This is a genomic window from Exiguobacterium sp. ZOR0005 (assembly GCF_000798975.1).
GTDB classification, from domain to species: domain Bacteria; phylum Bacillota; class Bacilli; order Exiguobacteriales; family Exiguobacteriaceae; genus Exiguobacterium; species Exiguobacterium aurantiacum.
Genome location: NZ_JTLB01000005.1, coordinates 115,344 through 156,423, shown reverse-complemented (window position 1 = coordinate 156,423; position 41,080 = coordinate 115,344). Strand labels below are relative to the sequence as shown.

Genomic DNA, 41,080 nt, shown 5'->3' with positions numbered 1-41,080 from the left:
ATCGCGTCCTCGACCGTCTTGACCGGCACGACTTCGATGTCGGACTCAAGCCGGTCGAGTGACGTTTTCGCCTCTTCGTAGTTCGGACCGTCCGGCACGAAAAACACGGTCGCCCCAGCTCGGTCGGCGGCGACAATTTTTTGCCATGCCCCACCGATCGGACCGATGTTGCCTTCCTCATCGACCGTCCCCGTCCCAGCGATCTTTTCACCGTTCGCCAAATCACCAGGCGTCAACTGATCAAAGAGCTCTAACGTAAACATAAGACCGGCCGACGGACCGCCGACGTTCGTCAATTCAAACGTGACGGACGGTTCCGTGACGACGTCTTGCACCGGCAACGGCTCGTAAATGCCGAGACCGACCCTTGACTGGGAACGGTCGAGCGGTTGCACGAGCGTCTGGACGACCCGCTCACGCCCATCTCGTTCAAGCGTGAGCGTCACTTCGTCGCCGGCCTCATAGGCGGCCACTCGATCGAGGAAGTCGAGCCTTGATACGAAAGAACGCCCATCAATTGCCGTGATGACATCCCCAGGTTTTAAGACGTTCGCCGCGAGCGACCCTTGGATCGGGGCCGACACATACATCCCATCGAACGAGACGGACACTTCCGCCTCGGCAAGGTCGTAGGCGTATTGAACCGCCGCTTGTTGGGACGATGACATGAGCAACTGTTGTCTCCGTTCATAGTCCGCCTCGCCTTCCCCGTCATATAAGTAGCGACTCGATGGACTCGCTTCGGTGAACGGTGTGAACCAGCTCCCGACGAGCCAGAGTGGTGTCGCCCGGCGTTGCGAGATTGTGACCATCATGAGCTCTCCAGGCTCTTTGTCGCCATCTTCGACTGTCATGAACTGTTCAATCGATGTCGCCTCACCCGGATAGGTGATATAGTACGGCAACGGCGCGAACAAGAAGATGAGGACGGCGACGAGCAGGCCGAAACCGATTTTCAGCGACTTCATGGTTGGCGGCTCGTTTCGTACTTCCTCCGCAGTGCCGCTTCGACTTGGAGCGGGACGAGCTCGTTGACCGGAGCACCGTATTTGGCGACTTCTTTCACGATCGAGGAGCTGAGGAACGAATATTGGCTGTTCGTCATCATAAACAACGTCTCGACGTCCTCGTTCAGCTTCTTGTTGATGGAAGCGATTTGAAGCTCATATTCAAAGTCCGAGACGGCACGCAAACCACGAACGATCGTCGCCGCCTCCCGTTTCGCCGCATATTCGACGAGTAGACCCCCGAACGCGTCGGCCGTGACGTTCGGCAAATGCGTCGTCACGTCCCGGATGAGGGTGAGCCGTTCCTCGACGTCAAACAACGGCGCCTTGCTCGAGTTCTCAAGGACGGCGACGATCACTTCGTCAAATATAGCGGCCGCACGTTCGATGATATCTAAGTGGCCGTTCGTAATCGGGTCAAAGCTCCCCGGACAAATCGCGATACGTTTTGACATAGTTTTTCACCCCTCAGTCGACGCGTACTCATAGAAACTGATCGTGATCACGTCAGAGTAGCGCTGCACTTTTATTTTTTCAAGTCGGCCGACGCGTTCAGGCAGCTCGGCCTCACTTCCATGCTCACAGACGACGACACCATTCTCGGTCAACAGCCGATTCGTTTCGATCGTACGCAAGAACGTCTCATGCTCTTCGGCGTGATAGGGAGGATCCATGAAGATCAGTTTGAAGACGCGCCCTGACCCGACAAGTTGTTCGAGCACACTTTTCGCATCTTGCCGATAGACCGTTGCCTGTTGCTCGTACCGTGTGACGCGCAAGTTCTCTTGAATCGTCTGGATGGCCTTCGTTTGTTTATCGACGAATATGGCATGGTCACACCCGCGCGAGAGCGCTTCAATCCCGAGTCCGCCGCTCCCGGCATATAAATCGAGCGCCTCCCCGCCTGCAAAATAAGGTCCGATAATATTAAATAATGATTCTTTCACTTTATCCGTCGTCGGCCGTGTCGCCGACCCGGGTACGGCTTTCAACCGCGTCCCTTTACGTTCTCCTGAAATGACTCGCATCCTTCTTCTCCTCCACCAGAAAAGATGAAGGCGTCACCACCTTCATCTTTTCTGTTTATTTCTGTTTCGGCGCATACGTCTCGGCGATGAACGGGCGTTCGCTCCGTACAACAGACTCGACGAACGGCAACGAACTGATCGTCTCGACGATCGTCTCGTGGCCTTCTAAGTCCGTATATAAAAAGGCGTACTTCTCTCGTTTCGAGACGTAATATAAATTCGCGTAACGTCGCAACGCTTTCACTTGTTTGAGCGATTGAACGTAAACGACTAGTCCGATTCGGCCCTTTAACTCGAATGATTCAGACAGCACATCCACAGCTTCCGCCTCCTCCGCCGCAGCTTCCCCCGCCCGAGCAGCCACCTTCATCAAAGAACGGGTTACCGGTAGGGACTTTGATTTTCGGAGATACCGAGTGCGCGAGCAACCCGCTCACTTCTCCGAGCAGTTTGTCCAAGCTCCGTTCCGCTTTTTTAAAGGCGGCCACTTCAGGCTGGACGTCGAGCCGGCGTTTGACGAGATGCATCTCTTTTTTGATGCGGTCATGGTCCGGGTGATGTTTACCGAACCGTTGCACGTACTCGTAATCTTCTTTCATTCGTAAAAACTCACGTTCGACTTCCTGCGCTTCCGCCGAGACGGCACGCTCTCGTTTCGTCGTGATATATGTTTGGAACGACTCGCTCGACTCGATCAAATCAGCCAACGCTTCGGCCTCATCGAGAAGTGCGATCGTTTGTTCAGTAATAATCATGGCTTTCACCCTTTCTGACATGATTTTACCACAATTGATTCCCTCTGTGAGCAATCGGCCTTATAATTGAACGTGACTGCAACACGTTTACAAAGAAAGGAAGTGAATCACCGTGTCCGCACGGTGCCTGATGAAGAAAATCTCGTTCAACATGATTCGCTCGGCCGGCATTAAGACCGATTATGCGAAACCAGAATATTACTATGACCAATTGGATAAAGTGAGAGGGGCCGACCTCGTCTTGTTCCCTGAATATTGGATGGTCAACTCCATCATATACGGATTGAACAAATCGATCTTTCCTTCCCCGGCCACGTATCACCTCGGCCACGATAAAATCGAGATGACACGCGCCTTCAAAGCGACGTTCCCGCACCGGATCCCGAAGACGCTCATCTACGGGAAAAATCCATACACGATCGAACGGGTGCTCGAAGAGTTCACGTATCCGTTCGTCGCGAAGACAGCGAAGTCGTCGATGGGACAAGGGGTGTGGCTCATTAAAAACGAGCAAGAGTGGCTCGAATATGTAGAACGACACGACACGTTTTACGTGCAAGAGTATATCCCGAACGACCGCGACCTTCGCATCATCGTCATTGGCGAAGAAGTCGTCGGTTCGTATTGGCGTGTCAGCGAGGCGTTTTTAAACAACGTCGCCCAAGGCGCCAATTTCTCGTACGACGATATCCCGGAGGACGTCGTCGAGGAAGTGCGCACCATCGCGAAGACGCTTCACATCAACCACGCCGCGTTTGACGTCATCGTCGCTGACGATGCGTTTTACATCCTAGAGTTCAACGTCTTCTTCGGCTCAGAAGGACTGATGCCACTCGGTGTCCGGCTCCCGCAAAAGATCGAAGCATACTTAGAAACGCTCGCTTGACCGTTCATCTTTTTTTCACAATTTGAACACACGTTATTCCAACAATGTTTTTGAATATGATATGATGACATATGAGGTTTATTGAAAAAGGGGGATTATGATGAAATTTGAGCAGTTCCACATCGAGGGAAAAGAAATCCGTTTTGGTTTGCTCGAGACGATCATGGATCATCATCATTTCATCCGTGAAGGCGCTTGGGACTATGAGCGCGCGACGTATGATATGAAATACGAGAAGCAATCGACGGGCGAGACGTTCTATCTTCGCTTACCGGTCTATGCCATTGAAGGCCAAATCGAGGACCGTCATGCTGTCGTGAAAATGTTGACACCGATTCTCGGGAAACATTATTATCCGCACGGCGTCGAGTACGACGAAGAGTTCCCGGAAGAAATCGTTCGCGACTGTGAACGCCGCCTAGCCGCACTCGCTGAGACACTTGAAGTAAAACCCCTTTCGTAAACGAAGGGGGTTTTCTTTTGACCATATGTTCACTTAACTAGACGACGCATGATGTACATCCAGTTACACCGTCAAAGTTTCCGACTGTATGATGGCACAGCCTTTACTTTCATAGTATTCGATCATGCTGCTCATCTTCTTCAAGTCATAGCTCGTGATGCAGTCAGACAGGACGTTGACTGTATAGTCTGATTTCCGCAGATTGTAGCAAGTCGACTTCACACAAGCCGTCGCATCGGCCCCGGTAATATAGAACGTGTCGATGCCGTGGTTTTGGATAAACTCTGTGAACGCCTCACTCGTTAAAGCGTTGCCCTTATATTTGGTGAACACGTGATCAGATACCCGTTTCAAATCTGGAACGAGTTCCGCCCCACGAGTCCCCGTTTTGAACGTTCTCGTTCCCGGCGACAAATTCTCATGTCGGATATAGATGACATGGATTTCATTGTCGACCGCCCACTCGATTGATTTGTTGATATTGTCGATGACCGTTTTGTAATTCTTCGTGATGTCATTTTGAATATCAATGACGACCAATGCTTTATTTTGCATACTCTGTCCTCCTCGATGAGCTATAAGTCGCGTACCGTGACTACTCCTTATATCATACCAAAATTCGATATTGGAAAATATGAACAAAAGCCCTTTATCTGCCCGGGTACACAAAAAGGGAGACCCTTTGGCGGGCCTCCCTTCTGTCATGTCGCGATGACGTTCAACGTCACGTCGACTTGTCCGAGCAACAAATCGAATTGATCTCGGATGTAACGGTACAACCGTTCCGCATCATCGAGCGAGAGCGGTGCGATCACTTGGTAATCGTAGCGATCTTTCGACAAAGAAACCACTTTCACTTCAGCCAAGCCAAACTCGATTGCACTACATGCAATCAAGTCCTCAATCGCCCGCTCTGCGATCGTCACATCTCCATACGAATAATCGTTCCCGATGACAGCCATCGTATCGTTCATCGTCTTCACTCCTTTTCAGCAACGAGCACGTTCACGTCCTCCATGATAGATTCGATATCAACCGGTTGATCTCCTGTCGTCGCCATTTGGGCGACGGCCCGCACATCGTGGTGACGATCGACGATATACATCGTCGTCGCATGTGTGACGAGCCCGCTGTTCGCTTTCGAGTAATAGAATTGTAGCTGGCGGGTGATACGGTCAATATCCGCTTTCTCTCCCGTCAACACTTTCCACCCCGTCGGTTCGGCTTGGAACGCGGCGCCGTAGTTCTCAAGCACAGGTACCGTATCCACTTCCGGGTCGACCGTGATGGCGACGAGTTCAACGTCCGTGCCGTATAGCCCTTCCGCTTTCAGCTCTTGTTCGAGCTTCATGAAGTCCCGAAGCGTGAGTGGACAAATGTCTGGACAGTTCGTGTAAAAGAACGTGACCACTTTTACTTTCCCATTGTCAGAGTTGTACGTCTCGCCGTCTAGTGCGTTCGTGAGTGTGAACGGTGTCGGTTCTTGAATGACCGGCAAGTCGTCTTGTTTGAAGAATAAGAAATAAGATGCCACTCCCAGAGCGACCAAGACGGCTACCGTCAAACCGACCGTCATATAACTGTTCCGTTTCATCCTCATCCCCCTCTCTTGGGTCACCCTCCGATAATGGCACGGAAGACGTTCGTCGTCTCACCCGGCTCAAAAGCAACATAGAGGAGAACGTACACCGTGACCCCTGTGATCGCCGTGAAGAACCAGACGACCGATGCTTTCGGGCCAATCTTACGATGCTTCTCGATTTTGTTCTTGTAACCGAGGTACAGCGTGATCAGACCGAGAACACCGCCAGTTGTCGCGAGTAAGATGTGGAAGATCATGAACGCCAAATAGTATGGTTTGATGCTGTCCGGACCGCCGAACGCCGTGTTCCCGACAAAGATGGTGCGTGACACGTAAAGAATGAAGAACGTCGTGGCGGCCACCGCTGCGGCTGTCATGACTTTCTTATGTTTCTCAATGTCACGGCGATCCCGTGCGATGATGACCCAGCCGATGGCGACTAAAATCGCACTGAGCACAATGAATGAAACACTAATCAATGCAAGATAATTCATCGTTGTTTCCCCTTTGACTTAACTCATTTTTTCTCTTGTTGTTCTTGTGGTGAGAATGACATGCCTTCTTCGAGCGCGAGCGACTTCGTCCGACGAACCCAGCCGAAAAACGTCCAGCCGAAGAAGAAGCCATAGACGAGTTCTTGACCGAGCTTCATCAATACCCCGCCGAAGCGTTGGTCTTCAAGCGCGCTATTCGTCGCCCCCATGAGCGCGTTCAAATCGAGCCCTGACACGTCACCGTTCGGCATACAGTAGCCGAGCACCGTCGCGAACGTCTCGACGTCCGTGTACGCATCGTACAAGATGTTATGACTGAAGATGATAAGCGCACACGCGGGTGTGAGCAATACGCCGTTCGCGATGATGTACACCATTCGCTTCAAGTCGGACAACCCTTCCTCTTCTTCCGATATGAACGGTGCGATGACCGGATACCACATCGTCAAACTGAAGACGACGAGTGCGCCGTGGAAGACGCGATGCACGCCATAGTTCGTCAACACGTAATCAAAGATGAATGGCATATGGTATAACGTGAACAACGCGTTGAACAAGATGAGCGCGATGAGCGGCTTCGTCATGAAGCGAAACGTCGGCCCGATTACTTTATAACTAAATAGTTTTTCAAATACCCAATACGGCAACCCGTACACGACGAGTGCCGGCGCGAGTACATAGACGAGCACCATTTGAAACATATGCACCGAGAAGATAATGTGCGCGAATACGTCGACCGGGCTTCCGAATCCGATGTAGTATAAAACAATGGCAAATAGCATGCTGAACTTCTGCAGCAACGTGGTCGACTCGTATCCCCGCTTCGCCATTTTCTCTGTGACGACCGCGTACAGGACGTATAGCCCTACCATGAGCAATCCGAACAATGGACTCCATAACGTGATCCAATCGAACTGCCTGAGTAGCTCTGATATATTCCAGAGCATCCCTTCACCCCTTTTCTCTCTCTCCCATAACAATGAAACCGTTCACTTCAAGATTACTATTCCTTTATTTTTGAAGTAAAGCAAAAAGGACCGAATCATCTGTGTTTCCACAGATGTTCAATCCTTTGTCACATTTACCAAATGAGCAAACGAAGTGCCGCGACCGTGATGATGGCGACAAAGATACCGAGCCACATCATCCCGACGATCCACGTGTTGCCACGGTTGTTCATATGCATGAAGATGTACAACTGCAAGAACACTTGGATAATGGCGAGGATGATCAAGAAACCACCCGCCGCCCAAACCGGCATGAGTTCAGCGTAAACAGCGCCGAACGCTACGAATGTGAGCAAAATCATCATTGCGAAACTGATCAATTGAAGTTGATACTCACGTCTCGACTCTGCTTTCACTTCGAGCTCTAACTGCTTGTGCGATTCGTTCATTGGACGTTTTTCCATGTTAGCTCACCATCCCTAAGAGATAGACGATCGAGAAGATGAAAACCCAGACGACATCGATGAAGTGCCAATATAGACTCGACACATAAAACTTCGGTGCGTTGTACACATCGATCGGACGGTTCCAGTTACGGATGAGGAGTGTCCCGATCCAAAACAGACCGAACGTTACGTGCGCGCCGTGGAATCCGACGAGCGTATAGAACGCTGAACCGAACGCACTCGACGTGAACGTGTGGCCGATATGGTAGTAGTGAATGAACTCATAAATCTCAGCCGCAAGGAATCCTGCCCCGAGGACGAGTGTGACGACCAACCAAAACTTCATACGGCCCGGGTTGTTCGCTTTCATGTTCATCATCGCGAGCACGCTCGTAAGCGAACTCGTGAGGAGGAGCATCGTCATGAAGAAGACGAGCCCCATTTCAAAAATGTTATACGAACGGAGTTCCTCTGGCGCACCAGAGTTTAACAGGCCGACATACGTTCCGAATAGCGAGGCGAAGAGGACAGTCTCTCCACCGAGGAAGAACCAGAAGGCCACATATTTATTTTTCCCTTCCAGTGTGGCTTTCTCTGGATTGGCCGGAATACCGGTTACCGGGTGTTTTTCAACTGCATGTGCCATTTATTGTTCTCCTTTCTCACGAATCGCTTTCAAATCCGCTTCGACTTGTGATTTTGGAATGTAGTAGCCGTGATCGTCGATCCATGAACGGATGAACATCGACACGAACGTCATGAGTAGACCAAATCCGATGAGTGACCAACCGAGAACCGTGTTGTCCATTTGGAAGATCACACCGAGACCAGCGATGAACAATCCAAGTGACATGAAGAACGGGATGAGCGAGTTGTTCGGCATGTGGATATCTGTGACCGGTTCAGAGACAGAGACCCGTTTGTTGCCCGCCATCTTCTCGAGCCAGAACGTGTCGAGGCCTTTGACGAGCGGTGTTTGGGCGAAGTTATACTCTGGAGTCGGCACAGGTAGTGTCCACTCTAGCGTACGTCCGTCACCCCAATGGTCTGGTTTGACCATTTCTTTCGACATGAACGCCTTGACGACCGCGATGAGCAAGATGATCGTCGACACACCCATGAAGAAGGCTCCAATCGTCGATAGCAAGTTCAACGTCTCAAATCCTTGGTTCGGAAGGTACGTGAAGACGCGGCGTGGCATCCCGAACAATCCGAGGAAGTGTTGCGGGAAGAACGTCAAGTGGAAGCCGATAAAGAACAACCAGAACTGCCAGTATCCGAGCTTCTCAGAAAGCGCTTTGTTGAACATGAGCGGGAACCAGTAATACAGTCCAGCGAATAGGCCGTAGACGACCCCACCTACGATAACGTAGTGGAAGTGGGCGACGACGAAGTAACTGTCGTGGTACTGGTAGTCAGCCGGTGCGACCGAGAGCATGACCCCAGTCATCCCTCCGACGAGGAATGAAGGAATGAACGCGACCGAGTAGAGCATCGCCACGTTGAACTTGATTTGACCGCCCCATAGCGTGAACAGCCAGTTGAAAATTTTGACCCCGGTCGGGACAGCGATTGCCATCGTCGCGACCGCAAAGATCGAGTTGGCAACCGGTCCGAGACCGACCGTGAACATGTGGTGGACCCAAACCATGAATCCGAGGAAACCGATAAGCATCGTCGCGAATACCATCGTCGTGTAACCGAACAGGCGTTTACGCGCGAACGTCGGAATGATTTCCGAGAAAATACCGAATGCCGGTAAGATCAAGATGTATACTTCCGGGTGACCGAAAATCCAGAATAAGTGTTCCCAGATGATGACGTTACCGCCCATCGCCGGGTTGAAGTAAACGGCACCGAACAGTCGCTCGAACATCAACATGAACAAACCGACCGTAAGTGGCGGGAACGCGAAGACGATCAATGCCGAAGCGACGAACGTCGTCCACGTGAAGAGCGGCATCCGCATGAGCTTCATGCCTGGTGCGCGCATGTTCAAAATTGTGACGAGGAAGTTGATCCCGGCCATAAGTGAACCAAAACCTGAAATTTGAAGACCGAGCGCGTAGAAGTCGACACCTGTCGCTTCCGGCTGGGTCGATAGCGGCGCGTAAGCCGTCCACCCTGCGTTCGGTGCAGCTCCGAAGAACCAGCTCAAGTTGAGCATGACTCCCCCGAAGAAGAACAACCAGAAACCGAGTGAGTTAATGAACGGGAACGCGACATCGCGCGCCCCGATTTGAAGCGGAACGACGGCGTTCATGAAACCGAATAGCATCGGCATCGCCGCTAGGAAGATCATCGTCGTCCCGTGCATGGTGATCAACTGGTTGAACACTTCACCGCTGACGAAGTCGTTCATCGGGCGAACGAGTTGCCAACGAATGAGTAACGCTTCAATTCCACCGAGAAGGAGGAAGAAAATCCCTGAGAACAAATACAAAATACCGATCTTTTTGTGGTCAACCGTCGTAATCCAATCCATGATGCCATTGTATTTACGCGGTTGCTGCAATGCAGTGGTCTGTGCCACGTGAAATCCCCCTTTTCCCGTTAGTCAAGCTTCTGATCGTACAAGAAGTCAACGAGTGCGTCTAACTCTTCATCACTGATTTGGCCTTCACTGAAGCCAGGCATGAGTGCGCCTTGTTTCAAACTTTGCGGGTCACGAATCCATTGTTTCAAGTCTTCCTCGTTGTTCTCGAGGTAGCCGATCAACCATTCGCGATCACCATAGTTCGTCAAGCTCGGCGCGACTTTCCCGCCCCCGTGACAGCTCAAGCAGCTCTCGACGTAAACGGCTTCGCCGACTGTGAGGTTTTCGTTGTTCGCTGTGAGGCGTTCCGCGTCTTCATCTTGCTTCGCTTTCATGTCCTCAAGCCACTGATCGTAATCAGCTTGGTCGAGGGCGATGACTTTGAAGTCCATGAGGGCGTGTGACGGACCGCAGAGCTCGGCACATTTTCCGTAGAACGTACCAGGTTCGTTCGCATGGAGCCACATCTCATTGTCGAGTCCTGGGTTCGTATCCGTCTTACCAGACAAGGCCGGTACCCAGAACGAGTGAATGACATCTTTAGACGTCAAGTTGATGCCGACACGTTTGCCTGTCGGGATAACGAGTTCTTGACCTGTGACGACACCGGCGTTCGGATATTCGAACTCCCACCAGTACAGATTCGCCGTGACGTTGATTTCTTCTTCTTTTTTCGCTTCTTTCGCTTTCGCGAGCTCGACGGTCGTCGTGATCGTCGGTACAGCGAGAATGATAAGTAAAATGATCGGGACGACTGTCCAAATCAATTCGAGCGTGCTACTTCCTTCGACTTGCTTCGGAATCGAATCATCTTTCCGACGGAACTTTAGAAGGACGTACACATAAATGACCGTAACGATGACGAGTACGAAGAGCATGATTGCCAAACTGATGAGAATGATCCGGAGCTGAATTTCAGCGCCTTCCCCCATCGGCTTCAATGCAGACAATCCCTCAACGCCGCAACCTGATAATAAGATCGCGAACATCATCATCGGGACGATGCCAAACAGAAGCTTCTTAAATGATTTCACAACAATCCCCACTTTCTCCCAAAATGATGTGCAAAGGTTTCTATATAGTGAGTGTGACTATCAAAGTGCCGTCATGACGAAGGCAGTGCCGTCAGCATGAGTGCGACAATCCACACGACTAAATAAATTAATGAAAAGAAGAACATTTTGTTCGCCCACTTGATCTCATCTTCGGCTTTAAATCCTTTTAAACCGAGATACAACCAGTAGCCCCCGAGACCGGCCGCGATGATCACGTAGACCGTACCGTAGTGCATAAAGAGGAGCGATGCCGGAATGAGCGTCGCGATCCACCAAATGATTTGGCGCTTCGTAATGGCGAAACCGTTGACGACGGGCAGCATCGGAATGCCGGCCGCTCGATATTCTTCGACACGTCGCATCGCGAGCGCGAGGAAGTGTGGCGGTTGCCACAAGAACATGACGAGGAACATGAGCCACGCATCAATGTGAAGCGCGGGATCGATGGCTGCCCAACCGATGAGCGGCGGGACCGCTCCGGAGATGCTGCCGACGACCGTGTTCAACGTGTGTGTCCGTTTCAGCCACATCGTATAGATGACGACATAAAAAAATGCCCCGATTAAACCGAATACCGCTGCCACATACGACACGATCAACAACATGAATGTCCCGACCGCGAGTTGCGTCAATCCGAGGAGCAAGATGCGCTCTCCTGAAATCTTACCGGTGACACTCGGTCGATCGTCTGTACGTCCCATCAAGTAATCGATATCACGGTCCACGAAGTTGTTTAGGTAACAACTCCCGGAAATGACGAGTGCGCTGCCTAACATAGTTAATAAGAGCTGTGGCCAGACTTCAAATAAATAAAGTACCGGCGTATCACTCTGATATGTTGCTGCCACGAAGAAACCGGCGAACACCAATAAAAGATTGGCGCGGACGATTCCCATTTTTGCGAGAGCAACATAGTCACGGAATGAGGCGGATTCTGTATATTCTACTTCTGCCATCATTCCTGGGTTGACTTTTGTCATACTGACCCCCCCACATAATCACGAAATCCTCGTATTCTTTTCACAGAAAAAACACAATATAAGCAAAGTACACCTAACTCATAACAAAGATACCATATTTTTAAAAAGAATACGTCGTTTATGCTTGTAAAATAGCGAGTTTTTTGTGACGAACGTGTGATAAATATCACAGTAAATTCGCTTTACTAATACTAGAATAACGATTTTGATAGCGATTGCAAGCTTTTCCGTTTCGTTTTTCGGAACGAAAGCCGTATAATAAGTATGGCGAAAAAAATAAGAACTGACAAGGCGCAATTGTTGTGATTTTTCTCAAAAGCAGGTGGTAACGAATGCATAAAAAACTCGCACTCTTCTCAGGGTTTGTCACCCTCGGAATGATGCTCGTCCTCATCATGGGTGGAACCGTGACGAAGACTGACTCGGGAGACGGTTGCGGCACCGATTGGCCGCTCTGTCACGGGAAACTGATCCCGACAAACCCGAGCGTCGAGACGATGATCGAATATAGCCACCGGGTCGTGTCCGGCATCGAGGGCTTACTCATCATCGCCTTGACGATCTGGACGTTCGCGGTCGTCAAAAACCGGTTCGACGTCAAAGTGTTCGCGTTTCTCGCGTTCATCTTCATGTTGATCCAATCGATCATCGGCGCCGGTGCCGTCATCTGGCAACAGTCGGACGCGATTCTCGCGCTCCATTTCGGGATCTCGCTCGTCTCGTTCGCGTCTCTCCTCATCTTGACGATTCTGTTATTCGAAGGGGAACGGGTCCATAAAGCCGTATCCGAAAAATTAAAGGTTCATTTGTACGGTCTGACGATTTATACGATGGTCGTCGTCTACACGGGCGCTTACGTCCGTCACCTCGGCGCCACGTACGCTTGCGTCGGCTGGCCGATTTGTGCGCAAGAAGTATGGACGTTCGAATCATGGGTGCAGATGGGCCACCGCATCATGGCGGCTCTTCTCGTCTTCTACACGTTGTACGTTCTTTACTTAGCGCGTCGTGAGACGAACCGTCTCGTCGAACGCGGCATGTGGGCATCTTTATTCTTCATCTTGCTCCAAGTCGGCACCGGGGCGTGGATCGTCCTTGGGGGACACGCCACGTACGTCCCGTTGTTGCACGCGTTCTTGATCACTTGCTACTTCGGCATCATCTCCTATTTGGCGTATCATGCGTATCGGAGTACACGGCGCGCCGGACTCGCTCAGCGAGATATCGGTTAATCGGGCTAAAAGAAAAGGACGACCTTCTGTCTCTAGAAGGTCGTCCTTTTCTATTCACTGGGCCTCTTTGAAGCGCTCGAGCGCCCGCGCTCGTGCCGCCTTATGGTCGACAATCGGATCTGTATAGCCACCCCGCTCGCTCGCGTCCGGAAAATGAATCGCCTTCGCGTCGAGATGGTCCAGCTCAGGCACAAACTTTCGGATGAACGTCCCGTCTTTGTCGAACTTTTCCGATTGAATCGTCGGATTGAAAATACGGAAGTACGGTACGGCATCCGTCCCGACCGAGGCGGCCCATTGCCAACCGCCAACGTTCGAGGCGGCCTCATAGTCGATCAACTTCCGTTCAAAGTAACGCTCCCCTTTACGCCAATCGATGAGGAGGTGCTTCGACAAGAACGAGGCGACAATCATGCGGAGCCGGTTGTGCATCCACCCCGTCTCGTTCAATTGGCGCATCGCGGCATCGACGATCGGATAGCCGGTCTCGCCTCGGCACCAACGGTCGAACTGTTCCTCGTTGTCCTCCCAGTCGAGGTGCTTATACTTGTCGTTGAACGGCCGGTCTTTCAAGCCCGGGAATTGGACCATGATCATATAGTAGAACTCGCGCCACAACAGTTCATCGTAGTACGTGTCACGTCCTTTTGACTTCGGTGCGGCCAATACGGCGTCGGCGACGGTCCGAATCGACAATACCCCGGTCCGCAAATACGGCGACAATCGGCTCGTCCCGGCGATGGACGGGATATCGCGGTCTTCGTCATACTGGTTGATCCGTTCGTCCACGAAGTCGGTCAGCCGTCGTTTCGCGGCCGTCTCCCCGAGCGCTTTCCATTCCCGTTCGCAGCGGTCGAACTGCTTCTTCAGTTCAGACGGGGCTTCGTTTTTTGTCGTGACGAGTCGTTTCAAACGGTCACGATTCACTTCATACGGTTTGGGCGGCATCTCTTCGTAGGCTGCCTTTTTGAACGGTGTATACACTTTGTACGGGTCGCCATCTTTTTTTGTGAAAGCGTTCGGCGCGAACAAATGGCGATCGAGCAACCGGACGACGAGCACGTCGTCCCCGAGTGACCCGATGACGTTGTCGTCCCGTTGTTTGAACGGTTCGACATACTCCGCGTTAAAATAAAGTGCACCCACCTCTCCGAGCTGATCGACGAACTCCTCCGCCGTCTCGGCTACAATCACTCGAAGACCGAGGCCGTGCTCTTCTAAGTCGTCCATGAAACGCTTCATCGTCGAGAAGTAATAGTCATGCCGCGTATCGAACGGATCGCAGTATTTCGGGTTAAGCCAAAATACGAACACCACCTCGTCCCCTTCCTCCGTGTCTTTCAAAACCCGATGTAACATATGATTATCACTCAGTCGAAAGTCTGACCGGAACCAACATACTCGTCTCATATTTCTCTCCCCTATCTAAAAAAGAAGCATAGCTCTGCTATGCTTCTTCCCATTATACAAACTCGATTAACAAGTCGTCACTTTGGAGTGTGTCGCCTTCTTTAATATGGATCGCTTTGATTTCTCCGTCTTGCGCCGCTTGAACCGTCGTCTCCATCTTCATCGCCTCGGTGACGAGTAGTTGTTCACCGCGGTGAACCCGGCTGCCTGGCTCGACGAGTACTTTCAACACCGACCCCGGCATTGACGCACCGACTTGTTTCGGGTTCGACCGGTCCACTTTCGGACGGCTCGTCGTCGCCGACTTCACGTTGACGTCTTTGATTTCGATTTCACGCGGCACCCCGTTCATCTCATACGAGACGAGACGGATGCCGTCCTCGTTCGCCGCGCTCACTTGAACGAGTTTGATGATGAGCGTCTTTCCAGTCTCGATTTCGACTTGGATCGTCTCGCCGACATTCAATCCATAGAAGAACGTCAACGTATCGAGCACCGATACATCACCGTACGTGTTCGTGTGCTTAATGTAATCGTCGTACACTTTCGGATAGAGCGCATGGGCGAGCAACTCAAAGTCCGTGACCGGACGCTCGAACTTCTCGAACAACTCGGTCCGTGCCGCTTCAAAGTCGTACGGCTTGATCAGTTTACCTGGACGGACGTCGAGCGGTGCCTCACCTTTCAAGATGGCTTGTTGCACATCAGCCGGGAAACCGCCCGGAGGCGTCCCGAGTTCACCGCGCATCATCTCGACGACCGAATCCGGGAAGTCGAGCTGGTGGCCGCGCGTGACGACATCTTGCTCCGTCAAATCGTGTTGGACCATGAAGAGTGCCATGTCCCCGACGACTTTCGACGACGGCGTCACTTTGACGATATCGCCGAACAACATGTTGACGCGGGCGTACATCGCCTTCACTTCGCCCCAACGGTCGCCAAGACCGACCGCTTTCGCTTGTTGTTGCAAGTTCGAATACTGGCCACCCGGCATCTCATGCTCATACACCGATGGGTGCGGCGCGCGCATGTCGCTCTCGAACGGCTCGTAGTTGTGACGCACGTCTTGCCAGTAGTCGCTGATGACCTCATAATGCTTCACATCGACTTTCGGCTGGCGTTCGTGGTGGTCGAGCGCATAAATCAAACTGCCGCCCGAAGGTTGTGACGTCATGCCAGACATCGAGCTCGCCGCGACGTCGACGATATCGACGCCCGCATCCGTCGCCCGGGCGTACGTGAAGATCCCGTTCCCCGAAGCGTCGTGCGTATGCAAGTGGATCGGTAAGTCAACGGCGTCTTTTAACGCCGAGACGAGTGCGTACGCGGATTCCGGCTTGAGCAGACCGGCCATATCTTTGATCGCTAGAATATGGGCCCCGCTCGCCTCGAGTTGTTTCGCCAAGTCGACATAGTACGGCAAATGATACTTCGGACGGCTGCCGTCATATAGGTCGCCCGTATAACAGATGGCGGCCTCGGCGACTTTCCCGGTCGGCAGTGTCGCATCGATGGCGAGTTGAATCGATTCGATGTTGTTCAAGCTGTCGAAAATACGGAACACGTCGACACCGGCGTATGCCGCTTCATGGACAAACTTCTCGATGACGTTGTCCGCGTAGTTTTTATAGCCGACGGCGTTCGCGCCGCGTAAGAGCATTTGAATCAACACGTTCGGCATCTTCTCACGGAGACGCATGAGTCGGACCCACGGGTCTTCTGACAAGAAGCGATACGCGACGTCAAACGTCGCCCCGCCCCACGCTTCGACCGAGAACAGCTCCGGCATGAGCTTGCTCGTCGGTTCGGCGATGTTCAAAATGTCTTGCGTCCGCATCCGTGTCGCGAGCAGCGACTGGTGGGCGTCACGCATTGTCGTATCGGTCAAGAGAAGCTCCGGCTGACGTTTGATCCAATCGGCAAGACCGTCCGGACCGAGCTCCGTCAAAATTTGTTTCGTTCCCGGTTTCGCCTCGGCGGGGAGGTCGTGCGGGATGCGGACCGAGCGGCTGATCGGCTTGTCTTTCAAACCGACGCCTGGGAAGCCGTTCACGGTGACGTCCCCGATATAGTTCAGAAGTTTCGTCCCGCGGTCTTTCCGTTTCGGGAAGACGAACAGTTCCGGTGTCTCATCGATGAACGACGTGTTGTAATCGCCGCTAATGAAATTCTGATGTTTCATGACGTTGATCAAAAACGGGATGTTCGTCTTGATGCCACGGATCCGGAACTCGTTCAAGTTACGGACCATCTTCGCTGCCGCCTGTTCAAACGTCATCCCGTGCGTCGACAATTTGACGAGGAGCGAATCGTAGTATGGTGAAATCTCGGATCCGACGTAAGCGTTCCCGCCGTCAAGTCGGACACCGAAGCCGCCTGGTGAACGGTACGCCATGATCTTCCCTGTGTCCGGCATGAAGTTGTTGGCCGGGTCTTCCGACGTGACACGGGACTGAATCGCGTAACCGAGCAATTTGATGTCTTCTTGTTTCGGCATGTGGATGACGTCGCCGTGAAGCGACTCCCCTTGCGCGATCATAAGTTGCGTTTGAACGATATCGAACCCGGTCACCATCTCGGTGATCGTATGCTCGACTTGGACACGCGGGTTGACCTCGATGAAATAGAACGACTCGTCTTCCGTGACGAGGAATTCGACCGTACCGGCGTTAATGTAGCCGACGTGACGCATCAGTTGGACCGCCGCCTCACAGATCGCTTGCCGCGACTGTTCCGACAACGTCACACACGGTGCGACTTCGACGACTTTTTGGTGACGACGTTGGACCGAGCAGTCACGCTCGAACAAATGAATGATGTTGCCGTGGTCGTCCCCGAGAATTTGCACTTCGATATGCTTCGGACGTTCGACCAGTTTTTCTATGTACACTTCGTCTGATCCGAACGCTTGCTTCGCTTCTGACTTGGCCCGCTCGATCAAATCTTTCATTTCAGCTTCTGAACGGATGACGCGCATCCCGCGTCCGCCGCCCCCCATTGAGGCTTTGACCATGAGCGGGAAACCGTGCTCGTTCGCGAAGGCAAGCGCGTCCTCGTAAGACGTGAGCGGACCGTTAGATCCCGGGATGACCGGAAGACCGGCCGCGATCGCGCTTTGGCGCGCCCGGACTTTGTCCCCGAACGCATGCAAATGCGATTCGTTCGGACCGACGAAGATGATCCCTTCTTCGCGGCAGCGACGGGCGAGGTCAATGTTTTCCGATAAGAATCCGTATCCTGGATGGATCGCGTCAGCCCCCGACTGTTTCGCAATCCGGATGACGTCTTCGATGTCGAGATACGCATCGATCGGCTTTTTATCGAGCCCGATCAAATACGCCTCATCGGCTTTAAAACGGTGCAATGACCCGCTATCTTCCTGTGAATAGACAGCGACCGTGCGCATCCCTAATTCTGAGGCCGCCCGGAATACTCGGATGGCAATCTCGCCTCGGTTGGCTACAAGCAACTTAGTAATTGGTTTCAAACTAAATCCCCCCATTTTAGTAGTGGTCTACAAGAATTACCTTACGACATGCAAAGATGAACTTTGAACATTTTCTTCTGACTTCTCCCGGACTTCAGCGCGTCTCGTCGCTTCCCGGTGCCGATTTCGCATCGAGATGCTACTGAGCACGCCGAGTATACCCATCGTCATGACGAGCGATGTCCCGCCGTAACTGACGAGTGGGAGCGTCACCCCTGTCCCAGGGAACCAACCCGACATCGCCCCGATGTTGATGGCGGTTTGCACCATCAATTGGGCCGCGATACCGAACGAGACGAACATCGCGAAGTGATTGTCCGTATGGTTGGCGATGTTGATGGCGCGAAACGCGATGAAGAAGAGCAAAGCGAGCACGACGAGAACGCCGATAAAGCCTAATTCTTCAGCGATGATGGACATGATGTAATCCGTCTCCGGTTCAGGTAAGTATCCGTATTTCTGATAACTATTCCCGAGTCCGACACCGGTCAATCCGCCATGGACGATGGAGATGATGGACATGAGCAGCTGATGCCCGTATCCTTCCGGGTCCATGAACGGGTTAAACACGACATTGATTCGACTGACTTGATTCTCTGTGAAGAAGAATGTGTACATCACGTACACGAACCCGATTCCGGCAAGGATCGCCGGGACGATGATACGTAGCGGCGCACCGACTGCGAGCCAAATCATGAACATGATCGCTCCGAGGACGAATAACCCACCGTGGTCCGGCTGGCCGTTGATGGCGATGGCGTATGGGAGAAAGAAATAGATCGATGGGATCAAGAAGAATGCCCCGACTTGGGCCCGCCACCCTTTCTTCACGATGGCCGCCCGTCCGATCCGTCCAGGCAATCCTTTCAATTCATCGTTCCACAGTTGGTGATAATAGTTCGCCAAGAGCAAGATGAGCGCGAACTTGGCGATCTCGACCGGTTGCATCGTGAATCCGCCGACGACGAGCCAGGCTCTTGCGCCGTTAAGCGGCGGCATCGCCCACGTCACGAACAAGAGCACGACCGTCACAAAATAGAGCCCGTACAAGATGTGGGTTTTGCGGAAATTTTCGTAGCGGAACATTGTCGCGATCAAATAGGCGAAAATCCCAATCCCGACATAGATGAGCTGTCGGTAGAACAGGCTGCTGTTCGCATAGTCCCCACGATTCCATACGCTCGCACTGTAAATCATGACCGAGCTGAGCCCGACGAGCATGAGTACGGCGATAAACAACGTAAAATCAAAATACTGAAATCTCGTTTTCATCTTTTCACTTCCTTATGTACAGCAATCCGCAACCTGTTATAAAAAAATACTCAAACAGCGCCGCTTGCACAGTTTGAGTATAAGGTTCATAATTCTGAAGCTTCCGCTAGTGCAGATAGCTTGTGTTCCAATGAATCGAGCAGTCCCTTACCTTCAATGTCTGAAATGAGTCCGAGACGGACCGCGAAATCGATTTGGCGTGATAGACCGAACATATGTGTATCAAGCACCTCTTCATAAAGCGGGCACTTCGGCATTTTTAGGTTTTCTAACTGCACTTCGATTAGACAACGGATTTTTTCAGCATCGGCCTCAAGTAATTGAAGCGCTTGCTCCCGCTGGACTGCAGCCAAATTTGTCGCCACTACGACCCCTCCTCCGTACAATGACAGACTGTTTGTCATAACTCAACTGTACATTATATTTCATCATAATTCAATGAACAGTCTAGATTCGAAGCGAGTTTCTCGCATGTTCCCTTTTTCATTGTAAAACTTGTATAATGTACAGTGTATCGTGAGTAAAGGGGGAATACCAATGATTTTTCCGCTAGATGGAGCCGTTCGTCACGCACTGACGATCGACCCGACCGTCTGGATTTTCGACGACCGGAAACGAAACGTCGACGAGCTCGATCGGGAAACCGAGAACGACAATGACGCCTACTATGCCAAGATGGGGAAAGCATGGGACGACGGTTTGACGCAAGGAACACGTGTCGATCATAACAAACCGATGTCACGGGCTGATAAAGATGCGGCACTTCGCGATTCGTTCGCGATGCCGTTCGCCCCGTTCCTGAAAAACGCAGAACCGCTCGCCTCGGCGACGCACGTCAGCTTTTACGGGGAGACGACGTTGACAATTCCACTCGTTGACGCGCCACTCGTGTACTTGCAGTTCTCAAAAGATGGAAAAGTGCTCGCCGACGGTCCGGTCTATGTACTGTATGACAATCAATGCATCCGTGCCGTCGACCATATCGTCGTCCGGAATGAGATTTGAGAAGGCCTCGGCCTTCTCTTTTTTTCGACTTTTTACTTCATAAAGTGTAAGATATACCCTATGTAGATTACTAGAAAGGAAGTGACGCTTACCGTGCCACTGTGGAAAAAGAATTTAATGATCGTTTGGCTCGGGAGCTTTTTGACGGCAGCCTCGATGAGCCTCGTGTTGCCGTTCTTGCCGCTCTTTATCGAACAGCTCGGCGTGACCGACCCCGACCACGTCGTCACGTGGTCGGCGATCGCATTCGGGGCCACGTTCCTCGTCGCCGCTCTCGTCTCCCCGCTTTGGGGTCGCCTCGCTGATCAAAAAGGCCGCAAGCTCATGCTCATTCGGGCCAGCCTCGGAATGGCCGTCGTCATGACGCTCATCAGCTTCGTCCAAGACGTTTACCAACTCGTCGGGCTCCGGCTCGTCATGGGCGCCGTCTCCGGCTTCATCTCAGCCGGGATCACGCTCGTCGTCTCACAAACACCAAAAGAGAAAAGTGGCTGGGCGCTCGGCACCTTGTCGACCGGTAGCATTACCGGTGGCCTCCTCGGTCCATTGATTGGAGGATTACTCGCTGACTGGATTGGGCTTCGATCCGTTTTTCTCTTTACCGGGAGCGCACTCTTTGTGACGTTCTTGATCACACTCTTGTTCATCAAAGAGGATTTCGTTCCGGTGGCGCGCGAACGACTCGATTCAACGAAGTCGATCATTCGTTCGGTCCGCCATCCCCAGCTCATCCTCAGCTTGTTTTTGACGACATTTTTAATCACGTTCTCGACACAGTCGATCGGACCGCTGTTGACGCTTTACGTTCGTGAACTGAATCCGTACACGACATCGCTCGCTTTCCTTGCGGGTCTCGTCGCCTCGGCCCCAGGCGTCGCCGCGCTCGTCTCAGCCCCGCGGCTCGGTCAACTGTCCGACCGCTTCGGGGCGGAACGAATCTTGTTTTGGGCGCTCATCATCTATAGCACGTTGCTGATCCCGCAAGCGTTCGTGACGTCGACGACTCAGCTCGTCTTGCTCCGGTTCGGCCTCGGTTTTGCGACCGCCGCCCTCATGCCATCGGTGCAGTCGCTCCTGCGTCAACATACACCTAGCTACGCGACGGGCCGGATCTTCTCGTATAACCAGTCGGCCCAGTTCATGGGCAACCTGCTCGGTCCGCTGTTCGGTTCCCAAATCGTCGTCCATTTCGGATTTTCGGCACTGTTCGTCGTGACCGGGCTTATCATGCTCACGAACGCCTTTTTAGAAAAATCGAACGTTCAAGTGTTGCATCCGAAACCTAAATAAACGCCGAGCAGCCGCTCGGCGTTTTTCTTTATAATAAGTCGGCGGCCAACCGGGCGAGCGAGGAACGCTCTCCTTTGATGAGTTGGACGTGACCGAACACGTTCTGTCCTTTGAATCGTTCGACCGCGTACGTCAACCCGTTCGAATACTCATCCAAGTACGGATGGTCGATTTGATACGGGTCCCCGACGAGCACGATTTTCGAGTTCTCCCCGACCCGGGTCAAAATCGTCTTGATTTCATGTTTCGTTAAGTTTTGCGCTTCATCGATGATGATGAACTGATCCGGCATGCTGCGCCCGCGAATGTATGTGAGCGCCTCGAGCTGAATCGACTTGATGCCGGCCAAAATGTTGCCGAGTTCATCTTTTGAGTTGGCGTTGAACAGAAACTCTAAATTGTCATAAATCGGTTGCATCCAAGGCCGCAATTTTTCTTCCATCTCACCCGGCAAGTAGCCGATGTCATTGCCCATCGGGACGACCGGCCGGGCGACGACGAGCTTGTTGAAGCGATGCTCGTCTTCGACGAGCGACAGACCGGCCGCGAGCGCGAGCAACGTCTTTCCGGTCCCCGCCTTGCCGAGAAGCGTCACGAACGGGATATCGTCACGGAGCAACAAATCGAGCGCCATCCGCTGCTGAACGTTTCGAGGATGGATGCCCCAGACGTGCTCGGCGTCGAGCGACAACGGCCGGACGATCGGTTGCAACGCGTCAACGACAGCGAGCGCGCTCGCTTTCGAGACGTTGCTTTTCAAGACGACGAACGAGTTCGGGTAGAGCGGATTTTTAGACAACGTCGACACCGGGAGTTGCCGGAGTTGATAAAATTCATCGATGATCGACTGGTCGACCTCGAACTCCCGGTAGCCGGCATAAAGGTTTGTCGTATCGACGATGTGGTCCGTCAAATAGTCCTCGGCCTCGATCCCGATGGCGTCTGCTTTGACACGGACGAGTATATCTTTCGAGACGACGACGACTTTACGGTTATGGTCGTGCTCATATTGTTTCATTAATCCAAGCGCGACGGTCAAGATACGGTTGTCGTTCGTCATAACGTCGAACGGGAAGTCGACCGTATGCTCATGGCCGATCTCGACGAACAACCGGCCGCCGTTCTCAAGCGGCACCCCGTCATGGAGTTTACCGCTCGTCCGGAGTTGGTCAAGGACACGCGCCGTCTCTCGGGCGTTACGTCCGACCTCGTCCATGTTGCGTTTCTTCCCGTCGAGCTCTTCTAAGACGATCGCCGGGATGACGACATCGTGCTCATCAAATTGGAATAATGATAACGGGTCGTGTAGCAGTACGTTCGTATCGAGCACATATGTTTTTTTCATAGACTTTGCCGCCCCTCGCAAATTGTTGGTGATCAAGAGTTCAAGCTTGCCTTGACTTCACGGTCCAACTTTTCTGCTGCTTCTGCATCGTACGTCTTGACGATTTCGGGTTGTCCGAACGTCGCACCGTAGAATGAGATGTTTCGGACTTCTTCGACACGGCCTTCAAAAAAGCGAAGGTGTAGCGCCGGCACGACACCGGGTTCAAATTCGGCGACCGGAGATAACGACGCATTGTACGCCGAGCCGTCTTCGATAAAGACGAGACTCGCTGTTTTTTCTTGTCGCAATAGCGTGATCAAATGTGAATTCTTCGTCAGGGCGAACCGAATCGTCTGTCGCGTCGGGGCCTGCACCCAACTGATGGCATGTGTCGTCGGCCATCGCTTCGCTTCGTCGAACGCGACTAAAATCGATAACGGCATATCGTTCAAGGCATTCTGTTGCGCGTCAGACAACTCAAACATCGCTTTACTTGCCATACACTCCCCTCCTCCACGGGTATATGAATTGCTTTCGCCCTTACCTCATTCATTCCCTGCTTTTCTATCGTGAAATCATGCTATAATCAAGAAAGAGGAAGGTGAGACCATGCGCGTAAAGTGCTCTCTTTGTGACAAAGTCGAAACGATTGACTCGTGGTCGTTCGAAGCGAAACGACTTCGCAACAAACCGGCCAAAACGTATATGTGCCAAACGTGCCAAGAACGTATTTCCGAACGAACGGCAGAGCGGAATGCGACCGGTCACTTCAACTTATATCCGTCGTTCCGCCAAAAGCGGAGATGGTAACCAAAAATGGACGCCCCGCACTTGCGGGACGTCCATTTTTTAATGTGATTCGATGCCTTGGCGGCGGTTCCACCAGAGGCGTCCGCGATAGATCGCCAAGACGACGGCCATGACGGCGAGCACTTCTGGAATCGGCCATGTGAAGAAGACGAGCGCCATCGTGCCGGCCCCAAGTGCGAGCAACGTATAGACGACGAGTGACTTCCACCACGTCAACTGTTTCGCAAAACCTAGTTTGAACACAAGGATCGTCAAAACAATGACCGTGATGATCAACGCGTTGAACCCGACTGACAGATCATTCGGGTCAGTGCCGACCCCTAACAGCGAGGCGATCCACGGTACGTCAATTTGTGTGATGTCCATCGTTTGAGAAGCTTTCAAGCTGATAATCCCCCTTCAATTCATACACATTCATTCTACACTATCCAAAACAAAAGGGAACGCCTAGGCGCTCCCTTTGTCACTTATTCTTTACCAAGTTTACGACGCTTGTCTGCTTTCTCACGTTCGTTCTTGTTCAAGACTTTTTTACGGAGACGAATCGACTCCGGTGTGATTTCACAGTACTCGTCATCGTTCAAGAACGTGAGTGATTCTTCAAGTGAGAAGACGCGTGGGCGCTTCAACACTTGAGTCGAGTCTTTAGAAGACGCGCGCATGTTCGTCAATTGTTTCCCTTTGACGGCGTTGATTGCGAGATCGACGTCACGGTTGCATTCACCGATGATCATTCCCTCGTAAACGTCCGTACCTGGCTCGATGAAGATCGTCCCACGGTCTTCAAGGGCACCGATCGAGTAAGCCGTTGACTTACCAGGCTCGATACAAACCATGACTCCACTGCGGCGGCCACCGATATCAGCAGAGATGAACGGACGGTACTCTTCGAACGTGTGGTTCAAGATTCCGTATCCGCGTGTCGCTGACAAGAATTCGTTACGGTATCCGATGAGACCACGTGAAGGAACGATGAATTCCATACGCGTCTGACCGTTGTCGTTCGTGTTCATGTTCGCAAGTTCACCTTTACGGAGACCGATCGATTCCATGACTGAACCAGTGTACTCTTCCGGCACGTCGATGATGACGCGTTCGAACGGCTCGATTTTCGTACCATCTTCGTCTTCACGGATGATAACTTGTGGTTTCGAAACTTGAAGCTCGTAGCCTTCACGACGCATGTTTTCGATCAAGATCCCGAGGTGAAGCTCACCGCGTCCTGAAACGACCCATTGGTCAGGTGAATCTGTATTTTCGACACGGAGTGAAACGTCCGTCTCCAGTTGTTTCATCAAACGCTCTTCGATTTTACGTGCTGTCACGAAATCGCCTTCGCGTCCTGCGAACGGTGAGTTGTTTGTCATGAAACGCATTTGAAGCGTCGGCTCGTCGATGCGAAGGAGCGGAAGTGGCTCTTCTTTACCGACCGGCGTGACCGTTTCACCAACGTTGATGTCTTCCATCCCGGCGATGGCGATCAAGTCACCCGCTTTAGCTTCTTCGATTTCAACACGCTTAAGGCCGAAGTAACCGAACAATTTCGTGACACGAAGTTGTTTGATTGATCCGTCCGTTTTGCAAAGTGACACTGACTCGCCGACTTTGATTTTTCCACGGAACACGCGGCCAACACCGATTCGACCGAGGTAGTTGTCGTAGTCGAGCATCGTCACTTGGAACTGAAGCGGCTCATCCGAGTTATCGATTGGCGCTGGTGTGTTCTCAAGGATTGTATCGAGCACGTACGTGATCGTTTCTTCTTGCTTCTCTGGATCAGGATCGAACGAACTTGAACCGCTGACTGCTGACGTGTAGACGACAGGGAATTCAAGTTGATCTTCATCTGCTCCAAGGTCGATCAACAAGTCGACGACTTCGTCGACAACGTCGAGTGGGCGGACCATCGGCTTGTCGATTTTGTTAACGACAACGATTGGACGGAGACCTTGGTCGAGTGCTTTCTTCAATACGAAACGTGTTTGCGGCATGCAACCTTCACGTGCATCGACGACGAGGATTACGCCGTCAACCATACGCATGATTCGCTCTACTTCTCCACCGAAATCGGCGTGACCTGGCGTATCAACGATGTTGATGCGCGTGTCTTTATAATCGATTGCCGTGTTTTTCGCGAGAATCGTGATTCCGCGCTCACGTTCGATATCGTTCGAGTCCATGGCGCGTTCTGCGACCATTTCATTCGTCCGGAATGTACCAGACTGTTTCAACAATTCATCGACTAGCGTTGTTTTACCGTGGTCAACGTGGGCGATGATCGCGACGTTCCGAAGGTTTGTTCTTACGTTCATGTAGTTAGTCCTCTCTTATTTAAAAAAGTTTCATCTTTTATTCAACTTAAAGAGTATAGCACACGTTCTACTACCTTTGTCGAGTGATATTGCCTGTTACCGTTTCCATTTGCAGTCTTTTTGCATACAATAGAGAAGAATAGAAAAAAGGGGGAATCTCCATGCAAGCCATGTTCGTACTCATCGCCATCGCTGTCGTTGCCGGTTTTGTCGGCATCGGCGTCGGCGTCGCCGAAGGAAGTGCCGCCATCATTATCGGTAGTCTCGCTTTAAGTGCGGTCGCCACTGTATTTGGAATCAACTTGCGTCGCCGTATCCTCACAGATCGACGTCCATAAAACAAAGGCTCGGGCAACGTCGCCCGGGCCTTTGTTTTACAGTTCACGAGTCAGGCAGATGCGGTCCCGTAACGGCAGGCCATCTTCTTCGAGCGCTGCGTAGCCATGGTTCGGGAAGTAGTCCCGCTCGACGGAGTCAAAACGGAAACCGGCTTGTTGATAAAATCGAAGTTGAACGATGCTCGAATTGCCGGTACAGACGAGCATGTGCCGTGCTCCCGTCTGTTCGGCCCGACGGATTGCGTCTTGAAGCATTCGTTGTCCGATCGTTTGATTTTGGCGATCGGGTTTGACGGCGATATTGACGAGCTCAATCAAGTCGTCGTTCCGCCGGACGAGCATATAAGCCCCGACGAGCTCTCCCCCGAGCATCGCCTCGTACGTCTTGCCCGTCTCGTACTGTTCCCGCACCATTTCTTCGTGAGGGTTCGCCAACACGAGCAAGTCGCGCACACGGTCATACGATTCATTCGACGTTACCGTCAAGTCCGGTCTCGCTTCTAGAGCGGCCCCTTTGGCGATGACGTAATGTTTGACGACATCCTTGACGAACGTCTCGCTGCCGGCGAGCACCGACGTCTTGCCATCATAGCGGACCGGCTCCCCATATAAGGAGACGACCCGTCCCCCGACCTCTTCGACGAGCAGTTTTCCCGCCGCATAGTCCCATGGCATATTTCGCATCGTAATATATCCATCGACACGACCAGCGGCGAGCCAGGCGAGTTCGAGCGAGGCCGCCCCGTGCGCTCGTGTACCGACCGAGTCGCGCACGATGGGCGCGAGGATTTCTGGTGCGATTTGTTGATTCGGTGTGACCCACGTCGCATTCATGCTAAGGAAAGCATCGCGGACGTGATGCTCATGAATGGTCGTCAGTTTTCTGCCGTTCAACGTCGCCCCATGACCACGACGAGCGACGAACAGCTCGTCGGCCATGACGTCGTATACGAAACCATATTCGATGACTTCATCGACCATGACCGCCACCGAGATCGCGAACATCCGTTTTTGATGGATGAAATTGAGCGTTCCGTCAATCGGGTCGACGAACCAGACCGTCCCCTTCAAGTCGTCCGGCTCGGTGGAAATACCTTCTTCTCCGACGATGCGATGGTCGGGATACGCTTCACGGATCCGATCGACGATCAACTGTTCGACAGCGCGGTCAATTTCCGTCACTAAGTCGCCTTTCCCTGTCTTTCGTTCGATGCGATAACTCTCATCGATTTGAAGTCGAATGTATTCTCCCGCTTGTTTGATCAAGTCGATTGCAAACCATTCCAGCATGATAATCACCTCTAGATGTATTGTACCAAACAAAAACCAGTATTCGCATGGAATACTGGTTGAATGGGTGTTTGTGGGTCAGGCTTCGAGACGCAAAAGTTCTTGGCGGTACTTCTCTAACCGATGCTTGCTAGCCTGGACAGTGGCATCATCTTGTGACGCCATCGCATCGAAGAGCGTTGCCAATTCGTAATCAATCTCTAAGCGCAGCACCGGAATTCTTTTTTCTGCGTCTTTTCTTTTGAATGCCTCGATCACTTGTTTCATGAGATGCCACACTCCTTTAGTTGGGCTACAAGTTACGGTTTAGTGAGTTGAATTGAGTATATCAGATGAGATTCAAAAAAGAAAGAGAATTGTCTGACTATTTTGAATTTTTTATCTTAGTGAGTATATTCCCACTTCAACCAGTCCTAAACCTGAATTAACTGTTAGTGATATGTACCCTATTTCTGCAGGATTTAACAAAAAAAAGCATGAGAAAACGGTTCCGTCTCCTCACACTTTCTACACTCACACTTTTAAAATCTTCGTATTTGATTTTAATGCCGCTTGGACCGTACGATAGGTTGAGTATCCGGTCTGTTCATCGTGTACCGCACTCAATTGTTTTTCCTCGGACTTCGACGTCACGATTTGTTTGAACGACCGATACGCGTCTAAAAATGCCTCCCGTTCGACGCCACCTTCATTCGCGAGTGCGACTTGATTGTAGAACTCGACGACGTCGATAAGCTCTTCTGTCGTCCAGTCTGGATTGATCGGATAATTGATTTGCATATTGTTCACCTCGACACCCATTGTATCAACAAAAAAAACTATTGCAAGTTGGGTTGGAAATCTCTATAGTTTTTTTGTTGCATCATTTTTATCACTAGTTCCTAAACGCCAATTGGGGAAAGACATATAGTTTGATTTTATTGACCGACCTCACCTACAAACTGATTCCAAGGAGGGCTCACTATTGAAATTGAAAGCTGCCACACAGCTCGAGACACCGTTGTTTGACACGTTGCTCACGCACGTCGACACGAACCCGATCGCATTCCACATTCCCGGCCATAAAGGCGGAAAAGGGATGGACCCGGAGTTCCGTGACTTCATCGGCGAGAACGCGCTCAAAATCGATTTGATCAACATCGCACCGCTCGATGACTTGCACCATCCGAAAGCAGCTATCGCTGAAGCGGAACGACTTGCCGCCGACGCGTTCCGTGCCGACGAGACATTCTTCTCGGTACAAGGGACGTCAAGCGCCATCATGGCGATGATCATGGGTGTCGTCGGACCGAACGAAAAGATTATCGTCCCGCGCAACGTGCATAAGTCTGTCATGTCGGCGCTCGTTTTGACAGGAGCCCACCCGATCTTCATCCATCCGGAGTTTGATGAGACGTACGGCATCGCCCACGGCATCACGGCGAGCGCCGTCGAGCGTGCGCTCGAATTGCATCCGGATACGAAAGCCGTCCTCGTCATCAACCCGACGTATTTCGGCGTCGCCGGCGACCTCGAACGAATTGTCGCTGTGGCCCATGCCCAGGACGTTCCAGTACTTGTCGACGAAGCGCACGGCGTCCATTTGCCGTTCCACGACGAGTTGCCGCTCTCAGCGATGCAGGCAGGCGCTGACGTCGCGGCGACGAGTGTGCATAAGCTCGGTGGTTCGATGACAGGCAGTTCGATTTTGAACGTGCGCCGTGGTCTCATCTCACCTGAACGAATTCACGCGATGCTGTCGATGATCACGACGACTTCGACGTCTTACTTGCTCCTCGCCTCGCTCGACGCGGCCCGTCGTCAGCTCGCGACGAAAGGTGAGGCGATGAACGAACGTGCCTTGACGCTCGCGCGAACGGCTCGTACAGCTATCAACGAGATGCCTCACTTGTCCGTCTACGGCCATACCGAACTCCACTCTGAGTCGACGTACGCGCTCGATGAGACAAAAGTGCTCGTCTCGGTCCGTGAACTCGGAATCACCGGGTTTGAAGTCGAGAAGTATTTACGTGAGACGCACCGTATCGAAGTCGAGATGTCTGATCTACTCAACGTGTTGTTCATCGTGACGAGCGCTGACGACGAATCGACGATCCAAGCACTGATCGACGGCATGCGCGACGTCGTCTCGGTGTACAAGCGGTCTGGCAACGACTCGTTGTCGATCATGCTGCCAGAGATCCCTCCGCTCGCGCTCAGCCCGCGCGATGCGTTCTATGAAGAGACGGAGACGATCCCGCTCGAGAACGCTGTCGGACGAATCTCGGCCGAGTTCATCATGGTGTACCCTCCTGGAATCCCGATCATCATCCCAGGCGAGCTCATCACGGCCTCGACGCTCGACTATATTACCGCCAACATCGAAGCGGGTCTCCCGGTCCAAGGACTTGAAGACGAATCACTCCAAATGATCAAAGTGATTCAGCAGACGAAAGCAATCCGTTAACACGAAAGCGAGCCGGTCCATGGACCGGCTCGCTTTGTTGTCATCAAAAGAAAAGGTGGCTTATGATGATCGAATTGCTTCCCCTACTTACCATTATAAGAAAACGCTTACATTTTTTCAAGAGAAGATTTCTCGGCCTCATCATGATTGATATCTTTTTCTTCCAGACAGAGTCGTAAAAACTCGGCCACATGATCGGTATCACGTAACGCGATGCCAAGCATCGGATAGAGCTGTCTCGGTTCTTCTAACGCATGCATGTCGAGAAGGGCGGATTGGCCGGTCTGCATGCAGACGACGAGTACTTTCCCCATAAATTGATGTGTATAGACAAAACCGAAATCGTAGCGTGACATTTCCGTCTCAATACCAGTGAAGCGAACCCGGCTCGTTTCGGAGACAGTATATAATAACTCTTCATCGAACGCCATGAGTAGTCCCTCCTTTCTAACATCTCTATATATTTTTCCTTTATACTTGGGTATGAAACCTAAAAGGAGGTTGCGTGATGCAAATCAAAACGGCGACGTCACGAGACGTACAAACACTAGTCCATTTGATGCACAAACTTTGGCCGGGCGCGTCCGTTGCCGAACTGTCGGCTGAAGTCCGACTCGGCCTCCGCTCCGACAAGATGCGATATTTCCTCGCCGTCACCGACGAGCCGATCGGATTTTGCCAAATGAGTTTTCGCTATGATTACGTGCCCGGCGCGACCGATGAACCGACAGCGTTCATCGAAGGCATTTACGTCGTCGGTCCGGAACGAGACAATGACGTGGCCACGAAACTGATCGAGACGGCAGCGGTGTACGCATTGTCACACGGATGTAGCGAACTCGCGTCGGACACTGAAATCGACAATACGGGCAGCCAGCAGTTTCACGAACGTGTCGGGTTTCGAGAAGTTGAGCGCACCGTCCATTACATTAAAAAAATCTCTCGCTACGAATAGCGAGAGATTTTTTCGTTCTTATTTAACGACGTGGATTGGCATACCCATTGCGATTTCTGCCGCTTCCATTGCCATCTCACCGAGTGATGGGTGAGCGTGGATTGTAAGCGCGATATCTTCGGCCGTCATACCTGCCTCGATGGCGAGACCAAGCTCAGCGATCATATCAGAAGCGCCAGTTCCCGCGATTTGAGCACCGATCAAGAGACCGTCCTCTTTACGCGTGATGAGCTTCATGAAGCCGTCTGGCTCGTCGAGTGCGAGAGCACGACCGTTCGCTGCGAATGGGAATTTCGATACTGTGATCTCAAGTCCTTCTTCTTTCGCGAGCGGCTCAGTGTAACCGACTGTCGCAAGTTCAGGATCAGTGAAGACGACCGCTGGGATTGCTGAGTAGTCGAGGTAAGCTGGCTTACCGGCAGCTGCCTCCGCTGCGACTTTCGCTTCGTATGAAGCTTTGTGCGCGAGCGGTGGTCCTGGAACGATGTCGCCGATCGCGTAGATGTTTTCGTTCGACGTTTTGCACTGGTCATCGATTTCGATGATGCCGCGGTCGCTGACTTTCACTTCCGCGTTCTCGAGACCGATGTCGCCAGTGTTCGGACGACGGCCGACTGTGACGAGGACGTAGTCCGCTTCAACAGACTGCTCTTCGCCGTTCACTTCAAACTTAACAGTCACGCCGTCTTCTGTTTCTTCGACGCCTTTTGCAAGTGCGTTCGTGTGAATTGTGACGTTCCCTTTTTGTTTGAGCTTCTTCTTGACGATTTGCGTCATTTGCGGCTCGAAGCCAGACAAGATGTCGCTTGCGCCTTCAACGACAACAACTTCTGTGTCGAAGTTCGCATATGCCGTACCGAGCTCCATACCGATGTACCCGCCGCCGATGACGACAAGTTTCTTCGGTACTTCAGAAAGCGCCAATGCGCCAGTTGAAGAAAGGACGCGTTTTGACCATTTAAACGAAGGGATCTCGATCGGAGTCGAACCAGTCGCGATGATCGCTTTTTTGAATTTGTAAGGAGTCGAGCTGTCTTCTGTGATGACACGAACTGTGTCTTCAGATGCGAAGAACGCTTCCCCTTGAACGATTTCAATCTTGTTGCCTTTAAGAAGACCTTTGACGCCGCCCGTCAATTTGTTGACGACCGATTGTTTCCAATCTTGGACTTTCGTGAAGTCGACTGAAACGTTGTCAGATGTGATCCCCATTGACGAGTGACCTTTTGCGTGCTGGAAGTTATGACCAGCCGTGATCAACGCTTTTGACGGGATACAACCGACGTTCAAGCAGACACCGCCGAAGTTTCCTTTCTCAACGATCGTGACTTTAAGTCCGAGCTGAGCACCACGAATGGCTGCGACGTATCCACCAGGACCGGCGCCGATGACAAGCAAATCAGTTTCTTGTGCGAATTCTCCTACTACCATGTTCTTATCCCTCCATCATTAGAAGTGCTGGATCTTGAAGCAAACGTTTCACCATGTTGAGAGCGTTTTGCGCAGTCGCACCGTCGATGAGGCGGTGGTCAAAGCTGAATGAGAGTGCGAGCACAGGTGCTGCGACGATCTCGCCGTCTTTCACGACAGCTTTTTCAGCGATGCGGCCGATACCGAGAATCGCAACTTCTGGGTGGTTGATGACAGGTGTGAACCATTGTCCACCAGCAGAACCGATGTTTGTGATCGTGATCGATCCGCCTTTCATGTCGTCCCCAGCAAGTTTGCCTTCACGTGCTTTACCGGCAAGCTCATTGATGTTTGTAGCAAGTGCGTAGATTGATTTACGGTCCGCATCTTTGACGACAGGAACGACGAGGCCGTTGTCCGTGTCAGCAGCGATACCGATGTTGTAGTAGTTTTTGTAGACGATTTCTTCGTTCACATCGTCGATTGACGCGTTGATCGCTGGGTAAGCTTTCGCTGCAGCAGTCAATGCTTTGACGACGAACGGCAAGTACGTGAGTTTCACGCCTTGGTCAGCCGCGACTTGTTTGAACTCTTTACGGAGTGCGACAAGTTTCGTGACGTCGACTTCGTCCATGAGTGTAACGTGTGGAGCCGTGTGTTTCGAGTTGACCATTGCTTTCGAGATCGCTTTACGGATACCACGGATCTTCTCGCGCGTTTCGAGTTCAGGTGTAGCTGACTCGTAAGGCTTGATTTCCGTTTTCGCAGCCGCTGCTGGAGCTACAGATTCTGTTTTCTCTGTTGTAGCTTCTGCTGCTGGTGCTTCACCGTTTGCAAACGCATCGATGTCTTCTTTCAAGACGCGGCCGTTATCGCCAGAACCTTTGACTTCACGGATGTCGACGCCTTTTTCACGAGCGTACTTGCGAATTGAAGGCATTGCGATGACGCGCTCCGATTTGTGAAGTTGGACTTCACGCGGGCCGTCTTCTTTCACGTCAGCTTGGACTGTCTCTTCTGTCTTCTCTTCAGCTTTTGGCTGTTCAGGTGCTGCTTCCTCTTCGCCTGCTGGCGCGTCACCTTCGATATCGAACGTGATGAGTACGTCGCCGACGACGGCAACTGTTCCTTCAGAGACTTTGACTTCTTTGACCGTCCCGTCAACTGGAGCTGGGATTTCAACGACAGCTTTGTCGTTTTGCACTTCAAGGAGGATGTCATCCTCTTTTACTGTGTCCCCATCTTTTACGAACCACTTGACGATTTCACCTTCGTGAATTCCTTCACCGATGTCTGGTAATTTAAATTCGAATACTGCCACTGGTTTTTCCTCCCATCAAATAATCATGTAAACACGATGAGGGAGACAATTCTCCCTCATCGCCAAATGAACACGATCAGAAGTTGATAACTTCCTTAACTTTTGCAACGACATCTTTATGGTCAGGTAACCATGCGTCTTCCCCTTGTGCGAAGGCGAAAACTGTGTCAGGTGCAGTCACACGAAGCACTGGAGCTTCGAGGTGAAGAATTGCGCGTTCTTGAATTTCAGTTACAACGTTCGCTGCGATACCTGCTTGACGCTGTGCCTCTTGAACGACGATCGCACGGCCAGTCTTTTTAACAGACTCGACGATTGTATCGATATCAAGCGGGCTCACTGTCATGAGGTCGATGACTTCAACGTTGATGTTTTCTTTTTCGAGTTCTTCCGCTGCTTTGAGTGACGTGTGGACCATCGCACCGTATGTGATGATCGAAACGTCAGTTCCTTCACGCTTCACGTCTGCTTTTCCAAGCTCGATCGTGTATTCGCCTTCAGGTACTTCGCCACGGAATGAACGGTAAAGCTTCATGTGCTCGAGGAAGACGACAGGGTCGTTATCGCGGATTGACGCGATCAAAAGTCCTTTTGCATCGTACGGAGTCGACGGGATGACGACTTTAAGACCAGGTGTCTGAGCCATCAAGCCTTCGAGGCTATCCGCATGAAGTTCAGGTGTTTTTACACCGCCACCGAACGGTGAACGGATTGTGATCGGCTGGCTGTAAGCGCCGCCTGAACGGTAACGCATCCGTGCCATTTGAGCTGCGACCGAGTCAAATACTTCGAAGACGAAACCGAAGAATTGAACTTCCATGATTGGACGGAAGCCAGTGAGACCGAGACCGATAGCAAGACCACCGATACCAGACTCAGCAAGCGGCGTATCGAAGACGCGGTCTTCGCCGAGCTCGTCTTGGAGACCTTCCGTCGCACGGAATACCCCACCGTTTTTACCAACGTCTTCTCCGAAAAGAAGTACTTTCTCGTCGCGCTTCATTTCAACGCGCATCGCATCAGTAATCGCTTGGATCATTGTCATTTGAGCCATAACTTACTTCGACTCCTTTGCAGTATATTCTTCGAGCTGCTCTTTCAAGTTAGCAGGAAGTTCTTCGAACATGTTGTTGATGAAGTCCGAAACTTTTTGTTTTGGTTCTTTGTCTGCGAGGCTGATCGCTTCTTTCACATCAGCTTTCGCTTGCTCGATCACTTCGTTCTCCATGTCTTCGCTCCAAAGCTTTTTGCCTTCGAGGAAGAGGCGGAAACGTACGAGTGGATCTTTCTCTTGGTACTCAGTATCGAGTTCTTTCGTACGGTAACGTGTTGGGTCATCCCCAGCGAGCGTATGTGGTCCGTAACGGTATGTGAGTGCTTCGATGAGCGTCGGTGTTCCTTCAAGTGCGTCTTTACGCGCTTGTTGTGTTGCGGCGAGGACAGCAAGCACGTCCATTCCGTCAACTTGGATGCCGTTGATGCCCGCTGCTACAGCTTTTTGCGCGATCGTTTTAGCTGCAGTTTGCTTCTCGACAGGTGTCGAGATGGCGAAGCGGTTGTTTTGTACGACGAAGATGGCTGGTGATTTGAATGCACCCGCGAAGTTCAAGCCTTCGTAGAAGTCACCTTGTGATGAACCACCGTCACCAGTGTAAGTAATGGCGACGTTAGTGTTGCCGTTGCGTTTGAGGCCCATTGCCACACCCGCTGCTTGGATGATTTGTGCCCCGATGATGATTTGCGGCATCAAGACGTTAACGTCTTCAGGGATGCGGTTACCCGCCACGTGTCCACGTGAGAACAAGAACGCTTGATAAAGCGGAAGTCCGTGGAATACGAGTTGTGGGATATCACGGTAGCCTGGAAGGATCCAGTCTTGTTTGTCGAGCGCGTATTGCGTCCCGATCATCGTTGCTTCTTGTCCAGCCACTGGCGCGTAGAATCCTAGGCGACCTTGGCGGTTAAGTGAGATTGCACGTTGGTCCCAAATTCGAGTATAGACCATGCGGCGCATAAGCTCCTGAAGTTGCTCGTCCGTTACGTCGGGCATAGCGTCTTGGTTGACGACTTCGCCCTTCTCGTCGAGAATACGGAACGTTTGGAAGTTTTCTTCCACGTTTTGAAGTACCTGAACGTTGTTCATTCGTTTCACCTCATCCTTTCAACTATGAGACAATTGTCTTTTTTGTGATCAAACACTACCTCAAATCTTAAGTGTATCTGTCCAAAAAAGCAATCTGTATTAACGTGATACAGGAAAGTAATTCTGCTCCTGCCGTTTCTTAGACAGTATAAAACGGGTTGTTATAATAACGCAAAAAATATGCTCACCTTATAAAAACGCTTACATGAACACATCTTTTCACTCATTTCGTCTCTGTATCATTTTCATTTCACCTTCTGTACCATCTCGAGGTTTTCTACATTAAATATGATATAATGAGTCATATCGAAATTTGGAAAGGAAGTTGTACATGTTAACGATGAAAGATGTGATTCGTGAAGGAGACGACCGGCTCCGCCTTCGTTCGAATGAAGTCCCGGTACCGCCAACGGCTGAAGACTTGGCGTTGCTCGACGAGATGGAGACGTTCCTCGTGAACAGCCAGGACCCGGAGATTAGTGAAAAATACGAACTTCGAGGCGGTGTCGGCATTGCCGCTCCCCAGCTCGGGGTCAATCGCCGTTTCTTCACCGTCCTGCTCGCAGAAGAAGAGGAGACGTTCAAGCTCTCGATTTTCAATCCGAGAATCACGAGCCATTCCGTCGAACAGACGTTTTTAAATGGCGGTGAGGGATGTCTGTCTGTTGACCGTGTCGTCAAAGGGAACGTCCCGCGCCATCGCCGCATCACGCTCGAAGGATTCGACCGCGACGGCAATCCGATCAAATTGCGACTTCGTGGCATGCGCGCCATCGTCTGCCAGCACGAACTCGATCACTTAGACGGCGTCTTGTTCTATGACCGCATCAACCCGACCAATCCACTTGAGACTTACGGTGAGCCGATCTGAGGTGACGAACGTGAAAAAAAAGGCGCTGTTGTTAGTATTCCCATTTTTATTTCTTTTAATCGGAGGATGTGTCCGCATCGAATATGATGCCACCGTCCATTACGACCAATCCGTCACGCTCGAGACGACGTATGCGTTTCGCGACCATCCGGTGATGAAACTGCTCAATTTACGACTAGATTGGGATACGTGGAAACAACAAGCGAACGATAACGGTTATGCGACCCGCGACTATTCGAGCGAAGATGACTATGAAGGCATGGTATTGAAAAAGACGTTCGCGAGTGTCGATGACCTACAAAATATAAAAGAAGAATGGAAGACCGGGCCGGCCGGTATCCTCGTCCCGCCGGACATGGAGTTCGACGTCCAAAAAGAGGATGGCATCTGGTTCGACTCATACGTGCTCAATACGAACCTCGACCTTCGGCTCGACCGCATCGAGTTGCCGGGCGTCAATTTGAGCGGGTCACCGAAACAGCTCGCCGAACGATACGTCCGCCAAGCCGATATCCGCTTCAATTTGACCGTTCCGACCGGAGTGTTCGTCGAAGATGGGACCGGCCTCGACCCTCGTTCGATGAAACACGTTGAATGGCAAGTGTACGGGGGCCGGCAAAACAACATGACGCTCGTCGCCCACGTCCCGAACATCAAAGCGTGGATCATCACGGTCGTCGCCTTCGTCGTCTTCAGTCTCGCCAGTTTCTTCGTGTGGCGAAAATATCGGCAAAACGTCGGGGACCCGAACAAGACGTCGCTCCGGTCACGTCTGCTCGGTGTGATCATCGTCGTCTTGGCGCTATCCATCATCATCGTGACCGTCCGGGAAGAGCTGACGACGGAACGGAAAGCCGAGGCGGTGCGTCAAGCGGCGCAAACTGACGAGTTCATTCCGACGTTCGCCGTGCACGGGCTGCTCGGGACCGACCGGACGTTCTTGCGCTTCTCGCAGTTCATGGAACAGCGCGGACTCGCCAAGGACGGCGCGCTCTGTACCGTCTCGACCGAGAGCGAGGTCGACTGTGTTATCAACGACTATAGCTCGAACCGTCCGATCGTCCGCATCGAGTATGAAGACGCCGAGGCGTCATTGAACAATCAGACGAAATGGTTGAACGTGGCGATCGAGACGTATAAATCCGAGCGCAACAAGTCGTTCGATCGCATGTACTTGATCGGTCACAGCATGGGCGGTGTCGCCGCCGCGAACTATATTTTGAACCAAGATGACTATTTGATCGACAAGTTCGTCTCGTACGACAGCCCGTTCGGTGGCACCCGCCTCGCCAACTTCGGTCTGTCGGCGAGCAACTTCGGTGTCAACACAGGAAGCGCCGCCATTCGCGACCTATCGCCGACGTCAGACGGACTCCAGGCGTTCCAGTCCAAACTCGAGACGTGGCCTCGCTCCGTGCAAGTGTTGTCGTTCGCCGGGCGCGGCGGGGAGTTCAACTTGATCGAACCGACAAGTTCGCTCCTGCTCGAGGAGTACACGAACAACATCACGACCGAGACCGTCCCGTACGACCACTTCTCGCTCCATCGGAAGACGGACGTGCTCCGGGATACGGGCCGATTCTTGTACGAGTACACGAACGAGTTCAACCCTGTCGAGACGAATTAACACCAAAAAGCCCGCCTCCATCATGGAGGCGGGCTTTTCATTTAGTACGTCATCGTCCACGTCAGCTTCTGTAACCAATAAATCAAATATTTGCCGATCGGCAAATCGGTTTGAATCTCGTCGTACGCGAGCGTATACGTTCCTTCTTCGTTGTTCCACAACCGTTTGAAGTAGCCGTCCACTTCAGTCATAAACTCCGTCTCGGTCGTCGCGACGACTTCAACGTCGGCTTCTAAGTTATAGTCGTTCATATTGCGCGCCGTGTAGTTGCCGGAACCGATGACGACGACTTGTCGCTCCCCTTCGACGTACAACAATTTCGGATGATACTGTTCGTCCCCGACTTCGTACCACCGGATCTCGATTTGATCAGGATTGACCGTGTTCAGTTCGGCCGTCACCGGCAAGTTCGGCAGTCCCGACTTGTCCCGACCGAACGCGTTCGTGTTCGGGTCGAGGATGAGTTTGACGAACACGCCCCGCTCTGCGGCCCGATGGATGGCGTGGATGATATCCCGGTCAGCCAAATAGAACATGCCGACCCAAATCGTCTCCCCTGCCTTCGCCTGGTCCATGCCGTCGATGACCGCATCTTCAATCTTCGACTCGGTCACGTAACGGATTTGCATCGGTCCGTCCGAGTCTTCTTCCCGAAGGTTCGCCAATTTCTCTTCGTCCGGGAATCTCGCCTCGTCTCCTTTCGAGAACCGGGCGATCGCTTCCTCGCCTTCAAGAATGTCGGCAAGAATCGGTCCGTCGAGCCGGACGCCGACGTTCGAGTGATAACCGCTCGCGTCATGCGGGTTCGCCGACAAGACGAACCCTTCATTTTCGGTCACCATGACTTTGCGATGGTTCGCCTTCACGTTCAAGAGCCGTAAATACGAACGGATCGTGATGTCCGGTGCCGATTTCGCCATCGGGTTCGGCAACCAGCCGTTCTCGCTATCTCCGAACCATTGAAACATCATCCGGTACAAAGTCGAGTATAAAATGTTCGGGTCGCGAAGCGCGTCGAGGTTCGTATAGACGATTTCAGCGCCCGCCTCTTCTAGCAAGTCGAGATGGTCGGCCGGATGCCCGTTATACGTCGTGTTGATCTCGTCGGTGATGACGACGACGTTCAAATCGGGATGCGCTTCCATCTGTTCGAGGAGCGCTGTCGTCAGTCGCGCCGTGATGGTCGGATATTCACGGTCTTCATTCGAATAAGGATTGAATAAGAAAAAGTCCATGACGACATATTCCCGTGCCTCACGGATCGACCGTTCCACGTCTTGGAATATCTCCATTTCGTTCACTTCCGTGTCTTCCCCTTGGTACGTCAGATCGAACAAGAAGTCGATTTGATCGTCCGAGATCGCGACCGGTTCAGAAGCCCGTGACACCCCTTCCGGGAGCGGTTTTACTTGATGATAAATCATCGTGACGAGGAATAATAATAAAAATACGGCGAGGCCCCACTTCCACCAACTTCTTTTACGCTGTTTCTGTTTCATCGCATCATCCCCTTGTTTTTGTTCTCTAAAAAAACGGGCTGTAGTCGCCTACAGCCCGTTCGGTCATACTTCCATGATGATCGGTAGGACCATCGGGTGCCGTCTCGTTTTTTGCGCCAAGTACGGTGTGAGCGTGTCGGATACGAGTTGTTTCATTTCCGACCACTTCATCTGCTTATTGGACAAGCCTTGTTCGACCGTCTTTTTGAGCAAACGTTCGCCGTCTCGAATCAAACTGCCCGACTCGCGCATATAGACGAAGCCGCGCGAGATGATGTCAGGTCCTGAGACGAGTTTACGTGTCTTGCCATCGATGCTGATGACGACGACGACGAGCCCGTCTTCTGAGAGGATGCGGCGATCGCGCAAGACGATGTTGCCGATGTCTCCGATACCATTTCCGTCAATATAGACGGCGTTCGCTGAGATTTTACCGGTGATGGCAGCAGAGTCGGCATCGACGGCAAGCACTTCACCGTTGTCCATGACGAAACTGTTCTCTCTCGGAATCCCGACCGATTCGGCGAGCTCGGCGTGTTTGACGAGCATTCGGTACTCCCCGTGAATCGGCATGAAGAATTTTGGATTGAGCAAGCGAATCATGAGCAATTGCTCTTGCTGTGAGCCGTGGCCGGATGTATGGATGTTCGTCAACTTACCATAGACGACGTCTGCTCCCGCTTTGTACAATTGATCGATCGTCTTCCCGACCGAGATGGCGTTACCTGGAATCGGTGAAGAAGAGAAGATGACCGTGTCACCTGGGATGATTGACACTTGACGGTGTGTCCCGTTGGCGATACGGCTGAGCGCCGCCATCGGCTCCCCTTGTGATCCGGTACAAAGGATTGCCACT

Annotated in this window: 44 protein-coding genes (1 of these 44 running past the window's edge); 11 read left to right on the top strand and 33 right to left on the bottom strand. The window is 52.0% G+C overall.

From position 1 onward, the window contains the following. The 5 genes from L971_RS02315 to L971_RS02295 all read right to left on the bottom strand — a co-directional run. Positions 1-968, bottom strand: a 968-nt coding sequence (locus tag L971_RS02315; protein WP_047374094.1) for a SepM family pheromone-processing serine protease, incomplete at its 3' end; no start/stop codon positions are given. Then, a complete protein-coding gene (gene coaD / locus L971_RS02310; protein WP_024370014.1) occupies positions 965-1,462 on the bottom strand; it encodes a pantetheine-phosphate adenylyltransferase in 498 nt (165 codons plus the stop codon). The genes coaD and L971_RS02315, both read right to left, overlap by 4 nt. Before the next feature lie 6 nt (positions 1,463-1,468). Next, the gene (rsmD, locus tag L971_RS02305; RefSeq protein ID WP_047374092.1) at positions 1,469-2,035 is read right to left on the bottom strand and encodes a 16S rRNA (guanine(966)-N(2))-methyltransferase RsmD; all 567 of its coding nucleotides are present in this window, start codon (positions 2,033-2,035) and stop codon (positions 1,469-1,471) included. Positions 2,036-2,090: 55 nt separating this feature from the next. Beyond that, positions 2,091-2,354 carry a YlbG family protein gene (locus L971_RS02300; protein WP_052200229.1) on the bottom strand — a complete coding sequence of 88 codons (264 nt, stop codon included), beginning with the start codon at positions 2,352-2,354 and terminating at the stop codon, positions 2,091-2,093. Next, entirely contained in the window at positions 2,338-2,790 is a 453-nt protein-coding gene (locus L971_RS02295) for a YlbF family regulator (protein WP_024370011.1), read from the bottom strand. The genes L971_RS02300 and L971_RS02295 overlap by 17 nt, the downstream gene beginning before the upstream one ends. Positions 2,791-2,902: 112 nt before the next feature. On the opposite strand from L971_RS02295, the gene L971_RS02290 reads away from it, so the two are divergent. Next, entirely contained in the window at positions 2,903-3,676 is a 774-nt protein-coding gene (locus L971_RS02290) for a RimK family alpha-L-glutamate ligase (protein WP_231557547.1), read from the top strand. Between the two features lie 100 nt (positions 3,677-3,776). Continuing rightward, entirely contained in the window at positions 3,777-4,139 is a 363-nt protein-coding gene (locus L971_RS02285) for a YugN family protein (protein WP_024370009.1), read from the top strand. A gap of 63 nt (positions 4,140-4,202) precedes the next feature. Here L971_RS02285 and L971_RS02280 read toward each other — a convergent pair whose 3' ends face one another. From L971_RS02280 to cyoE, 10 genes are all read right to left on the bottom strand, one after another. Beyond that, positions 4,203-4,694 carry a cysteine hydrolase family protein gene (locus L971_RS02280; RefSeq protein ID WP_024370008.1) on the bottom strand — a complete coding sequence of 164 codons (492 nt, stop codon included), beginning with the start codon at positions 4,692-4,694 and terminating at the stop codon, positions 4,203-4,205. 146 nt (positions 4,695-4,840) lie between these two features. Continuing rightward, positions 4,841-5,113: a hypothetical protein gene (locus L971_RS02275; protein WP_024370007.1), complete on the bottom strand. Its 273-nt coding sequence runs from the start codon at positions 5,111-5,113 to the stop codon at positions 4,841-4,843. Positions 5,114-5,118: 5 nt separating this feature from the next. After that, positions 5,119-5,733, bottom strand: a complete 615-nt coding sequence (locus L971_RS02270) for an SCO family protein (protein WP_047374089.1) — start codon at positions 5,731-5,733, stop codon at positions 5,119-5,121. Between the two features lie 20 nt (positions 5,734-5,753). Continuing rightward, entirely contained in the window at positions 5,754-6,215 is a 462-nt protein-coding gene (locus L971_RS02265; protein WP_024370005.1) for a DUF420 domain-containing protein, read from the bottom strand. Between the two features lie 23 nt (positions 6,216-6,238). After that, positions 6,239-7,162: a cytochrome c oxidase assembly protein gene (locus L971_RS02260; RefSeq protein ID WP_024370004.1), complete on the bottom strand. Its 924-nt coding sequence runs from the start codon at positions 7,160-7,162 to the stop codon at positions 6,239-6,241. Positions 7,163-7,296: 134 nt separating this feature from the next. Then, positions 7,297-7,626: a cytochrome C oxidase subunit IV family protein gene (locus L971_RS02255; protein WP_029335486.1), complete on the bottom strand. Its 330-nt coding sequence runs from the start codon at positions 7,624-7,626 to the stop codon at positions 7,297-7,299. A 1-nt stretch (position 7,627) separates the two neighbouring features. Further along, entirely contained in the window at positions 7,628-8,254 is a 627-nt protein-coding gene (locus tag L971_RS02250) for a cytochrome c oxidase subunit 3 (protein WP_024370002.1), read from the bottom strand. Then, positions 8,255-10,093, bottom strand: a complete 1,839-nt coding sequence (gene ctaD / locus L971_RS02245; protein ID WP_051151343.1) for a cytochrome c oxidase subunit I — start codon at positions 10,091-10,093, stop codon at positions 8,255-8,257. Between the two features lie 68 nt (positions 10,094-10,161). Continuing rightward, the gene (gene coxB / locus L971_RS02240; RefSeq protein WP_034799496.1) at positions 10,162-11,139 is read right to left on the bottom strand and encodes a cytochrome c oxidase subunit II; all 978 of its coding nucleotides are present in this window, start codon (positions 11,137-11,139) and stop codon (positions 10,162-10,164) included. A gap of 110 nt (positions 11,140-11,249) precedes the next feature. Then, the gene (cyoE, locus tag L971_RS02235; protein WP_024369999.1) at positions 11,250-12,179 is read right to left on the bottom strand and encodes a heme o synthase; all 930 of its coding nucleotides are present in this window, start codon (positions 12,177-12,179) and stop codon (positions 11,250-11,252) included. A gap of 332 nt (positions 12,180-12,511) precedes the next feature. Between cyoE and L971_RS02230 the strand changes: the two genes are divergently transcribed. Then, the gene (locus tag L971_RS02230; RefSeq protein WP_024369998.1) at positions 12,512-13,411 is read left to right on the top strand and encodes a heme A synthase; all 900 of its coding nucleotides are present in this window, start codon (positions 12,512-12,514) and stop codon (positions 13,409-13,411) included. A gap of 54 nt (positions 13,412-13,465) precedes the next feature. Here L971_RS02230 and L971_RS02225 read toward each other — a convergent pair whose 3' ends face one another. From L971_RS02225 to L971_RS02210, 4 genes are all read right to left on the bottom strand, one after another. Next, complete coding sequence (locus L971_RS02225) at positions 13,466-14,821, bottom strand: deoxyribodipyrimidine photo-lyase (protein WP_024369997.1); 1,356 nt, start codon at positions 14,819-14,821, stop codon at positions 13,466-13,468. A 52-nt stretch (positions 14,822-14,873) separates the two neighbouring features. Further along, complete coding sequence (locus L971_RS02220) at positions 14,874-18,323, bottom strand: pyruvate carboxylase (protein WP_029693611.1); 3,450 nt, start codon at positions 18,321-18,323, stop codon at positions 14,874-14,876. A 21-nt stretch (positions 18,324-18,344) separates the two neighbouring features. Further along, positions 18,345-19,580: an FtsW/RodA/SpoVE family cell cycle protein gene (locus L971_RS02215; RefSeq protein WP_024369995.1), complete on the bottom strand. Its 1,236-nt coding sequence runs from the start codon at positions 19,578-19,580 to the stop codon at positions 18,345-18,347. 86 nt (positions 19,581-19,666) lie between these two features. Then, complete coding sequence (locus L971_RS02210) at positions 19,667-19,945, bottom strand: YlaN family protein (RefSeq protein WP_024369994.1); 279 nt, start codon at positions 19,943-19,945, stop codon at positions 19,667-19,669. Positions 19,946-20,117: 172 nt separating this feature from the next. Here L971_RS02210 and L971_RS02205 point away from each other — a divergent pair, with 172 nt between their 5' ends. After that, positions 20,118-20,585, top strand: coding sequence for a hypothetical protein (locus L971_RS02205; protein ID WP_024369993.1), 468 nt, complete (start codon positions 20,118-20,120; stop codon positions 20,583-20,585). Positions 20,586-20,678: 93 nt separating this feature from the next. Beyond that, on the top strand, positions 20,679-21,875 hold the full coding sequence (locus tag L971_RS02200) for a multidrug efflux MFS transporter (protein WP_047374086.1): 1,197 nt from the start codon (positions 20,679-20,681) through the stop codon (positions 21,873-21,875). A 28-nt stretch (positions 21,876-21,903) separates the two neighbouring features. On the opposite strand, the gene L971_RS02195 is transcribed toward L971_RS02200, so the two are convergent. Both L971_RS02195 and L971_RS02190 read right to left on the bottom strand, forming a co-directional pair. Next, positions 21,904-23,220, bottom strand: coding sequence for a PhoH family protein (locus L971_RS02195; protein ID WP_047374083.1), 1,317 nt, complete (start codon positions 23,218-23,220; stop codon positions 21,904-21,906). 32 nt (positions 23,221-23,252) lie between these two features. Continuing rightward, complete coding sequence (locus L971_RS02190) at positions 23,253-23,702, bottom strand: hypothetical protein (protein WP_047374080.1); 450 nt, start codon at positions 23,700-23,702, stop codon at positions 23,253-23,255. 109 nt (positions 23,703-23,811) lie between these two features. On the opposite strand from L971_RS02190, the gene L971_RS02185 reads away from it, so the two are divergent. Continuing rightward, complete coding sequence (locus L971_RS02185; RefSeq protein ID WP_024369989.1) at positions 23,812-24,012, top strand: YlaI family protein; 201 nt, start codon at positions 23,812-23,814, stop codon at positions 24,010-24,012. 39 nt (positions 24,013-24,051) lie between these two features. Here L971_RS02185 and L971_RS02180 read toward each other — a convergent pair whose 3' ends face one another. Together L971_RS02180 and typA are read right to left on the bottom strand one after the other, a co-directional pair. Beyond that, positions 24,052-24,396: a YlaH-like family protein gene (locus L971_RS02180; RefSeq protein ID WP_231557545.1), complete on the bottom strand. Its 345-nt coding sequence runs from the start codon at positions 24,394-24,396 to the stop codon at positions 24,052-24,054. Between the two features lie 83 nt (positions 24,397-24,479). Then, on the bottom strand, positions 24,480-26,324 hold the full coding sequence (gene typA / locus L971_RS02175) for a translational GTPase TypA (RefSeq protein WP_029335507.1): 1,845 nt from the start codon (positions 26,322-26,324) through the stop codon (positions 24,480-24,482). Between the two features lie 161 nt (positions 26,325-26,485). Here typA and L971_RS15120 point away from each other — a divergent pair, with 161 nt between their 5' ends. After that, on the top strand, positions 26,486-26,662 hold the full coding sequence (locus L971_RS15120; RefSeq protein ID WP_024369986.1) for a DUF5325 family protein: 177 nt from the start codon (positions 26,486-26,488) through the stop codon (positions 26,660-26,662). Positions 26,663-26,698: 36 nt separating this feature from the next. Here the strand turns inward: L971_RS15120 and L971_RS02165 are convergent, their stop codons facing one another. The 3 genes from L971_RS02165 to L971_RS02155 form a co-directional block, all read right to left on the bottom strand. Next, positions 26,699-27,952, bottom strand: a complete 1,254-nt coding sequence (locus tag L971_RS02165; protein WP_047374077.1) for an inositol monophosphatase family protein — start codon at positions 27,950-27,952, stop codon at positions 26,699-26,701. A gap of 78 nt (positions 27,953-28,030) precedes the next feature. After that, positions 28,031-28,219 (bottom strand): hypothetical protein, encoded by a 189-nt coding sequence (locus L971_RS02160; protein WP_015881266.1) that lies wholly within the window; start codon positions 28,217-28,219, stop codon positions 28,031-28,033. A gap of 246 nt (positions 28,220-28,465) precedes the next feature. Then, complete coding sequence (locus L971_RS02155; protein ID WP_047374075.1) at positions 28,466-28,732, bottom strand: UPF0223 family protein; 267 nt, start codon at positions 28,730-28,732, stop codon at positions 28,466-28,468. Positions 28,733-28,916: 184 nt separating this feature from the next. On the opposite strand from L971_RS02155, the gene L971_RS02150 reads away from it, so the two are divergent. Continuing rightward, positions 28,917-30,398, top strand: a complete 1,482-nt coding sequence (locus tag L971_RS02150) for an aminotransferase class I/II-fold pyridoxal phosphate-dependent enzyme (protein ID WP_047374073.1) — start codon at positions 28,917-28,919, stop codon at positions 30,396-30,398. A 107-nt stretch (positions 30,399-30,505) separates the two neighbouring features. Here the strand turns inward: L971_RS02150 and L971_RS02145 are convergent, their stop codons facing one another. Continuing rightward, positions 30,506-30,829 (bottom strand): DUF3055 domain-containing protein, encoded by a 324-nt coding sequence (locus L971_RS02145; protein WP_024369982.1) that lies wholly within the window; start codon positions 30,827-30,829, stop codon positions 30,506-30,508. A gap of 77 nt (positions 30,830-30,906) precedes the next feature. Between L971_RS02145 and L971_RS02140 the strand changes: the two genes are divergently transcribed. After that, complete coding sequence (locus tag L971_RS02140; RefSeq protein WP_024369981.1) at positions 30,907-31,353, top strand: GNAT family N-acetyltransferase; 447 nt, start codon at positions 30,907-30,909, stop codon at positions 31,351-31,353. 18 nt (positions 31,354-31,371) lie between these two features. On the opposite strand, the gene lpdA is transcribed toward L971_RS02140, so the two are convergent. The 4 genes from lpdA to pdhA form a co-directional block, all read right to left on the bottom strand. Beyond that, positions 31,372-32,784 carry a dihydrolipoyl dehydrogenase gene (lpdA, locus tag L971_RS02135; RefSeq protein ID WP_024369980.1) on the bottom strand — a complete coding sequence of 471 codons (1,413 nt, stop codon included), beginning with the start codon at positions 32,782-32,784 and terminating at the stop codon, positions 31,372-31,374. A 4-nt stretch (positions 32,785-32,788) separates the two neighbouring features. Further along, complete coding sequence (locus L971_RS02130) at positions 32,789-34,084, bottom strand: dihydrolipoamide acetyltransferase family protein (protein ID WP_024369979.1); 1,296 nt, start codon at positions 34,082-34,084, stop codon at positions 32,789-32,791. Between the two features lie 76 nt (positions 34,085-34,160). Next, positions 34,161-35,138: an alpha-ketoacid dehydrogenase subunit beta gene (locus tag L971_RS02125; RefSeq protein WP_024369978.1), complete on the bottom strand. Its 978-nt coding sequence runs from the start codon at positions 35,136-35,138 to the stop codon at positions 34,161-34,163. A 3-nt stretch (positions 35,139-35,141) separates the two neighbouring features. Beyond that, positions 35,142-36,227: a pyruvate dehydrogenase (acetyl-transferring) E1 component subunit alpha gene (pdhA, locus tag L971_RS02120; protein ID WP_024369977.1), complete on the bottom strand. Its 1,086-nt coding sequence runs from the start codon at positions 36,225-36,227 to the stop codon at positions 35,142-35,144. Positions 36,228-36,558: 331 nt separating this feature from the next. Between pdhA and def the strand changes: the two genes are divergently transcribed. Both def and L971_RS02110 read left to right on the top strand, forming a co-directional pair. Next, the gene (def, locus tag L971_RS02115) at positions 36,559-37,098 is read left to right on the top strand and encodes a peptide deformylase (protein WP_024369976.1); all 540 of its coding nucleotides are present in this window, start codon (positions 36,559-36,561) and stop codon (positions 37,096-37,098) included. Continuing rightward, complete coding sequence (locus L971_RS02110) at positions 37,085-38,725, top strand: alpha/beta hydrolase (RefSeq protein ID WP_231557544.1); 1,641 nt, start codon at positions 37,085-37,087, stop codon at positions 38,723-38,725. Before def ends, L971_RS02110 begins: the two co-directional genes overlap by 14 nt. Before the next feature lie 41 nt (positions 38,726-38,766). On the opposite strand, the gene L971_RS02105 is transcribed toward L971_RS02110, so the two are convergent. Then, the gene (locus L971_RS02105) at positions 38,767-40,224 is read right to left on the bottom strand and encodes a phospholipase D family protein (protein WP_024369974.1); all 1,458 of its coding nucleotides are present in this window, start codon (positions 40,222-40,224) and stop codon (positions 38,767-38,769) included. A gap of 63 nt (positions 40,225-40,287) precedes the next feature. After that, a protein-coding gene (gene rnjA, locus L971_RS02100) for a ribonuclease J1 (RefSeq protein ID WP_024369973.1) crosses the window boundary here: on the bottom strand, positions 40,288-41,080 show its final stretch. The gene runs 875 nt beyond the window's last position; only the last 793 of its 1,668 coding nucleotides appear in the window; its start codon lies off the right edge, out of view — the gene reads right to left on this strand; it ends in the stop codon at positions 40,288-40,290.

Excerpts from the sequence above, each read along its gene's own strand:
- coaD (WP_024370014.1), bottom strand. The coding sequence starts at position 1,462 with ATGTCAAAACGTATCGCGATTTGTCCGGGGAGCTTTGACCCGATTACG.
- rsmD (WP_047374092.1), bottom strand. The coding sequence starts at position 2,035 with ATGCGAGTCATTTCAGGAGAACGTAAAGGGACGCGGTTGAAAGCCGTA.
- L971_RS02295 (WP_024370011.1), bottom strand. The coding sequence starts at position 2,790 with ATGATTATTACTGAACAAACGATCGCACTTCTCGATGAGGCCGAAGCG.
- L971_RS02285 (WP_024370009.1), top strand. The coding sequence starts at position 3,777 with ATGAAATTTGAGCAGTTCCACATCGAGGGAAAAGAAATCCGTTTTGGT.
- L971_RS02280 (WP_024370008.1), bottom strand. The coding sequence starts at position 4,694 with ATGCAAAATAAAGCATTGGTCGTCATTGATATTCAAAATGACATCACG.
- L971_RS02275 (WP_024370007.1), bottom strand. The coding sequence starts at position 5,113 with ATGAACGATACGATGGCTGTCATCGGGAACGATTATTCGTATGGAGAT.
- L971_RS02270 (WP_047374089.1), bottom strand. The coding sequence starts at position 5,733 with ATGAAACGGAACAGTTATATGACGGTCGGTTTGACGGTAGCCGTCTTG.
- L971_RS02265 (WP_024370005.1), bottom strand. The coding sequence starts at position 6,215 with ATGAATTATCTTGCATTGATTAGTGTTTCATTCATTGTGCTCAGTGCG.
- L971_RS02260 (WP_024370004.1), bottom strand. The coding sequence starts at position 7,162 with ATGCTCTGGAATATATCAGAGCTACTCAGGCAGTTCGATTGGATCACG.
- L971_RS02255 (WP_029335486.1), bottom strand. The coding sequence starts at position 7,626 with ATGGAAAAACGTCCAATGAACGAATCGCACAAGCAGTTAGAGCTCGAA.
- L971_RS02250 (WP_024370002.1), bottom strand. The coding sequence starts at position 8,254 with ATGGCACATGCAGTTGAAAAACACCCGGTAACCGGTATTCCGGCCAAT.
- ctaD (WP_051151343.1), bottom strand. The coding sequence starts at position 10,093 with ATGGATTGGATTACGACGGTTGACCACAAAAAGATCGGTATTTTGTAT.
- coxB (WP_034799496.1), bottom strand. The coding sequence starts at position 11,139 with ATGATGATGTTCGCGATCTTATTATCAGGTTGCGGCGTTGAGGGATTG.
- cyoE (WP_024369999.1), bottom strand. The coding sequence starts at position 12,179 with ATGACAAAAGTCAACCCAGGAATGATGGCAGAAGTAGAATATACAGAA.
- L971_RS02230 (WP_024369998.1), top strand. The coding sequence starts at position 12,512 with ATGCATAAAAAACTCGCACTCTTCTCAGGGTTTGTCACCCTCGGAATG.
- L971_RS02225 (WP_024369997.1), bottom strand. The coding sequence starts at position 14,821 with ATGAGACGAGTATGTTGGTTCCGGTCAGACTTTCGACTGAGTGATAAT.
- L971_RS02220 (WP_029693611.1), bottom strand. The coding sequence starts at position 18,323 with ATGGGGGGATTTAGTTTGAAACCAATTACTAAGTTGCTTGTAGCCAAC.
- L971_RS02215 (WP_024369995.1), bottom strand. The coding sequence starts at position 19,580 with ATGAAAACGAGATTTCAGTATTTTGATTTTACGTTGTTTATCGCCGTA.
- L971_RS02205 (WP_024369993.1), top strand. The coding sequence starts at position 20,118 with ATGATTTTTCCGCTAGATGGAGCCGTTCGTCACGCACTGACGATCGAC.
- L971_RS02195 (WP_047374083.1), bottom strand. The coding sequence starts at position 23,220 with ATGAAAAAAACATATGTGCTCGATACGAACGTACTGCTACACGACCCG.
- L971_RS02190 (WP_047374080.1), bottom strand. The coding sequence starts at position 23,702 with ATGGCAAGTAAAGCGATGTTTGAGTTGTCTGACGCGCAACAGAATGCC.
- L971_RS02185 (WP_024369989.1), top strand. The coding sequence starts at position 23,812 with ATGCGCGTAAAGTGCTCTCTTTGTGACAAAGTCGAAACGATTGACTCG.
- typA (WP_029335507.1), bottom strand. The coding sequence starts at position 26,324 with ATGAACGTAAGAACAAACCTTCGGAACGTCGCGATCATCGCCCACGTT.
- L971_RS15120 (WP_024369986.1), top strand. The coding sequence starts at position 26,486 with ATGCAAGCCATGTTCGTACTCATCGCCATCGCTGTCGTTGCCGGTTTT.
- L971_RS02165 (WP_047374077.1), bottom strand. The coding sequence starts at position 27,952 with ATGCTGGAATGGTTTGCAATCGACTTGATCAAACAAGCGGGAGAATAC.
- L971_RS02160 (WP_015881266.1), bottom strand. The coding sequence starts at position 28,219 with ATGAAACAAGTGATCGAGGCATTCAAAAGAAAAGACGCAGAAAAAAGA.
- L971_RS02155 (WP_047374075.1), bottom strand. The coding sequence starts at position 28,732 with ATGCAAATCAATTATCCGATCAATCCAGACTGGACGACAGAAGAGCTT.
- L971_RS02145 (WP_024369982.1), bottom strand. The coding sequence starts at position 30,829 with ATGGCGTTCGATGAAGAGTTATTATATACTGTCTCCGAAACGAGCCGG.
- L971_RS02140 (WP_024369981.1), top strand. The coding sequence starts at position 30,907 with ATGCAAATCAAAACGGCGACGTCACGAGACGTACAAACACTAGTCCAT.
- lpdA (WP_024369980.1), bottom strand. The coding sequence starts at position 32,784 with ATGGTAGTAGGAGAATTCGCACAAGAAACTGATTTGCTTGTCATCGGC.
- L971_RS02125 (WP_024369978.1), bottom strand. The coding sequence starts at position 35,138 with ATGGCTCAAATGACAATGATCCAAGCGATTACTGATGCGATGCGCGTT.
- pdhA (WP_024369977.1), bottom strand. The coding sequence starts at position 36,227 with ATGAACAACGTTCAGGTACTTCAAAACGTGGAAGAAAACTTCCAAACG.
- def (WP_024369976.1), top strand. The coding sequence starts at position 36,559 with ATGTTAACGATGAAAGATGTGATTCGTGAAGGAGACGACCGGCTCCGC.
- L971_RS02105 (WP_024369974.1), bottom strand. The coding sequence starts at position 40,224 with ATGAAACAGAAACAGCGTAAAAGAAGTTGGTGGAAGTGGGGCCTCGCC.